General features: G+C 62.6%; 42 protein-coding genes and 1 pseudogene (1 of these 43 running past the window's edge). 24 read left to right on the top strand and 19 right to left on the bottom strand.

Annotation, left to right across the window (positions count from 1 at the left end):
* From ACPQ6D_RS06780 to ACPQ6D_RS06745, 8 genes are all read left to right on the top strand, one after another.
* Positions 1-1,489 carry the 3' portion of a baseplate J/gp47 family protein gene (locus ACPQ6D_RS06780; protein WP_423223550.1) on the top strand. It extends 1,184 nt beyond the left edge of the window, so the window shows 1,489 of its 2,673 coding nt (coding positions 1,185-2,673); its start codon lies beyond the left edge, outside the window; it ends in the stop codon at positions 1,487-1,489.
* Positions 1,482-2,381 (top strand): hypothetical protein, encoded by a 900-nt coding sequence (locus ACPQ6D_RS06775; RefSeq protein WP_423223549.1) that lies wholly within the window; start codon positions 1,482-1,484, stop codon positions 2,379-2,381. Before ACPQ6D_RS06780 ends, ACPQ6D_RS06775 begins: the two co-directional genes overlap by 8 nt.
* 48 nt (positions 2,382-2,429) lie before the next feature.
* Complete coding sequence (locus ACPQ6D_RS06770; protein ID WP_423223548.1) at positions 2,430-3,353, top strand: hypothetical protein; 924 nt, start codon at positions 2,430-2,432, stop codon at positions 3,351-3,353.
* Positions 3,354-3,357: 4 nt separating this feature from the next.
* Positions 3,358-5,496, top strand: a complete 2,139-nt coding sequence (locus ACPQ6D_RS06765) for a phage tail protein (RefSeq protein ID WP_423223547.1) — start codon at positions 3,358-3,360, stop codon at positions 5,494-5,496.
* Between the two features lie 103 nt (positions 5,497-5,599).
* On the top strand, positions 5,600-7,279 hold the full coding sequence (locus ACPQ6D_RS06760) for an Ig-like domain-containing protein (protein WP_423223546.1): 1,680 nt from the start codon (positions 5,600-5,602) through the stop codon (positions 7,277-7,279).
* Between the two features lie 45 nt (positions 7,280-7,324).
* On the top strand, positions 7,325-8,095 hold the full coding sequence (locus tag ACPQ6D_RS06755; RefSeq protein WP_423223545.1) for a hypothetical protein: 771 nt from the start codon (positions 7,325-7,327) through the stop codon (positions 8,093-8,095).
* Positions 8,096-8,416: 321 nt separating this feature from the next.
* The gene (locus tag ACPQ6D_RS06750) at positions 8,417-9,304 is read left to right on the top strand and encodes a glycoside hydrolase family 17 protein (RefSeq protein ID WP_423223544.1); all 888 of its coding nucleotides are present in this window, start codon (positions 8,417-8,419) and stop codon (positions 9,302-9,304) included.
* Positions 9,297-10,259 carry a glycoside hydrolase family 17 protein gene (locus ACPQ6D_RS06745; RefSeq protein ID WP_423223543.1) on the top strand — a complete coding sequence of 321 codons (963 nt, stop codon included), beginning with the start codon at positions 9,297-9,299 and terminating at the stop codon, positions 10,257-10,259. Before ACPQ6D_RS06750 ends, ACPQ6D_RS06745 begins: the two co-directional genes overlap by 8 nt.
* 7 nt (positions 10,260-10,266) lie before the next feature.
* Here the strand turns inward: ACPQ6D_RS06745 and ACPQ6D_RS06740 are convergent, their stop codons facing one another.
* From ACPQ6D_RS06740 to ACPQ6D_RS06660, 17 genes and pseudogenes are all read right to left on the bottom strand, one after another.
* Entirely contained in the window at positions 10,267-11,343 is a 1,077-nt protein-coding gene (locus ACPQ6D_RS06740) for a radical SAM protein (RefSeq protein WP_423223542.1), read from the bottom strand.
* Between the two features lie 9 nt (positions 11,344-11,352).
* Complete coding sequence (locus ACPQ6D_RS06735; protein WP_423223541.1) at positions 11,353-11,778, bottom strand: hypothetical protein; 426 nt, start codon at positions 11,776-11,778, stop codon at positions 11,353-11,355.
* 35 nt (positions 11,779-11,813) lie between these two features.
* Positions 11,814-13,337 (bottom strand): B12-binding domain-containing radical SAM protein, encoded by a 1,524-nt coding sequence (locus tag ACPQ6D_RS06730; protein ID WP_423223540.1) that lies wholly within the window; start codon positions 13,335-13,337, stop codon positions 11,814-11,816.
* Positions 13,338-13,355: 18 nt separating this feature from the next.
* Positions 13,356-14,846 carry a B12-binding domain-containing radical SAM protein gene (locus ACPQ6D_RS06725; protein ID WP_423223539.1) on the bottom strand — a complete coding sequence of 497 codons (1,491 nt, stop codon included), beginning with the start codon at positions 14,844-14,846 and terminating at the stop codon, positions 13,356-13,358.
* 38 nt (positions 14,847-14,884) lie between these two features.
* Positions 14,885-16,327, bottom strand: a complete 1,443-nt coding sequence (locus tag ACPQ6D_RS06720) for a B12-binding domain-containing radical SAM protein (RefSeq protein ID WP_423223538.1) — start codon at positions 16,325-16,327, stop codon at positions 14,885-14,887.
* Between the two features lie 75 nt (positions 16,328-16,402).
* A complete protein-coding gene (locus tag ACPQ6D_RS06715) occupies positions 16,403-17,566 on the bottom strand; it encodes a radical SAM protein (protein ID WP_423223537.1) in 1,164 nt (387 codons plus the stop codon).
* Complete coding sequence (locus ACPQ6D_RS06710; RefSeq protein ID WP_423223536.1) at positions 17,557-19,026, bottom strand: B12-binding domain-containing radical SAM protein; 1,470 nt, start codon at positions 19,024-19,026, stop codon at positions 17,557-17,559. Before ACPQ6D_RS06710 ends, ACPQ6D_RS06715 begins: the two co-directional genes overlap by 10 nt.
* A 178-nt stretch (positions 19,027-19,204) precedes the next feature.
* Complete coding sequence (locus ACPQ6D_RS06705; RefSeq protein WP_423223535.1) at positions 19,205-20,707, bottom strand: B12-binding domain-containing radical SAM protein; 1,503 nt, start codon at positions 20,705-20,707, stop codon at positions 19,205-19,207.
* Between the two features lie 254 nt (positions 20,708-20,961).
* Positions 20,962-21,312: a rhodanese-like domain-containing protein gene (locus ACPQ6D_RS06700; protein WP_423223534.1), complete on the bottom strand. Its 351-nt coding sequence runs from the start codon at positions 21,310-21,312 to the stop codon at positions 20,962-20,964.
* A 1-nt stretch (position 21,313) separates the two neighbouring features.
* Positions 21,314-24,222: pseudogene (locus ACPQ6D_RS06695) on the bottom strand (RtcB family protein).
* Between the two features lie 193 nt (positions 24,223-24,415).
* Positions 24,416-24,700 (bottom strand): NifU family protein, encoded by a 285-nt coding sequence (locus ACPQ6D_RS06690; protein WP_423223533.1) that lies wholly within the window; start codon positions 24,698-24,700, stop codon positions 24,416-24,418.
* A 62-nt stretch (positions 24,701-24,762) separates the two neighbouring features.
* Positions 24,763-25,143 carry a DUF2203 domain-containing protein gene (locus ACPQ6D_RS06685; RefSeq protein WP_423223532.1) on the bottom strand — a complete coding sequence of 127 codons (381 nt, stop codon included), beginning with the start codon at positions 25,141-25,143 and terminating at the stop codon, positions 24,763-24,765.
* A 129-nt stretch (positions 25,144-25,272) separates the two neighbouring features.
* Complete coding sequence (locus ACPQ6D_RS06680) at positions 25,273-25,647, bottom strand: HesB/IscA family protein (protein ID WP_423223531.1); 375 nt, start codon at positions 25,645-25,647, stop codon at positions 25,273-25,275.
* 70 nt (positions 25,648-25,717) lie between these two features.
* Entirely contained in the window at positions 25,718-26,752 is a 1,035-nt protein-coding gene (gene moaA / locus ACPQ6D_RS06675; protein WP_423223530.1) for a GTP 3',8-cyclase MoaA, read from the bottom strand.
* A complete protein-coding gene (locus ACPQ6D_RS06670; protein WP_423223529.1) occupies positions 26,749-27,420 on the bottom strand; it encodes a helix-turn-helix transcriptional regulator in 672 nt (223 codons plus the stop codon). The genes moaA and ACPQ6D_RS06670 overlap by 4 nt, the downstream gene beginning before the upstream one ends.
* A gap of 108 nt (positions 27,421-27,528) precedes the next feature.
* On the bottom strand, positions 27,529-31,068 hold the full coding sequence (gene metH, locus ACPQ6D_RS06665; protein WP_423223528.1) for a methionine synthase: 3,540 nt from the start codon (positions 31,066-31,068) through the stop codon (positions 27,529-27,531).
* Positions 31,065-31,772, bottom strand: coding sequence for a DUF5995 family protein (locus tag ACPQ6D_RS06660; protein ID WP_423223527.1), 708 nt, complete (start codon positions 31,770-31,772; stop codon positions 31,065-31,067). Before ACPQ6D_RS06660 ends, metH begins: the two co-directional genes overlap by 4 nt.
* A gap of 354 nt (positions 31,773-32,126) precedes the next feature.
* On the opposite strand from ACPQ6D_RS06660, the gene ACPQ6D_RS06655 reads away from it, so the two are divergent.
* From ACPQ6D_RS06655 to ACPQ6D_RS06580, 16 genes are all read left to right on the top strand, one after another.
* Positions 32,127-34,064, top strand: a complete 1,938-nt coding sequence (locus tag ACPQ6D_RS06655; protein WP_423223526.1) for an APC family permease — start codon at positions 32,127-32,129, stop codon at positions 34,062-34,064.
* Positions 34,065-34,481: 417 nt separating this feature from the next.
* A complete protein-coding gene (locus ACPQ6D_RS06650) occupies positions 34,482-35,279 on the top strand; it encodes a PocR ligand-binding domain-containing protein (protein ID WP_423223525.1) in 798 nt (265 codons plus the stop codon).
* Between the two features lie 34 nt (positions 35,280-35,313).
* Positions 35,314-36,768 (top strand): tetrathionate reductase family octaheme c-type cytochrome, encoded by a 1,455-nt coding sequence (locus ACPQ6D_RS06645; RefSeq protein WP_423223524.1) that lies wholly within the window; start codon positions 35,314-35,316, stop codon positions 36,766-36,768.
* Positions 36,769-36,777: 9 nt separating this feature from the next.
* Entirely contained in the window at positions 36,778-39,555 is a 2,778-nt protein-coding gene (locus tag ACPQ6D_RS06640) for a cytochrome b/b6 domain-containing protein (protein ID WP_423223523.1), read from the top strand.
* Positions 39,545-40,147, top strand: a complete 603-nt coding sequence (locus tag ACPQ6D_RS06635; protein WP_423223522.1) for a YeeE/YedE thiosulfate transporter family protein — start codon at positions 39,545-39,547, stop codon at positions 40,145-40,147. The genes ACPQ6D_RS06640 and ACPQ6D_RS06635 overlap by 11 nt, the downstream gene beginning before the upstream one ends.
* A gap of 26 nt (positions 40,148-40,173) precedes the next feature.
* Complete coding sequence (locus ACPQ6D_RS06630; RefSeq protein ID WP_423223521.1) at positions 40,174-41,406, top strand: YeeE/YedE thiosulfate transporter family protein; 1,233 nt, start codon at positions 40,174-40,176, stop codon at positions 41,404-41,406.
* A gap of 132 nt (positions 41,407-41,538) precedes the next feature.
* Positions 41,539-41,985, top strand: coding sequence for a GatB/YqeY domain-containing protein (locus ACPQ6D_RS06625; RefSeq protein ID WP_423223520.1), 447 nt, complete (start codon positions 41,539-41,541; stop codon positions 41,983-41,985).
* A gap of 15 nt (positions 41,986-42,000) precedes the next feature.
* Complete coding sequence (locus tag ACPQ6D_RS06620) at positions 42,001-43,611, top strand: carboxyl transferase domain-containing protein (protein ID WP_423223519.1); 1,611 nt, start codon at positions 42,001-42,003, stop codon at positions 43,609-43,611.
* Between the two features lie 71 nt (positions 43,612-43,682).
* Positions 43,683-44,306: a Uma2 family endonuclease gene (locus ACPQ6D_RS06615; RefSeq protein WP_423223518.1), complete on the top strand. Its 624-nt coding sequence runs from the start codon at positions 43,683-43,685 to the stop codon at positions 44,304-44,306.
* A 112-nt stretch (positions 44,307-44,418) separates the two neighbouring features.
* A complete protein-coding gene (locus tag ACPQ6D_RS06610) occupies positions 44,419-45,933 on the top strand; it encodes an acetyl-CoA carboxylase biotin carboxylase subunit (protein ID WP_423223517.1) in 1,515 nt (504 codons plus the stop codon).
* A gap of 15 nt (positions 45,934-45,948) precedes the next feature.
* Positions 45,949-46,605, top strand: coding sequence for a hypothetical protein (locus ACPQ6D_RS06605; protein ID WP_423223516.1), 657 nt, complete (start codon positions 45,949-45,951; stop codon positions 46,603-46,605).
* A gap of 119 nt (positions 46,606-46,724) precedes the next feature.
* Positions 46,725-50,798, top strand: a complete 4,074-nt coding sequence (locus ACPQ6D_RS06600) for a DNA polymerase III subunit alpha (RefSeq protein ID WP_423223515.1) — start codon at positions 46,725-46,727, stop codon at positions 50,796-50,798.
* 13 nt (positions 50,799-50,811) lie between these two features.
* Positions 50,812-52,179, top strand: coding sequence for a dihydropyrimidinase (gene hydA / locus ACPQ6D_RS06595; protein WP_423223514.1), 1,368 nt, complete (start codon positions 50,812-50,814; stop codon positions 52,177-52,179).
* A gap of 203 nt (positions 52,180-52,382) precedes the next feature.
* Positions 52,383-53,327 (top strand): ABC transporter ATP-binding protein, encoded by a 945-nt coding sequence (locus tag ACPQ6D_RS06590; protein WP_423223513.1) that lies wholly within the window; start codon positions 52,383-52,385, stop codon positions 53,325-53,327.
* Between the two features lie 13 nt (positions 53,328-53,340).
* Entirely contained in the window at positions 53,341-54,603 is a 1,263-nt protein-coding gene (locus ACPQ6D_RS06585; protein WP_423223512.1) for an ABC transporter permease, read from the top strand.
* 14 nt (positions 54,604-54,617) lie between these two features.
* Complete coding sequence (locus tag ACPQ6D_RS06580) at positions 54,618-55,817, top strand: ABC transporter permease (protein WP_423223511.1); 1,200 nt, start codon at positions 54,618-54,620, stop codon at positions 55,815-55,817.
* A gap of 239 nt (positions 55,818-56,056) precedes the next feature.
* Here the strand turns inward: ACPQ6D_RS06580 and ACPQ6D_RS06575 are convergent, their stop codons facing one another.
* A complete protein-coding gene (locus ACPQ6D_RS06575) occupies positions 56,057-56,890 on the bottom strand; it encodes an alpha/beta hydrolase (RefSeq protein ID WP_423223510.1) in 834 nt (277 codons plus the stop codon).
* Positions 56,887-57,671: alpha/beta hydrolase (locus tag ACPQ6D_RS06570; RefSeq protein WP_423223509.1), on the bottom strand; the 785-nt coding region annotated here is incomplete at its 5' end. The genes ACPQ6D_RS06570 and ACPQ6D_RS06575, both read right to left, overlap by 4 nt.

Raw genomic sequence — 57,671 nt, 5'->3', positions numbered from 1 at the left:
CGACACCGATCACATAGCACCAGATACCCTCGTGGTAGACTACCTCGCCGCCACGACCACTGCGCCCGGCTGGCTGACGACGATCCCCATCACCTTGCCGGTGGCGCGTGCAATCGCCCCAGGCACGCGGCCGCCCGCGGCGCAGGTTCCGGTGCCCGGACGGCTTGGCCGGTTGGCGGCTGAGCCTGCCGATGCCCCGCTGACCCGGTTAGCCTTTGTTGAAGATCGCATCACGCCCGACATCCTGGTTTTAGATTATCAGCCGGCGACGACAACCACGCCCGGCCGGCTGGTGACGCTGGCGGCTGGCGCGGCCTGGACGGACCGTGGCACGGGTGTGCCCCAGCAGACGGTTGCGTTACCGGCCGCCGGAGTCGCCGATGGAGCCATTCAGGTCTGGAGCCTGGCCGCATCCGGCGTCGAGCGCTGGCAGCCATTGCCAGACCTGGACGCGTCACGCCGCACCGATGCCCATGTGAGGCTCGATGCCGCGGCCGGCACGATCACGAGCGGCGATGGCGAGCACGGCCGCGTCTTTGCATCTGACGTCGCGCTGTTGGCCGTGGCCGAAGTGACCGATGGCGCGGGTGGAGCCGACGTGCGGATTGGCGCAGCCAGTAACCAGGCCGCGGGCAGCCGCTGGCAGCTCCATCGCGACTTCCGGGCTTATCACCAGGTGCTCCTGGACCGTGATCCTGCGACGGTGGAGGCTGCGCTCACAATGACCAACCCGCTGCCGGCCCTGGACGGCGCGGATGCCGAAGCGTTGGAGCCGGCCATGGGGCGAGCCGCTGCGCTTGTGTCTGCCCACGAGCGTCTCGTGGAGCTAAGCGCGGTCTCCGGGTCGCCCACCCTGGACCAGCTCGACCGGGCCGCGGTGCTGGCCCTGGCGGCGCCGCCTCGCGCCGTGACGCTGTTGGACTATGAACGGCTGGCGCTGAGCGTGCCGGGGACGCGGGTGGCGCGCGCACGCGCCTGGGCCAACCTCGACCCGGCCTATCCAGGTCTCACCGCAGCCAGCACCATCACTATCATCATTGTGCCAGAACTGCCGCGTGGGCAGCCTCTGCCCAGTCCAGGCTTGCTGGCCGCCGTCCGCCAGTACTTGTTTCAGCGGCGCGTCATGGGCACGCGCCTGGTGGTGGTCGGCCCGGACTACCTGCCGGTGACGGTCACCGCCAGCGTGCGTGCTCGCCGGGGCGCGGCGCGTGCCGCGGTGGTCGCCGCGATCCGTACGGCCCTGGACGCCTTCTTGGATCCGCTCACCGGCGGGCCGACTGGGCGCGGCTGGCCGTTTGGCCGCGACGTTTATCGCGCGGAGGTCCTACAGGTCATTGACCAGGTAGAGGGCGTTGATCATGTCCTATCCCTGGATCTGCGCGTCGCTGGCGGCGCAGACTCGTGCAGCAATCTCTGCGTTGGCCCCACAACCCTGGTCATCCCCGGCGCGCACACGATCACCGTGGAAGAGGCAGGTATCTATGGATAATGGGCTTGCCCGCGTCCGTTTTGTTGAGCCGCAGCCGCTCGGCGCGCAGGACTTGAGCGCGGCCCTGGCCTCAGAGCTGCGCCATCAGGCCCTGCATGTGCGCGGCTTGCACGACACGTGGGGCGTCGCGTTTGGGCTGGAGGTGCAGGAGACCTTCGGTGATCTCTTTCTGGCTGCAGGCCTGGCATACGATGTCTACGGTCGTTCTCTGGTCATGGCGAGCCAGGGGGGGATGTTACCGCTGCCGCCGACGCCGACGCAGGGCGACCCACCCTGGTGGTTTGACCTGGTGGTTCGCTATCACGCGCCGATCCCTGGCTTGGGCCGCACGCGCGTGGGACGCTCAGGGCTGGACAGCGCGAGTTGGCGCTGGTGCTTCGCCGGGCCTAACCAGGGAGAAGCGCCGCCTCCGCTGGCGGCTGAGGTTCGCCTGGGCCTGGACATACCCCTGGCGCGTGTGCGGATCGAAGCCGAAGGCCGCCTGGGCGGCCTGGATTTATCGCTGCGCCGCACCGCGACGCGTCAGGTGCGACCACACCTGGCCGGCGGCCGCGTACAGAGGCAGGTGGCCGTCGTGGACAACAATCCATTGGGCTGCAGCGTGACGGTCAACACGGCGGACGGCGGCTTCAGCCGGACGCCGTTCTACCTGGCTGCGTTGGTCGAGAATCCGTTCATGGCGGCCGCGCGTCAGGGTCGTCTGCGCTGGCGCCTGCTGGCGTCCATCGCCGGGCCGTTCTTGAACATCACCGCGCCGGCGCGTGATCATTTTACGCTGGAGATTCGATACGGCGCGTTGGGGGATATACAGGGGCTTGTGAGTGAGGCTGTCCAAGTCCTGCCGTTGGTGATTGATTGGCTGGGCGTGGAACCCTTAGCCGGCTGCGCCTGAGATGCCGATCGGCGCGGCCATGCGGCTGCATGATGATGAGGAGACGAGATGATGAACGATTCCGGCGGGACTTCCGCCCTACAACGTGCGTTGTTCTTTGAGGGGCAGCTCCTGGCTGCGGCCGATCTGAACACCCTCTTCGACTTCAACCGGGAGCTCCGCTGGTGGCATAACCGCAGCCTGCACAATTGGGGGATTGCGTTTGGGTTGGAGGTGTTGGGCGAAAAGGGCGCGCGCCTGGTGACGGTGCAGCCCGGTTATGCCCTTGACTGCCTGGGGCGCGACCTGGTGCTCACCGATCGTCTCGACGTGCCCATCCCGGCGGCGGCTGGGCCGCTCTCCTACTTTCTGGTGGCTGCGTACGCTGACGATGACAGCCTGCCCGCCACGCAGCGCCGTGGTCCCTGCGACGCCGCCGGCACGGTGCGCCTGGACGAGCGCCCCGATCTGCGCTGGGTGCGGCCCGACGATCCGGCGGCCGACAGCCGGTTTCGACCAGGGCAGGACATCGTCCTCGCCAGCATCCAGGTTCAAAACTGCCGCCTGGCGACGGCGGCCGCAGACAAGGAGCGGCGCTATGCTGCGCCCGCGCCGCAGCCGTTGATCGCCTCCGGCCAGACCCTGCCGGGCGCCACCCCCTGGAAGGTGTGGCAGGAGTCGGGTGTGGTTCTGGGCGTGCAGACTCGCGTCGACACCGCGCGCGCCGGTTTCAGCGCGACGCCGCGCTTCATGGCGCATATCATCGGCAACCGCATGCAGTCCGCCGATCTGGCCTGGGACGGTTACGGGCAGGTGAGCGAGCCATCGGCGAGCGGATTCTTGCTGCAGGTGTTACTGCCGCGCGATTTGCGCACCGGGGGCCATGCCATTCTGAACATGTCTGGGATCCTGGACCAAGACCCTGAGCAGGTCGTGAGGTGGATTCGCAAGGATGGAGCGTGGTGCGTGGCGTGGATGGGCGTGGAGGGATAGCCGCATGAGCGATCCGGGATTTCGCTATCTGAACCTGGAAAACCGCTGGCCGACGATCAACGTGACGGCCCGGCCAGGGCTGGTGATTCGCGACGACGGCGCGCTGAGCCTGGCGCGCACCGCCGTGGTGATGAACCCGCCGCCAACCGCGCAGGCCCTGGCTGCAGCCATCGCCGGCCCGGCCAGTCTCGGCATGGATGCGGCCGGCAGCTTGTACCTGGTTGATCCGGCCGGCGCGCGGGTGCTGCGCTGGGACGTATGCGCCGATCCCGGCGCAGCCAAGGATGCCGCGCTCTTGCCCTGGTTCGGCAGTCCAGGCAGCCTACCGGGCCAGTTTCGCCAGCCGCAAGGTCTGATCGTCGGTCCACGACAGGCGCTCTACGTGGCGGATACGGGCAACCACCGCATCCAGGTGATTGACCTGGCCACGCGGCAATTGCGCGCACTGTGGGGCCAGCCCGATCCGTACGCCGAGCCCCAGCCCAGCGACGCCGTCGGACGCTTCGCGGCGCCGGTCGGCGTGGCGGTTGACGCGGCCGGGGCCATCTACGTCGCGGAGGCTGGCAATCAGCGCGTGCAGAAGCTGGACGCGGATGGGCGAGCCGACCTGGCCTTCACGTTGACCGGGGTGGATCCGGCGGCCGTGGCGGCGGCGCTCATTGACGGGCAAGAGCGACTTCTGCTCATCGAGCGCGACGGAAACCTGCGTTTCTACGCACTAGATGACGGCAGCCCGGATGACGTCGCCGCCCAGCGCTGGCAGGCGCTGGCAGATGGACAGCCCGTGGGCATCATATTCAGCGGCGAAACTTTGTATGTCGCTCTGGCGGCCGGGTCAGGCGGCGGACGCCTGCTGACCTTCGATGGTCAGGGGCGTCTCCTGGGCGTCGTCGCTGATTATACGGGCCCACTGGCCGGCCTCAGTCTCGATCCGCACGGTCGCCTGTGGATTGACCCTGGCGTGGGTCGCGTGCGTGACGTCCTGCTGCCGGGTCAGGCTTTCGTCGAAGACGGCGCCTTCCTGGCCGGGCCCCTCATCGTGAGTGATCGGCCGGTCGCCTGGCAGCGTCTGACCCTAGACCTCGACCCGCTGGCCGCAGGCTGTCATGTGCGGCTGTGGACGTTCAGCGGCGACCCGGTGATGCTGCCGCCGCTCCCGCCGACCGGTTGGGATGCTGCGCCGCTCGACGCGGATGACCTGTGGATTTCCAGTCAGCCGGCCCCGGCCTTGTGGCTCTATGGGGAGATGCAGGGTGACAATCACGCTTCACCGGTGCTGCACCAGGTGCGGGTTACCTTCGATGCAGAGGGCTGGCTGCGCTATTTGCCCGCCATCTACCAACAGGATGCGGGCAGTCGGGATTTTCTCACGCGCTTGTTGGCCCTTTTCCAGAGCCTGCTGGCAGACACAGGACAAACGATTGACGACCTTCCCCGCCTGATTGACCCGTGGGCCGCGCCGGACGAGTCCCAGGCCCCCTGGCTGGCCTGGCTCGCCGGCTGGCTGGCCCTCGATCTCGACGACACCTGGGATGAAGCCCGGCGCCGGCTGATCGTGGCTGAGGCGTTTGAGCTATACGGCCGGCGGGGCACGACGGCAGGGCTGCGGCGCCTGGTATCATTAGCGGCCGGCGCCCCAGCGTACGTGCACGAGGGGGCGCTGCGGGCTGGGGCCTGGCGGCTGCAGGGCGCGTCAACCCTGGGTGTGGATACGCAACTCTCACCTGCATATCCCCAGGGCGCCACCCTCGGCGCCACGGCCGTACTAGATCAAACAGTGCTGCTGGCAGCGGGGCAGGACAGCGCGCCTCTTTTCGGGACGCGTATCCTCGATCTGACGGTGCAACTGTACGCGGCTGAGCTGCCGAACCCGGCCGTGGTCAGTCGGCTGCAGGCGCTGTTGGAGCGGGAGGCCCCGGCTCATCTGCGCTGCCGGTTGTCTCTGATCGAGCCGGCGCTGCGTGTGGGCCTGCAGGCCACGTTGGGGGTGGATACCATCCTGGCCGGGCCGCCGCCGGCCCTCACCCTGGCGCAAGGGCAGCCCCTGGGCGTGGACACGATTTTGCCCGATGCCCGGCGCGGTCAGCCGGGCGGCGCCATCGGCCAGGATGCTCAAGTAGGCCGACGGGCCGGGATGGGATGAGTTTCGGGTAATTGGGGAACAAGCGCGCCGGACGCCGGTGTGATGGCATACGTGGAAGCAAAGGATACCGAGCCGACAGGCTCGACGAAAGGAGATCAAACCGATGAGTGATCAGTCGTACGGCAGCAGCCTGGCGCCGGTTGGGCTGACGACACCGACACGTAACCGCTACTTCTATGGTAAGTTGATGGATGTCTTCCATTTCAACCTCGAGCAGGTCTACCACGTGCGCGCACGCTGGGCCCACGATCGGCTCACCCTCGGCCAGGGGGTGATCTGTGGCCTGGCAGTAGCGCCGTCCACTGACGGCACGCGCGTGGGGGTAGGACCGGGCGCAGCCGTGGATGAGGCGGGCCGCGCGATCTTCGTGCCCGCGCCGTCGCCGGGCATTGACCCGCGCCAGTTGACCGATGCCTATGGCCAACCGACCGGCGCGCGCATTGATGGAGAGGGCGATGTCACGCTGTGCCTGGCGTACTACGAGTGCGAAGCCGAGCCGGTGCCCGTCCTGGTAGGCGGTGGCTGCGATGGCGAGCGCGCGTCAGAGCCGAGCGTGATCCGGGAGCGCTACGCCCTGGTCGTGACCAGTGGCGCGCCGGCGGCCATCACGCCGGGCTGCGACATGCCAGGCGCTTTCGCCGACCTGGGGCAACCGGCTTTCTACGAGCGGCTGGTCGCGCGCGTGAGTCAGCCCTGCGCGGATCCATCGCCAACTCCCTGCGTGGTTCTGGCCCACATCCAACTGCCCGCAGCCGGTCAACCCATCACCAGCGACTTGATCAACGTGAATGTGCGACCGTTGGTCTTCAGCAATCCGCAGCTCTTCGACTTGCTCGTCTGTCTGGCGGCCACACCGTCGCTCGTGGTCCAGGCCGGCGATAATCAGACCGCAGCGGTCAGCGCCGCGACGCCCGCGCCTCTAACGGTGCAAGTATTGCAGCACACCACGCCCGTGGCTGGGCTGGCAGTCACTTTCCAGGTAGTATCGGGCGACGGCGCAGTGGGGCTTGACTCCACGAACCCGGCCGCGGTGGCCGATCACGTTGAGGTGACAACCGACGCCGATGGCATGGCCGCGCTGCCGCTGTGGCTGCTGGGGCCGAATGTGGGTGCGAACGTGGTGCGCGCCAGCCTGAGCCAGGGCTGGCCGGCCGTGGTCTATTTCCATGCAACGGGTATGGCAGCGGCCGCCGCGCCCGCCCCTGAGTTGCCGGTTGTGCAGACGCTGTGGCCGCCCAACGGGCTGACGCTGGCGACGGCGACGGTGTGGCGGAGCAACTGGATCGGTGCGCCGCGGCTGGAGATCGCGTTCAGCCGGGAGATCGCCGCAGCCAGCCTGGCGCAGGTGGATGATTGGCTGCGGGTCTGGCAGGTCCAGGTGCGCGGCCCGGAAGACGTCTTGATTCACCGCGTGCAGGTGGCGCCTGCCGGGCAACCAGTCCTGGCCGTAATGCGCAGTTCTGGGGTGACAGAGAGCTTCACCCTGAACGACGTGCTCGATTTGCAGCAGAATGAGCTTCCCTGGCGCTTCCTGGTGCAGTTACGCGCGGAGAATGACGTCCTGCTGGATACGGCCGGCCTGGCCCTGGACGCCGATTACCAGGGCACGCAGCTCACCGCCGACCTGTTGGACGCCGTGTGGGCGCTGGTGGAAGATGACATGAGTCCGTTGGTTAATCAGGTATGGGCTGGATTGGCCGACAGCTTTGTGCGCACAGCGCGCGCCGGCGATGGGCAGGCCGGCGGCCAGTGGCACAGCTATTTCGAGGTCATGCCAGGCTAACGCCAAGTTGCGCCAAACAACCCCCAACTGAGTGGAGAGATTCAAATGCCAATTGACTACGTTGATCGTCCGTTTCCGAGTGCGGCAGGTTTGGAAAAACCGCGCTTTTTTGCCTATCAGATGGTCATGCCGGCCGACCTGACGCTGGCGGTGGATTATGTTTATGAGCGGCAGCGCCGCCATAATCGTTTGCTGCACGGCTGGGGTGTCGTACGGGGCGCCTGGGTCAGTCGGGTGGACGACTGGCAGCTCAGCATCACGCCCGGCTATCTGCTGGGGCCTCAAGGGGATGAGATCGTGATTGACCGCCCGCTGCAGTTCGACATTCGCACGGAAGGGCTCGACGGTTATGCCGTCAGTTCGACTGAGGCTGCAGATCCGTGGTGCAGCACGGTGCGCGTCAACCGCCGGCCGGAGCTGCCGTTGTACGTGGCGGTGCGCTACGGTGAATGCCAGACGCGGCCGGTGCAGGTGGCGAGTGCTGGCTGCGGAGGCAACGACCTGGCTTGCGAGTACAGCCGGCTGCGTGAGAGCTTTGCCATCAAAATTCTGACCCAGCTGCCGGCCAGCTACGCAGGAACTGCGGCGCCGCCGGTCTATGAGCAGACGCACAGCGCCATCGGCGCGGGCGGCGTGGCCGGCGCCACGCAGGACGATCCGCGGCCCTGGCTGCCGCCGCCGAGCGATCCCTGGGTCATCCTGGCTGACGTGCAACTGCAGGCGGACGGCACGCTTGGGGTGAGCAGCGTGGACAACCTGACGCACCGGCGCTACGTAGCCAGTCACGCTGATTTCTATTTCATGCAGACGCCTTAGCCGCGCGCCGACCGGCGGGCCATGCCAATCGCCGCCGTGGAGGACTTGAGAATAGCCCTATCGCGCAATCCACAAGTCGGGTGCGCTAGATGTGGCTGTTCTCAATCATCCGCGGTAGCACGCGGCTTGGCGATTTTGGTTTTGGCTATCGGCCCGCAGCCGGCATCACACCAAGTTGCTGCAACAAACCCAGATCAAGAAGATGTGACACAGAGAGGCGTGAGTCAAACACCCGCGTCGCTAGATTCGCGTTCGCCAACGTTGACAAGCGAGTGACCAGCGATTACAATGACGGCCCTAGTGCTTAAGAGGAAGGGAAAGATGTTGAGAAAATATTATGAATATAAATCGTTAGCAGGCATTGATATCGCCGGTCTTTCCATCAATGATTTGAAAGCCATTGCGCGTATCCTCTTGGAGCGGAAAATCCATGGGATTGCCTTCAGTCCCTACATCGCAGGTCAAGGCCCGGGTACCTTGATCACGGAAACCCAGATCCGTGAGCGCCTCGGCATCGTGCAGCCCTACGTGAAGTGGGTGCGGACATTCTCCTGTACAGAGGGAAACGAGTTGATCCCTCGCATTGCCGCTGAGTATGGGCTAAAGACCATCGTCGGCGCCTGGTTGGGCGAGGACCGCGCCAAAAACGAGCTTGAACTCAATCAAGCCATCGAGGTCGCCAGAGCTGGCTATGCAGACCTGTTGGCGATCGGTAACGAGGTGCTGCTGCGCGATGAAATGCCGGAGTCCGAGCTAATTGACTACATTGATCGCGCCAGGCAAGGCGCGCCGGGCGTCCCCGTCGGGTATGTGGACGCCTACTTCAAGTTTGTTGATCACCCGCAAGTGAGCGCGGCGTGCGATGTGATTTTCGCCAATTGCTACCCGTTTTGGGAGGGCTATCCGGCCGAACATGCGCTGGTGTACATGAAGGAAATGTACCGCCGGGCTGTCAATGCCGGCAAGGGTAAAAAGGTGATTATCAGCGAGACCGGTTGGCCTAATCTCGGCACGCCTGTGCGTGCGGCGGCGCCTTCATTCGAAAACGCCATTCGTTATTTCATCAACACTTACCAGTGGGTCGAGGAAGAAGGAGTTGACATTATCTACTTCTCTGCATTCGACGAGCCGTGGAAAACAGCGGATGAAGGAGACGTGGGCGCGTACTGGGGGCTTTGGGACAAGGATGGATTGTTGAAGTATGTCTAGCGCGTTCGACAAACGGCGAATTATCGCACAGGTCATCAGACAAAACCCCGGCCGGGCCATCTGCTACTCTGGATACCGTGAGGGCCAGGATCCTCGCCGGGGAATCTTCCCAAGCGAGGCAGAGATTCGAGAAGATCTCCTGATGCTGGCCGACTTCTGGTCTTTCATCAGGCTGTACGATTGCAGCCAACACGCTGAAACCACGCTCAAGGTGATCCGTGACGAGGGTTTGCCTCTGCGGGTGATGCTAGGGGTGGATCTAGCCGCCGAAATGAGCAATCCAAACTGCCCATGGGGGGCCGAGTTCAGTGACGAAACGCTCTCGGCCAATCGGCAATTGAACCGTAAGCAGGTTGAGCGACTCATGGCATTGGCCAATGCCTACCGTGACATTGTATTTGCGGTGTCTGTAGGCAATGAAGCCAGTGTGGAATGGACAGATCACATGGTCTCGGTTGACAGCCTGGTTGCCTATACTCGCCGCATCAAGAGCGCGGTCTCACAGCCAGTGACGTTTTGCGAAAACTATGTTCCCTGGGTCCAGAAACTGCAACCGTTGGTCGCTGAACTCGATTTCCTCTCGGTTCACACCTACCCGGTCTGGGAATACCGCACGATTGACGACGCCCTAGCGTACACCAAGCAGAACTATGACTCGGTTGCACGTCACTTTCCTGATAAGCCGATCGTGATCAGCGAAGCCGGCTGGACGACCGCTTCCAATGGCCGAGGCATTGATCCAGCGAACGCGTCCGAAGCGTTCCAGGCCGAGTACTACGAGCAACTGATGGCATGGACAACGGCAGAAAAGATCCTGACCTTCGTTTTCGAAGCGTTTGATGAGCCGTGGAAGGGATCATCCGATCCGCAGGAGCCTGAAAAACACTGGGGGCTTTTCTATGTGGATCGCACACCGAAATTGGTCATGCAGCGCCACGCGCCCGGCGCAGATTGAGCTCGCCCTACCGCACCATATCCAACGCGACTTTGGCCAGCGTCGGCGGGTGCAGGAGCATGTTGGCGTAGTTGGCGTTGGCCATGGGGCATGAGCATTCTTTGTTGGCAATGCTCTGCCGCAGCTTAGCCATCGGCGCCCCGAACCAGATCGGCGCCAGGTCATAACCGGTCTGGCGCAGATTGCCCACCGGCTCTGCGCGGATGCAGCAGCTCCAGATGTCGCCGTTGGGCGCGATGTGCGCGCTGGCCCAGCCGGCGTAGCAGTCAATCACCTGCGTGCGTTCCTGCAAGGTGCGCTTCGCCAACTGGTAGTACTGCGCGCGGAAGGCCTGCGTGAAGCGCGCAATACCCTTGACCGGCTTCTGCCGCGCTTGCGCGCTGAGAAAATCGGCGATCGGCGCGTACTGCTCGGCCAGTGGGGTGATGCCCCAACCAACCGTATCCAACTCGACGCGCTCCTCAGCCACTTCGGTGATGTAAGAGTCTGGTTCCAGCTTCTGCAAACCGACGTAGGTTTCCTCGAACAGGTGAATGTTGAAGCGCGAGATCACGGTGTGAATCGTGAGCACCAGGTTCTTGTAACGCGGCTGCAGAGCCTTGAGCAACGCCCACGTGCGCATCGAACGCTCCCAGTTGCCGTTGACCCCGCGGATGTCGTCATGCACATCGCCCAGGCCGTCCAGGCTGAGGTTGATGCCAATCTGCGCGTCAGGGCACGCCGCGCAGATGCGCTCCACGCGCTCGACCACGCGCTCGCTGAGCAGGCCGTTCGTGGGAATGGTGATCACTTCCGGGCGGCATTCTTCGTAGCCCGCAATCACCAGCTCATCCAGGTCAGGTCGCAGGAATGGCTCCCCGCCGGTGAAGGTCATGTAAAACGGCGTGCGCCCCAGGTTGTGAAAGACCCGGCGCCACTCAGCCACGCTCATGTCGTCGTTGGGCTTGCGCCAGACATCGCACGTGCGGCACTTGGAATTGCACTTGTAGCTGACGCTGACCACCACGCTGAAGGGGTACATGCGCGGCCAGCCAAAGCGCCGAAAGGCCCAGTAGGCCGGCAATTTGGGAATAAGACTAATCATGGGAAGTGCTCATTCTATGGGCGAGAATTGCGTCGTATCAGAAATGTCGTATCCGCGCTGCTTGAGCAACATGGCGGCTTGCGCGCGCAATAGAACCGTTTCCCGGTATAGCGAAAGTAGGGCCTGGTCTTCGATTCGTTCGGCCGCGCTCAATCCTTCACGCTGCTGCTTTTCGTGCAATGCTTCAAGGCGTGTGCGCTGCGTTGGCGTCATCGTGGCGCGCGCAGCCTGCCACAAGGCCGCATCATTGAGAAAAGCCATCTGCGCCAATGCCGACTTTAGGTCTGATGGCGAATTGCTGGCAACAGGCGCTGCGGCAATAACCGCCTCCACCAACACATCATTGACGGGGCGATGCATTTTTTCTGCGGCGCGCCTGATCTGCTGATACACCGTATCCGGCACATTCAGTGTAACTGTCTGCACGCTCATCATTTCCTCCGCATCTTGCAGCGCCGTGCAATATCCCACTATCCCAACGGTCGGATGGTGCCCAGGCCGAGGCCGCGGCCGCGAATGGAGTGCAGCGCCTTTTGCGTCAGCAGCAGGGGATGGCGCGCCCAAAAGCGCCAATCGTTCAACACGCGCTGAACCTTGAGCTGCCAGCCGTTGTTGATGTCATCCACAAACGCCATCATGTCAGTCACAATTTCGCTAAAGCGTTCGCGCGAGATGTTCTGCACGAAGTGGTTCTCTGGGCTTTGATGGCTGAACCGACTCCAGTCAATCTTGGCTGGCAGCAGATTGAGCCGCTTCGCCACCTCATGCTGCGGCGTGCCTGGGTAGGGCGTGAAGATGGACATGATGATGTGATTGGGCTTGATTTCCTGCATGAAGCGCTTGGTGGCCTCGATGTCTTCCTCGGTTTCTTCGGGGAAGCCCATCATGAAGAAAGCCGACCAGTTCAGCTTGTACTTGGTCATCAACTGGCTGGCTTCCACGACGCGTTCCGGCGTCGTAGCCTTGTCAATCAGCTTCATCATGCGCGCGCTGCCGGTCTCGACGCCGATATCCACGCCGCTGCAGCCCGATTTCTTCATCCACATCACCTGCTCTTCGTCCAACAGGTCGACGCGCGTGGTGCAGCTCCAGGAGATGTTGAGCTTTTCGGCCAGCAGCCGTTGGCACAGGTCAATCGTACGCTTGCGGTTGACCGTGAAGCTGTCGTCCCAGAAAGAAATCTCGCGCGTGCCGAAGGTTTGGATGATGTGCTTGATCTCGCGCACGGTGTAATCCACGGAGTGGAAACGCACCGCGCGGCCCCAGGTCTTATGCTGCTCGCAGAACCCGCAGTAGAACGGGCAGCCGCGCAGCGTCACCATGACGCCCAGGTGCGCCGGATCATAGCGATCGAGATAGAGCGACAGGTGTTTGGCCGGGAACGGCAGAACGTCCAGGTTGGGAATCTTGCCCCGCGCTACGTTGTGCACGGCCGCGCCATCCGCCTGACGCCATGACAGACCGTCAATGGCCGCGAACGGCTTGCCCTTGCCTTCCAGGGCCGCCACCAGGTCCAGCAGCGTGTACTCGCCCTCCTCGCGCACGCAGAAATCCACCGCGGGATACTCCATGACTTCTTCGGGCAGCACGGTGATGTGCGGGCCGCCCATGACCACCACAGTGTCGGGCCGCTCGCGCTTCCACATCTCCGCGGCCTTGATGGCCGACGGCCACTTGGGGCTTTTGACTGTGAAGCCAATCATGTCCGGGTTGAATTCACGCAGGGTCTGCATGAATTCGCTCCACACCGGGTGGTTGCCCTCGCCTACTTCCGGGCGCAGCGCATCCAACCACAGTTGATGGCCGTGCAGCAGGTTATCGTAGGTCTCGTGACCAATATCCTCGTTGCGCGCCGGCACCTCGGCGTTGTAAATACGCACCTCGTGGCCGGCCTGTTCGAGCACACCGGCCAGATAGCCGCAGCTCAAGGGAAAGTAGATGCTCGAAACCTTCTTCAAGCGTTGGAAGGGCGGGTTGATCAGTAGTACACGCATCGTTACGTACCTCCTCGCTTAACCCAAGCGCCGCGCGGCCGAGCCGCTCCAGGCGGGAGTCTTCGGCGCCGCGCTCAGGTTCCCCAAGAAAAAGCGCTTGGCGTCGCGCAGGCGTTCGGGTGCATTGCGCCAGGTGTCCCATTTGGTCAAGCGCCTGACCAGGCGGTTGGGCCGCATGTAGAAGCGGCGATAGGCGTCATGCCACTTTTCTTCGACTTCTTCGGCCTTGAGTCCGCCGTACTGGAAATGCGCCTTGTTGTCTTGAATCGCCAGGTCGTGCCAGTCGTGGCTGAAGATCTCAGCGCCCATCTCTTCCAGCATGTCCCACAGGCGCGTGCCGGGATAGGGCGCGGCAATCATGAAGTTTGCCAGGTCAGGGTCGAGTTCCAGAGCAAACTTGACTGTGTCTTCCATCGTTTCCATCGTCTCGCCCGGCATGCCCAGGATGAAGAAGCCCATCGTCTGCAAACCGGCCGCTTTAGCGTTCTTGAACGCGTCGCGCACCATATCGAGCGTCTGGCCCTTCTTGATGATGTTGTTGAGCACGCCTTGGTTGCCTGACTCCACGCCAAAGCCCACGCGCTTGGCGCCGGCGGCCTTCATGAGCTGGAACAGCTCGGCATCGCCGTAGTTGACCTTCATGCCGTGCACCGTAACCCACGGCACGCGGTTGAGGTTCTCAGCAATCAGACGCCGGCACAGCTCTTTGGCGCGCTTCAGGTCGCGGTTCCAGATGTCATCGGTGATCCCAATTTCGGTCGCGTGCAGGTCACGCACCAACCAGCGCCATTCGCCCAGCACATTGTCCACCGAGCGGTTGCGCCAGGTGTCGCCGGTAATCGGCTTGGAGCAGAAGGTGCACTTGAACGGGCAGCCGCGGCTGGTGACGATGGTGTAGCTGCGCGAACCAGGAATCAAGCCGTCGGTCAGCGGATTGAGATTGGTGTAGCGGTCAATCTTGAACATGTCGTGCGCCGGGTAAGGGATGTTGTCCAGGTCCGGGCGCAGGGGTCGCGGCGGGTTGTGACGCACGTCGCCGTTGCGATAGGACAGGCCGAGAATCTCGGACCAGCCCTTGTGGCTGAAACGACGGGGCGCGGTCGGCGCCGCCTGCAGGCCAGGATCCAGATCGAGCATCTGCATGATCTCGATCATCGCATCTTCGCCTTCACCGCGCAGCACCAGGTCTACTTCGTCATGTTCCATGGACTCATCAGGCTTGAGCGTCAGGTGCGGGCCGCCCAGGATGGTCACAGCGCCGGTGGATTTCGCCGTCGCCGCGGCTTGCCAGGCCTCGCGAATCAGGGGCGTGGGGCTGGAAATGCCCACCACATCATATCGTTCTCGTTGCAACACCTCGGCCAGCGGCTCGGTTTCGATGGACGCGTCGTACAGGCTGACATTATAGCCCGCATGGCGCAGTGCACCGGCCAGATAGCCCAAGCCGTTATGGATGTGCTGGCGCGAATTCCAGACTCTCGATTCTGGACTTGCCAGTAAAACTCGCATGATTACCTCATCTTGAACCGCGCACGGTTCCTCTCTGTTTAACTGGCGTGCGACTTCGCCGATAACGGGCGCATAGCCGTCTGCTCGTCGCGCGCCAGACCCAGCAGCCGGCGCGCTCGGTTGGCGTACTTCTGCGGGTCCGTATATTTCTCGACAAACGCACGGTAGGTGCGCCGCGCCTGGTTCTTGAAGGTGCGCTTCTGACTGAAGTCACGCGCCCACTTCAGGAATTCGTAATCCTGGCCCTTGATCTTCGGCTCGGTTGGATTGCGCCGGTAGGAGTCATAGTCGGCCACCAGGCTCAGATCGTGCTCCACGCAGTAATCGTAAAGATCGGTGCCGGGGTGCGGCGTGAAGAACGACGGGCTGAAATAGTCCGGGTCCACCTCGCGAATCATCTTGACGGTATCCATGACCTCTTCCTTGGTTTCGGTCGGGATGCCCATCATGTAATTGGCCCAAATGACCAACCCGTACTCACGGCAGACCTTGGACGCCTCCAGGTTGCGATCCACCGTGGTGCCCTTGCGCAAGAAGTTCAGAATGCGCTGATTGCCGCTTTCGAAGCCGATGAAATAGCCCTTGAGACCAGCATCGCGCATCATCTTGACCATGTCGGGATGGCGCGTGATGATGTCGGCGCGGCTCTGACAGAAGAACGACTGCGTGAAGCCTTCGGCGCGGTACTTTGCGCAGAACTCGGTCACCCACGCGCGGTCTTCGGTCAGACAATCATCATGGAACATGAAGCTCTGGAAATTGTAGGCGTCGCGCAGCTCGCGCAGTTCCTGGATCACATTGTCCACGCTGCGGCGGCGCACACGCTTGCCAAAGATGTAGTCCTCGCCTGGCTTGCAGAAGGAGCAGCGGTAGGCGCAGCCGCGACCGGCGATGATCGTCAGGAAGGGGCCAGGCAGCTCTTTGACAAAAGGCACCTCGGGGCTGTTCAGAGAATAGCCCCATTTGCGCCATTCACCCAGGAACAGGTCGCGATCCGCAAAGGGGATGCGATCCAGGTCGGGGGTTTCGCCGCGCAGCACCTTCTGCTCTGGCCGCGCGCCTTGCTCAATCTGGCGCAGCAGCCGCGGGAAGGTGATTTCGCCTTCGTTGGTGATCAGATAGTCCACGTTGGGGATGCGCAGCGAATCTTCCAACGCCAGCGTGACGTGCGCGCCGCCCAGGATGGTGACGCAGTCCGGGTTGATTTCCTTGATGATGCTCAGACAGCGCTTGACCGGGTTGTAGTCCACCGACATCATCGTGATGCCGACGACGTCCGGGCTGCGCTTCTGGAATTCCTCACGGAAATGATCCCAACTTTGCAGCGCGCGCAGGTCAATCAGATCAATATCGAAACCTTCGGCCCTGGCGCTGGCGCTAATCGAAGACAGGCCGTGCGAGACCCAGCCAGCGTCCATTCCCTGGCTCAAGCAGTTGAAACCGCGACCCGCGATACCGGGATAAATGAGCGTCGTTTTCACAGAAATTCCTCCCTCAAGCTCGCATCTGGGGATGCGCATGCGGAGTTCGCATCGGGGGATGCTCACGCCGCGATCTTAATTCAAATTTGTCGTCTGGTTTTCGGCAAACGTGATGTCGTTCAAAGGAATGAACGCATCAGCGCCATTCGCATGTTCATCGTTCTGCAGCGCGGCCAAACGCTGCGCCTCTCCCTGCTCCACCGGCCGGTTGCCCTGGCTGGTGAAGAGCGTTGGCTTCCACCAGGCCCACTCGCTGCACGAATTGCACGGCACGAGGTCGCTGATTTCGTTCGCGACGTGGCGTCGGCGCAGATCCTGCATCTGCGGGCCGTTCCAGTTCTTCATCACACGTACGCTGCCATCGGGATCAATGACATTGCCCAGGGGAAAGGCGCTGTTGAAGTCACGATCACACATGGCGATGGAACCATCCCAGTAGATGTGGACGTGATACCACAAATTGGGACAGGCATAGCGTTTGACCGTCGCAGCCGCTGCGCCAGGCCGCAGTTCGCTGATCGCTTCAATTTGGTCAGCCCAGGAATCGAAAGGCTTGACGTTGATACGATCTACGCCCGGCAATTTCCAGGATTGCACAAATTCATCAATCTCACCCATCGTTTGCTGCATCTGAATGATCTGCAAGTTGACGTAGGTCTGGTAGTTGCCAGCCTGCTTCAGTTCGATGAAGCGGTGGATGTTGCGATTGGTCTTGGCGTAGTCGGCATTGACGCGAATAGCCTCGTAAGTCTCCGGCCGCATGCCGTCCAGGCACAGATAGATGGCATCCAGGCCGGCGTCCAGCAGCTTCTGGGCCTTCTTCTCATCCAGCAGCGTCGCGTTGGTGCTCATCTCGCTGCGCAGGCCGTGACTGCGACAGTAGGCCACCATGTCGTAGATGCGCTTGTGCATCAGCGGCTCGCCCCAGATATGCAGGGTGGTCGCTTTCACGTGCGGCGCCATTTCGTCCACGATCTGCTTGAACACATCGAACTCCATGAAGCCCTTGGGCCGCGTCACCTCTTTGCGTCCGGTGGGGCACATGACGCACGACAGGTTGCACATGTTCGTGGATTCGATGTACATGCGGTCGGGATGCGGCACGAGCCGCGTTTGACCGGTGGTGTACGAAAGCCACTTGACCGGCGCCAAGGCCTGCTGGCTGTAGTAGCGAAAGCGGTTGCGCGCTTTTTCTTGAAACGAACGATTGGCCGCGGCCGAAGTAAAACTTACGCCCATGAGTTGGCTCCTGCGCGCTCACGCACCTGGCGGAAGCTGCCAAGCATGCCCGCGCCAACCAGCGCGTTGCCCAACTGGCGCAGCGGCTTGATGCGGGAAACTTCCCACAGCGCAGGGCCAAGCGTTTTGCCAAACGATCTTTCATACATGCGGCGGCGCTTGCTTTCATCGAACCGGCGCCGCGCTTCGATCGCAAGTCCGCTCAGGCGCTCGTCAGGCACATCGCTCACGTTCATGAAAGGCGCAATTTCGGCCGTGTACGAATTGTAGTAATAGGTCTTGGTAAAGTCGGCGTTGTACTGCGTCTCTGGATTGCGACGCACCAGCTCGTCCCATAGGCGCGTGCCGGGGAACGGCGTGGCAATAGAGAACATGGCCTCGGTCAGCGGCAGGCTGGAAGCAAACTCGATGGTCTCTTCCATCGAATCCTCGTTGTCGCCTGGCAGCCCCAGGATGAAGTAACCCTTGCTGTCAATCCCCGATTCGGCCGTCCATTCGATGGAGCGGCGCACCTGTTCCAGGCTGATGTGCTTAGCCGTGGCCTTGAGCACATCGGTGTTGCCTGACTCGATGCCATAGTGAATCTGGCGACAGCCAGCCGCGTACATCTTCTTGAGCAGCTCGGGGTTGACGCGATCAACCCGCGCCAGGCAGCGCCAGCGGATATCCATCTTCTGTTCGATGAAATAGTCCATGATCTTTTCCAGGCGGCGCAGGTCAATCGTAAACAGGTCATCAATGAAGTAGAAATTGCGCACCTGGTACTGCTGTTGCACCTGGCGCAATTCCTCCACGATGCTTTCTGGCGAGCGTTGGCGGTAGGTGCGGCCGACGACGCCCTTGAAACAGAAGGAGCAGTTGTAGGGGCAGCCGCGGCTGGAAAGCACCGTGACCATCTTCTCGCCATTGGGCGCGTAGAGCGGGTATTTGTCCAACTCGAATAGATGGCGGGCGGGAAACGGCATGGCGTCCAGGTCTTCGATCAGCTTGCGCTGTGGGTTTTCCACCACCCGGCCGTCATCTTTCCACCACAGGCCAAAGATGCGTTCATAGCGGGTGTCCCCAGTCTCAATCGCTTGCAGCAGATCGAGCCAGACTTCCTCTCCTTCGCCGTAGATCAGGTAATCAATATCAGGGTTCTCGATGGTCAACTGCGGCAGAGAAGTTGCATGCGGCCCGCCAATGATGGTCGGCACGCCCAGCGTATCTTTGACAATCTCAACCAGCTGCTCGATGTGGTGGTAGGAGGTTGTCATCGAAGTGAACGCAACTACGTCGGGCTTGTCATCAATGATTTTTTGCGCGTCCTCGGCCAGGGTTGTGTGTGGACGTAGGCCGAAATCGTGAATCGCTACCTCGTGCCCGGCGCGTTCGGCCACCGCAGCCAGGTAGCCCAAGCCCAGCGAGGGATAGCTGTTCACCATCTCGTTCCATTTCGGTCCAACCAGGGAAATTTTCATTGCATCCTCCTCTGTCATCTGTCAGTTCGGGTTAGATAGCCCCATGTTCAGCATCGCACGCCATGATGAAGTACGCATGAACAAAGGTTGCGATCCACTTGACAGTTTGTTCATCAAGAAGCAGATTCCGTGGCTCACCCAAGCAAGCGGAGAACATACTGCTTCTTTCTTCCACAATCTACACCAAGCCCTCGGCTTCAATCTGGCGGCGCAGCTCGGTCTTCTCCTTGCGTGGGAAGATCGTGCGCCAGGCCACACGGAAGGTGCGGCGGTAGTTGAGCCAGAAGTCCTTGCGGGTCATGGTGCCCAGGATGCGATGCGGGCGCAGGTAGAACTGGCGATAGGCCTTCTTCCACATCTCAGTCATCAACTCGGCCGACAAGTCTCCCAATTCGTAACGAGCCTTGCCATCGAAAAAGACGTAGTCTTCCCAGTCTTTGACCAACATGCGGCCCTGGCGCTTGACAATCTCATAGACCTTGGTGCCAGGATAAGGCGTCATCATACTGAAATTCGCAATCAAGGGGTCCAGTTCACAGGCAAAGTCAATCGTGCGCTGCATAGTGGCGCGCGAGTCGCCAGGCAGGCCAATAATAAAGAACCCAATCGTCTCCAGGCCGGCCGCCTTGGCATTCTTGAAGGCCTGACGGATAGTTTCATGGTCAACCCGCTTATCAATCGAGGCCATGATCTCTTCGTCGCCTGTTTCCACGCCAAAGGCCGTGCGCTTGAGGCCGGCTTGCTTGAGCTTCTTCATCAACTCCAGGCTCGCCAGGTTGGCGCGGATGCCGTTGACAAAAATCCACGGCACATGGTTGAGTTGGTTGGCAATCACCATGTCTGCCAGCTTGTTGAGGCGATCCACCCGGATATTGGCGCTGTCGTCCAGCACGCCGATTTCCAGCGCATCCAAATCACGCACCAGGTGGCGCCACTCTTCGAGCACATTCTCCGGCGAGCGCGCGCGCCATTTGATCGGCATGATGGACTGCGAGCAGAAGGTGCAGCGGTAGGGGCAGCCGCGGCTGGTCATGATGGAGAAGGACTGCGCGCCGCTGATATGATCGGTGGCCGGCTGCAGGTTGGTATACTTGTGCATCTTGAAGAGATGGTAGGCTGGCCAGGGCAAGCTGTCCAGGTCAGGCATGGCCGGGCGGTCAGGGTTGCGGTGAAGCTGGCGGTCGCTCGTCTTGAAGCTGATGCCGAGCACATCGCTCCACAGATTCTTCTCTGGGTCGAAAATGTCGTGCGTCTGGTAAGTGGGCTGATCTCTCAAGTAGCTTTCCAGGCGTTCGCTGATGACCGTCCAACTGGCCTCGCCTTCGCCGCGCACCACGATGTCCACGTCTGGCTGCTGACACGACTCAAAGTCAAGGTTTTCGGCCGCGACGCTGACATGCGGGCCGCCCAAGACGATCGGCACATCGTGCACCTTCTTGATCTTGGCGGCTGTGCGCCACGCCTGCTTGACCTGCGGCGTGTTGGCGGTGATGCCGACGAGGTGCGGGCGAAACTCCTGAATGAAGTCCTCCAGGGGTTGTTCTTCGACATCAGCATCAAAAACACGCACCTCATCACCGCGGCGCTCGGAAACAGCGGCCAGGTAGGCCAGGCCCAGGTGCGCGGTGGTGCGTGTGTCAATAGGCAAACGAAATCTGGGGTTGATTAGGGCTACTTTCATCCAAAGTCCTCCCATGCTTAGTTGACCAGGGGATTCTCAGCATAACACCGGTCAGCTCGTCGGTCAGCGACTTTGCTCACAACGGGACACCATCACAGACCAGGTTTTTCCTGTCATGCGAGCCGGTATTTGCCGATAGGCGGTCTCAGCACATCACACCATGTGCCTGCCGCCCTCAGGCGGACGGGACGCGATTATAGTCGCGCCCCTGTAAACTGTCAATTTTTATCATGCTTATCTACAAAATTAAGAGATCAATAACGCGGTACGCCCGGGTCAATTCGCAGCGACCACTCATCAATCCCGCCGGTCAGGTTGAATGCGTTCTTGAAGCCGAGCTGGCGCAGCCAGGCCGTCACCTGGGCGCTGCGCACGCCGTGATGGCACTGCACGATGATCCGGCTGTCCGGCGTCAGGTCGGCGGGCAGCGCGGCGGTCAGTTCGCGGGCCAGGCGCGACAGGGGTAACAGGCGCGCCCCTTCGATACGCGCGAATTTCCACTCATGCTCCTCGCGCACATCCAGCAGCACGTGCGGCGTTCCCTCTTCGCGCACACGCTTGAGCTCTTCAACACTAATTTGTGGTAGTTCAACTTGATCTGTCATACTATCCCTTCACCACGGCCACGGGCGCCAGCCGCGCGACCTTGCGTGCGATGCCGGCGTTGTGCACGACGTCAACGACGTGATCCACATCCTTGTACGCACTGGGCGCTTCTTCGGCCAGGCCGGCCAGGCTGCCGGCGCGCACCTCGATGCCCTGCGCCTGCAAATGGCTGCGCAGCTCGCCGCCTTGCACCAGGCGCTTGGCCGCGGAGCGGCTCATGACGCGGCCGGCGCCGTGGCAGCTGGAGCCAAAGGTCTGCGCCATGCTCCCCGCCGTGCCAACCAGGACAAACGAGGCGGTGCCCATGCTGCCCGGCACCAACACCGGCTGCCCAATGTCGTAGTATGGCCGCGGCAGTACATCGGCGCCAGGGCCAAAGGCACGCGTGGCGCCCTTGCGGTGCACGCAGACCTTCAACCGCTGCCCGCCGACGTCGTGCATTTCGATCTTAGCCATGTTGTGGGTGATGTCGTAGACCTGGAATAGATCGAAGTTCTTCATCTTGCCCGCGAGTACCGTGCGAAAGGCTTGGCGCACTTGATGCGCCAGCAGTTGGCGGTTGGCAAAGGCAAAATTGGCTGCGCAGGCCATGGCCGCGTAGTAGGCCTGCCCTTCCGGCGACTGCAGCGGCGCGCAGACCAACTGGCGATCCGGCAGTTGGATGCCGTACTTGTGAATGACCTTCTGGAACATGTCCACATAATCGGTGCAGACCTGGTGGCCAAAGCCGCGGCTGCCGCAATGAATCATAACGACGATCTGGCCGGGGAACAGGCCCATGGCTTGGGCAGCCTCGGCGTCGAAGATCTCTGCCACCTCATCCACCTCGGCGAAGTGATTGCCCGAACCCAACGTGCCGAGTTGACTCTTGCCGCGCTCTTTGGCGCGGCTGCTGCACTGCGCCGGATCCGCGCCGGCCATCATGCCCGCTCCTCCGTATGCTCCAGATCGTCTGCGCGCGCAAAGCCCTTTTTCAGCGCCCACTGGCTGCCTTGGGCCAGCACCTCGTCCAACTCTTTGACCGACAGGCTGACGAAGCCCTTTTCACCCGCGCCGCTGGGAACCTGCTTGTACAGCTCCGTCGCCAGCGCGGAGAGATGCGGCTGCACCGTTTGCCGATCCAAATGGGACGCCAGCAGACGCACGCCGCAGTTGGACACCACAAAGCCATTCGCGACGAAATTGTGGTCTTCGTGCGCAACGGTAAAATCATACACATCGCCGCTGAAATCAGGGCGCGGCTCGATACGGACAACCTCGTCCCAGACCATGCCGGATTGGCCCAGACCAGCCGTGGCCTGATGGGCAAATGACGCAAAGGGCATGAACGCCAGCCCGATGCGCGGGTCGGTCTCACGTTCTTCCCAGAGGGAGCGCTCAATAAAGCGTTCGTTCGCGTGCGCTCCCACCAACGCAGCCTTGATCGCGGAGGCGCTCTCGCCGGCAGCCTGCATCGCCACGGCGGCCCGCGCGGTCGCTGCGCGTGCAGCCAGCACGGCCTGTTTGCGCCGCAAATAGATCACCGCCACACTGGCCAGGGAGCGCTTGTGGCGATGACATTCGAAGCCCACCTGGCTCCAAAAACGGATCAGGTTCGCAGGCATCGCCACGACGGGCAGGCGCAGGCGGATAGAAACCTCGCCCTGGGCGTTGGTGTATTCAACGCGTCGGCCGATGGGAAGCGTTTCGACGCCAAATTCGGTCAGGAGATCGGCTATGTCCTGTAACCAGGCCGCGCCGCTCTCCACATAGGCTGTGCGTTTGTTGAGTGAGAGAATCGGTGTTTCAAAATTGTAGTCGTGCTGCGACACCGTACCCGGCGCGTTCATCTCAGCGCCAAAATGAGCAGCCAGGAAAAGCCGCTTCTGCCAACGAGGCGCCGCCTTGATCCACGCCGGCAGCCGCCAGTCCGACTGCACCTTGCGGCCTAATGGCACACCAAGAGCCACCAGCAGAGCCACCAGCGCCGTCGAGCTGACCTTGATCCAGGTTTCGACAAAGTCGAACTCGCTGATGCCGTAGGTGGTCTGGAAGCGATGATGGCGACTGCGAGCATACACGCGCGAGGGCGTAAAACCGATGGCCTGAATGTCCTGGCGCAGGTCTTCCAGGTCCTCGACGCGACCGTAACAGGCCGTAACGCCTTTGCCGCTGCTGGAAATGTGCATCGTGCCGTCGCCCCAGACGATGCCCATCACGCGCAAGAGAGGGGGCAAGGCCGGCGAAGAATAGCGCAGAGGCAGCAAGCCCAGGCTGTCCAGGTGGCGCATGATCTGACCCACGGCGTTGCCCTCCGCACCCTTTCCGAGGCGCGCCAGGGTGTTCTCCAGGTCTGCCTGCGTCAAAATGACATCGTCTGACGGCTCTTCATAAGGCACCCCATCGAAGCCCACGACCGCAACACGGTCGCCCTCTGCAAGGGCGCCCAGTTCAACCATGCCTTCCGGTGTCCAGACAGGATGATCCGCCGTGGCAACCAGCGTGCGACCCGACGCGGTCGTAGCGCGCAGCACTAGTGCGCGCGGCGTCTGGCGCAGAAAATGGGCAACAGGCGTCTGCGCCTCACGATTGGCCTGCAAAGCGTGGCAGCGCAGAGTCTGTGTCGGCCAATCCGTTTCGTACTCTGCGATCGGGCGCGTGTATCCCCAGGCGTCAAGCACCAGGCTGTCCCCTGCAAGGCAATTTATGTCAAATCCAACTCCGCCAGGCGAGATGACGCCATCCGCGCCGGTGGTCGCGACCACGCCGCCGATGGGAAAACCGTAGCCCTGATGGATGTCTGGCATGGCCAGGGCATGGCCTACGATGCCGGGCAACGTGGCTGTGTTGATCAGTTGATCCAGGCAGTCATCGCCCAGCGCCTGCTGCAAAATCGTTTCATCGGCATAGAAGCGAGCCGGCACACGCATGTCGTGACGGAAGTTGCGGGCGATTTCGTATACGTAAGGCCGAATTTGACGGACGTCTTTTCGCATCACCATGAGTTCACCTCCAGCCAGGCAACAAAAAACCCTGCGCACGATTGACTGGCGCGCTGGCCGGGGTGCGCGCCAACGAGCCGTCAGCGGTATGATACCGCATCTACGCAGGGTTCGACTAATCTCAGTTGATGAAAGTCGCCTTGACGTCGCTGATCTCCGGGACATCCTGGCGCATGATGCGGCGAATCCCAATTTTCATGGTGAGTTGGGAGAGCTGACAATCCACGCACGCGCCGCGCATCTCCACATAGGCGACGCTGTCCTGGATATCCAACAGGACAACATCGCCGCCATCCATGTTCAACGTGGGGCGGAATTTGTCCAGGACGGCCTCGGCGCGCTGCCAGACGGAGGGCGACGTCGCAGCGTCGTTGGCAGCGTCTATGTTGACTTTTCCATTCGTCATTGGGCGAATACGTTCCTCTCTGGCCGCAGGGCGCAGGTGGGTGGGCTGAGAAGCAGAAATCTCTAGACCAGTCGGCGGCGGCCAGCAAAACCGGCCTGCACCTCGTGCCAGAACTCAATCCGTTCCTCGCCCTGGCGCCAGCAGAGATAGACCTCACGGCCGTCGGGGAAACGATGCAAGAAGTCAATCAGGCCGGGGTCTACATCTTTGACCACACAGCCGATGGCGCGCAGTCCGGCCAGGGCCAGCTCAACCCGCGTAAACTCGGCGAGCATCTCCCCGGCGCGACGGCTGCCGCCGTTGGTCCCGGCTTTGCGCAGCACAGGCTCCAGGTCGGGGCGCGCGGTCAAGATGATCCGCCGCGCCTCCTGCAGCTCGGTCAACAAGGCCTGCACACGCGGTAGTTGCGCGTTCGCCTCATCAAGCGTAAACAATCGAGTCATCAGTGTGATCCACGACAGAAAGAGAGGGCCGGCGCACAAAAACGAAGGACGCAAGCTGAATGTCGAGCGGCCATGACGAGCCGACCGGAATTCATCTTCCGTCCTTCGCTAAGCGGCCTACGCCTGTAATTAGTTATGGCTGCAAGAGGCCGGCTCTTCGCCGCTGTGCGTCTGCGCCGTGCGGAATGAGCTTCCGCAGCCGCAGCTTGACACCGCGTTCGGGTTTTCAATATGAAAACCGCCGCCCATCAGGTTTTCAACAAAGTCAATTTGCGCGCCGTTGATGTAGAAGAGGCTGGTCGGATCAACAAAAACCTTGATACCGTAGTTCTCGTACACTTCATCTACCTCACGCGGATTGCCTTCGAAGGTCATGCCGTACTGCATGCCGCCGCAACCGCCGCCCTGCACGAAGACGCGCAAACCGTGCGTGGCCTCACTGTAGCCTTTGCTGTGCAGCACATCTTGCAGCTTGCTCGCAGCCGTTTGTGTCAACGTAATCATGAACATCCTCCCTTAAGAAATGATAGACAACAACTCTCTATGTAAATTTGCACTTGCACGTATCGTTTGTTCAGCCGCCGATTTGCGACATGACGCGAATCTCAGGCACCACATCATTGGCGAGGCCATGCCCCCAGGGCTTACCCCAGACAGCCGCGCGCAACAGCGCCTTGAGTTGATCCAATGAGCAGCCCCGACGCAGCGGCGTGAGCAAGTCTACTTCATTGTCTCGCAGAAGACAGAGACGCAGCTTACCATCTGCCGTCACCCGCACACGGCCGCAGCCGGCGCAAAACGGCTGCGTCACCGAGCTAATGAAACCCAGCGTACCTTGAGCGCCCGCCAGGCGATACGGTCGCGACGGGTCATGCCCATCGTAGCCAGGCACGACGCTCAGCGGCCCCAGCGCTTCCTCCACCCGCGCCATGGTTTCCTGATACGGCACCACGGCATTGTGTGCAAAGTTCGCCACTTCGCCAAACGGCATCAGTTCAATGAAGCGGACTTCCCACGGGTGATCGAAGGTCAGGCGAGCCAAGTCGGCCACTTGCTGATCGTTGTAGCCGCGCGTCACCACGCAGTTGAGCTTGATCGGCTTCAGGCCCGCGGCCTCGGCCGCTTCGACGCCTGACCAGACGTCACGCAACGAACCCCAACGTGTAATGCGCTTGAAACTGGCCGCGTCGAGCGTGTCTACGCTGACGTTGACCCGATCTAGACCCGCAGCCGCCAAGGGCTGAGCCAGGTCCGCCAACAGCACGCCGTTGGTGGTCATCGCCAGTTCCTCAATGCCCGGCACCTGTTTGATGCGCCGCACCAGCTCAACGATGTTCTTGCGCACCGTTGGCTCGCCGCCCGTCAAGCGAATCTTGCGGACGCCCAGCTGCGCCGCAGCCTGCACAATGAAGAGCACTTCATCGTCCTGCAAGAGTTCGGCGCGCGGCAGGAACTGCATCTCTTCCGGCATGCAGTAGACGCAGCGCAGGTTGCAGGCATCGGTCAAGGAGATGCGCAAATAATCAATACGTCTGCCAAAGGCATCGTGCATGCCGCCATCTGTCGGCGCAGGCGTCACCATCTGTAGTGTGATGCGTGCGGCGCTCATCCTTGATCCCCCGCTGGCTCTCCATCATGCAGCTCGGCGTGATTCAATTCAAACACGTACGAACAGCGGCTGTTGCCCGTCGCCAGGCGTCCCAGGCAGCGGGGCGGGGTTGGTCCCAGACCAGCCATCAACTCAGAAACCAGGACCATGTCCATCTGGCACAATTCAGGATGTTCGGCCGCCAGCCCCGCGTAAGGGCAATTGCACGTGTGCAGCAGCAGTTGATGACCGTTGTGGCGTTCCCACTGCGCCAGGTACCCTTTCTCGCTGAGGAACGTGGTCACCTCCGCCAGGCGTTCATCCACGGACTGGCCGCGCCGCGGAACTGGCGCTTCTGCCAACGTGCGATCGGCCAGGCGTTGAACGATGCCTGTTACTTCCGCGGCTGGCAGCAAACGCTTGACTTCGTTCAGCACGTCGCCTGCCAAGACGCGGAAGTTCTGCGGGAAAAAATCGTTCGCCGTCTCGGTCAGCAGATAAACCTGCTCTGGTCGGCCAACCGTGCGCTTGTGCTGCACTTGAGACGTAACCAGATCCTGTCCCTGCAAAATGTCCAGGTGATGGCGCACCGAAACCGGCGCCATGTCAAGAGCCTCCGCCAGGTCCATGACCGTCGCTTTATTGTCAATTTTTAGAATTTCGAGGATACGGCGACGGGTGGCTTGCACGTCTTGACCCCTTTGCTCACAACCGCGCTTGCAGCACAACTCAAGCGTAATGATTGTAGCACAAGGGATAGGCGCTTGTCAATTCTTATGAAAATCATTAGAATAATTCTAGCGCAGCAGCTGCTCCACCCGACTGCCGCCGATGGCATAGTATTTCGCGGCCGGATGATGCACGATGATCGCGGCCGTGCTCTGCTCTGGCACCAGTTGAAACGCGGGGGTCAGGCTCATGCCCAGTTCTTGCGCAGCTGGCAGCAGGTCAAAAACCGTGGCATGATCGTTCAGCTCAGGGCAAGCGCCGTAGCCCCAAGAGTAGCGCTTACCGCGCGGGCCGCGGCCAAGTTCCTTGTGCACGCGGTTGTGCAGCCAGGACGCGGTGGCTTCAGCCGTCTGCACGGCCAGACCATGCATGAAGTAGGCTTCGCTGTAGTCGCCGGCGGCCTGCAGTTCCTCGAAGCGCTGCGTAGCGCCTGCGCCCACCGTCACGACCTGCAGCGCCACCACGTCGAGCACGCTGGCTTCGCGCGGGGCGAAGTAGTCGGCGATGCACAGGTGATCCTCGCCATCCTGGCGCGGAAAACTAAAGCGTCCGACAACGGGCAGGTCAGCAGGCATAACCCCGTCTCTCATGCCAGCCGGGTCATAGATCAGCAGATCGTTGCCATCGCCCTGGCAAGGGAAGTAACCGTAAACCGCCTGCGGCTGCAGCCAGCCGCTCTTTTGGGCTTCTGCGGTCATGCTGGCCAGGCGGGCATCGAACTGGGCGCGCAGCGTTTCCCAGGCCGCGCCGTGCGCATTTTTGGCGCCCCAGGATAGACGATACAGCTCGTCCTTGTCCAGGAAGGGAAAAACCTGGATCGGTGGAATGGAGCGAATGACGCTGACGCCCCAGAAAGGCGGCGTCGGGATGTCACCCTGGGCCAGAAGCGGCGTATTGGAACGAGTACGGCTACTGGGCGCGGCTGTTTCCACGGGGCGCTGCAGCTCGGCCAGTCCTTCCTCTCGATTGCGCTGCACCAGATCGGCGCGCTGCGCGGAAAGCAGAGCTTCCACGGTGTCCAGCCCCTCGAACGCGTCCTTGCAGTAGAAAACACCGGGCGCATAGGGCGCCTGCGCGCCCTCGCCATCTTTGACAAACAGAATGCGCCGGCCAAAGCGGCGGTTGATGGCCGCGCCGCCCACCAGCACCGGGAAGTCCAGTCCGCGCGTGTGCAGCTCTTGCACGATCAGCGGCATCTGCTTGGAGGTGCTGACCAGCAGGGCGCTGAGGCCAATGGCGTCCGCGTGGACCTCCACGGCCTTGTCAATGATGACATTGGCTGGCACCTGCTTGCCCAGGTCGAACACGGTGAAGCCGTTGTTGGTCAGAATGGTATTGACCAGGTTCTTGCCGATGTCATGCACATCGCCATAGACCGTTGCCAGCACCACCTTGCCCTTGGTCACGCCTTCGGCGCGTTCCAGGTAGGTCTCCAGGCGCGCCACGGCTTTCTTCATCACCTCGGCTGACTGCAGTACGTAGGGCAGGATCAACTCACCAGCGCCGAACTTATCGCCGACCTCTTTCATGGCGGGCAGCAAGACATGGTTCAGCACCCATACCGGATCGTGCGCGGCGATCGCGGCGCTGACCAGGTCCTCCACGCCTTCCTTCTGGCGATGGACGATCTGCCAATGCAGCTTCTCCTCCACACTCATGCCCTCGGTCGGGTCTACTTCGGCCTTGCGCTCGCCCACGGCTCCGCCATGCTCTTCGAAATACTGAATGTAGCGCGCCAGGGCATCGGGCCGGCGGTTGAAGATCAAGTCCTCGCACAGCTCACGCATCGCGGCCGGAATTTCGGCGTAGGGCAGCGTATGCTTGGGGTTGATGATCGCCATATCGAGTCCGGCCTGCACGGCATGCCAGAGGAAGACGCTGTTGAGCGGCCCGCGCGTGGGCAAGGCCAGGCCAAAGGAGAGGTTGCTGACGCCCAATGAGCAGAGCACGCCCGGCAGATGGCGCTTGATGAGGCGAATTCCTTCCAGCGTCTCCACGGCGCTGTTGGCAAATTCGGGATCGCCCGTGGCCAGCGTGAAGGTCAGCGCATCGTAGATCAACGCGTCCGGCGGCAGGCCATACTCGTTGACGGCAATCTCGTAGATAGCTTGGGCCACTTCGAGCTTGCGCGCCGCCGTCTTCGCCATGCCGATCGGGTCAATGGTCAGCGCGACAACGGCTGCGCCATGTTCCGCCGCCAGCGGCAGGACTGCGTCGCAGCGTTTGCGCCCATTTTCCAGGTTGATCGAGTTGATGATTGGCCGGCCAGGGATGTTTTCCAACGCCACTCTGAGCACGTCCGCTTCGGTCGAGTCAATCACCAGGGGCGCATCCACCGACTGCGACAGCAGGCGCACGGTGCGGCGCATCATTTCCGGCTCGTCGGCGCGCTCGGTCAGCGCCACGCACACATCCAGGGTGTGCGCGCCGCCCTCGATCTGGTCGCGCGCAATCTGCAGCAGGCCGTCATAGTCATCGGCCAGCAGCAGCTTCTTGACAATCTTGCTGCCCTGTGTGTTGATGCGCTCGCCGATCAGGTGGGGCGCGGGTTCCTGCACCAAACCGGTGGCGCGCATGGCCGAGGCCACCAGGGCCGGAAAGGCTGTCGTCGCCGCGATGCGCGCCAGGCCAGGGCCGCGCTGCCGAAACGGCCGCACCTGCTCGACGATCTGGCGGATATGTTCGGGCGTGGTGCCGCAGCAGCCGCCGACGACGTTGACGCCCAGGTCACGCACAAACTCAAGCAGCGTGCTGGCCAGCGGCCGCGGGTCCATGGGGTAAACCGCCTTGCCATCCACGTTGAGCGGCAGCCCGGCGTTAGGGATGACCGAAATCGGCAGGTTGCAATTGGCAGTCAGGTAGCGCACCGGCTCGCGCATGTAGTCGGGGCCAGTCGAGCAGTTGAGGCCGATGACATCAATCGGCAGATAGCGCAGAATCGTCAGCACCGCAGCAATGTCGGTGCCCAGCAGCATGCGCCCGGTCACATCCAGCGTCACCTGCACCTGCAGCGGCACGCGCACGCCCGCCTGGCGGAAATAGCGATAGATGCCGGCCACGGCCGCCTTGACCTCCAGGATGTCCTGCTGCGTTTCCAGCAGCAGCACATCCACGCCGCCCTCCACCAGGCCCCGCGCCTGCTCGCCAAAGACCGCCGCCAGTTCCTCGAAGGTGATGTTGCTCAGGGTGGGATCGGACGCGCTGGGCAGGTAGCCGGTCGGCCCCATGGAGCCGGCGACGAAGCGCGGCATGCCGGTGGCGTCCGCGAAACGATCAGCCGTGCGCCGGGCCAGGCTGGCGGCGGCGCGATTGATCTCCAGGATGCGATCTTGCAGCCCGTACTCGCGCATCGTCAGGCGGTTGCTGCGGAAGGTGCAGGTTTCGATCACCTCCGCGCCGGCTTCCAGGAAGTCGGCGTGAATGGTTTCGATCATCGAGGGTTGGCTGATGACCAGGTAATCGTTGTTGCCCCACAGCTTCTCGCCGCCGTAGTCCGCGGCCGTCGGCTCGAGCTTCTGGATATTGGTGCCCATAGCGCCATCGAAAACCACGATGTGGTCGCGCACGGCTTGCAGGTAACGGTTATTGGTAAATGGGTTCGGTTTCAAGAAATGGATCCTCCTTCGGTCAGCGCAATCAGCCGGGCTTCGCGTAAAGCGCGCGCCTCAACCTGCTGAATGATGCGCGCCTGTTCGGCGGCGTCGCCCGCCTCCAACATGCATACAGCTTCACGCCAGACCTGGTCGCGCCACCCGGTGAGAACTCGGGAGACGAGCTTCTCGTCCATGCGTCCGAGCAAGACGTCCAGTAAGGCGAGCACGGGCATGGCCGGCTCCAGGATCTGATCCTGCACTGCGTCAATGGTGCGCGCAATGATCGCGTTGACGTAGCCGTAGTCGGCGTAGCGCTGGCTGCGTTGCGCGTCCGTCAAGCTCTGCCACTCCGGTCGCAGCACTTCAACCAGCGTCAACACCAGGTCGTAATTGATATGTGCATTGACGCCGAGCAGCAGCTTTTGCAGCGCCCACACACCAGGCTGATGCGCCGCATCGTGCGCTACCTGCCAGACGCGAGGCGCAGCCGTGTGATCGCAACCATAGGCGTCCAGGGCCGCAAAGTAGTAATCGGCGAAGCGCGCCAGCAGAAAGTCCACCCAGGTTGGGTCCTTGAATTCAAGGTTCGCGATGGCTGTCTGCATGTTCTGCGTCATCATCAAATAGCAGCGTAGGAAAATGGCCCTTTGATCGGCGTCTGCTTCCCACTGGCTGACCAGCGCGGCCATGCGGGTCGCAACGGGAGATTCAACGGTCACAGCCGCAGCTCCGGCAAATCAACACGCAAATTGACTGAGCTAAGGTTTCTTTCATATGTTGGCACTGTGCTCCGTGCGCCAGCAATATCGTCAGCCTGGGGGCCAGACTCCTGATGTGCAGAGTACCACCCGACGCAAAGTCTGTCAAACGCCCGCGGTTGGGCTGCTGAGCTTGATATTTTCTTGACAGCCCGGCCCAGATTCTTAGCGTGGCCTTGACCTCTTTCTCGCTATACTTGACTCCTGGGAAGCACATCGGCATTACCGGCGCTTTCCACGTGCACGGCTTCCTGATCTGGTGTGAGCACGACACTGAGTCGTCAACCTGCCCAGGGATTCGAGAAAGGGGCATCTATGATTGTCGAAAGCGACAAGTCCACTGTGTTTCAGTTTCCACACACAACGCACCCGCCGCGTTCATGGCGCACCTGGCTGCTGGGCCGCCCGTTGTCTACGGCGGACGCCCCCAATCAGACCATCGGCAAAGCCGTCGGCCTGGCTGTTTTCGCCTCGGATGCCTTGTCATCTACTGCGTATGCGACGCAGGAGATTTTGGTGGTGCTGGCCCTGGCCGGCACGGGCGCGTTTACGCTGGCGGTGCCCATCAGCATCGCGATCGTCGCCTTGCTGGCGATTGTCACCGTCTCCTACGAGCAGACCATTCACGCATACCCCGGCGGCGGCGGCGCGTACATCGTAGCCCGTGACAACCTGGGCGAGCTGCCTGCTCAAACCGCCGGCGCGGCCTTGCTCACCGACTACATTCTAACGGTGGCCGTATCGGTGTCGTCTGGTGTGGCCCAGATTACCTCGGCGTTTCCTAGGCTGTTCCCCTGGCGCGTGGAGATCGCGGTTGCAACCATCCTGTTTGTGATGCTGATCAACCTCCGTGGGGTGAAGGAGTCAGGCGCGACGTTCGCCATACCCACCTATTTCTTTCTGGTCATGATGGTCGGCGCCGTCGCGTTGGCCTTTATCCGCTACCTCACGGGCACCCTGGGCGTGGTGACAAACCCGCCGCCGCTCGCAACTACCGGTACGCTGCAGGCTGTTGGTCTGTTTCTCATTTTGCATGCCTTTGCCAACGGCACTACGGCGTTGACAGGCGTGGAAGCCATTTCCAACGGCATCACCGCGTTTCGGGAGCCAAAGAGCCGCAATGCGGGCATCACCTTGATGTGGATGGCCGCTATTTTGGGCGCGCTGTTTCTCGGCATCACCTTCTTGAGTCGCCAAATCGGCGCCATACCCTCCGAGACCGAAACGATCATCTCGCAGTTGGCGCGCACCGCGTTCGGCGGACAAGGGGTGTTCTACTTAATGTTGATTGCCGCGACGACGCTGATCCTGATCATGGCGGCCAACACCTCGTTTGCTGATTTTCCGCGCTTGGGCGCGCTGCACGCGGGCGACGGCTTTCTACCCCGGCAATTGACCTTCAAAGGTAGCCGCCTGGTCTATTCGTACGGCATCATGGCGCTGGCGCTGATTGCCTCGCTGCTCATTGTCATGTTCCAGGCCAGCGTCACGGCGCTGATTCCGCTCTACGCCATCGGCGTCTTCCTGTCCTTCACCATGTCCCAAACAGGCATGGCGCGGCGCTGGTGGAAATCCGGCCACCTGGCGCCTGGCGCGGTGGTGCAGGAGCCTGGCTCGATCCTAACTCATGATCCGCGCTGGAAGCTCAAGCTCGTCATCAACGGCGTGGGGGCCGTCGCAACCTTCATCGTCATGCTGGTATTCGCCATCACGAAGTTTCGCGAAGGCGCATGGATCATTATTCTGCTCGTGCCCACCTTGGTGACGATTTTCTTCTCGATCCATCATCACTACCGGGACTTGGCGAAGCGCTTGTCATTGGAAGCGTACCGGGCGGCGCCGCGTGTCACCCGCCACCGCGTCATCATCCCCATCAGCGGCGTCCATCGCGGCACGCTGGCGGCGATGCGTTATGCAAGCACGTTGTCTCACGACATCACGGCTGTGCACGTCTCCATGGATCCAGCGGAAGCGGAGCGGGTGCGGCGCAAGTGGGAGATGTGGGGCGATGGCATCCGGCTGGTCATCCTGGATTCGCCCTACCGACAGCTTATGGAGCCGCTGTTGCAGTACATAGACAAAATTGACAAGAGCCGCCAAGTGCACGAGGTCATTACCGTGGTCGTGCCAGAATTTGTGCCCAAGCGCCGCTGGCAATACTTGCTGCATACCCAGGCCGCACTCAATCTGCGTCTGGCCCTGCGTTCCAAGCCGGGTATCATCGTCATGGATGTGCCATACCATCTCGAATGAAATTGACTTGAAAACACAGTCTCCCCGGACATGACTGGCGCACACAAAGACACCAAGACACAAGAAAGTCTTTGACACCTTGCTGGCTTGGTGTCTTTGTGTTGAGGACTGACCTGAAGGTAAGCCGCGGATGGTCTGTCTTCATTGAAATGAGCCGAACCTTGTTCCGCGCTCCGACCGTCCCCAAGTCCTCGACTTGTCGAGGACTTTTTATTCCTGGTCGTATGCCCCATTCTCCACAAGTGCGCCACCTCAACCGTCATCACGATGCACTCGACGAACCACAAAAGTAACAAATTATAAAAAGCTAGATCAAGATATTGACTTTTGTGATAAAAACTTCTATAATCAAACTATCGGTTTACCCGACCAGGATGATTCCCCCACACCGATGAATGAAAGGCCAGCGAGACAACGATGCCTGACAAACTACTCACGACCCGTGAATTGCAAGATCGCCTGCAGCTCGACCGTGTCACCATCTACCGGATGGTCAAAGAAGGCGAGCTGCCGGCGCTGCGCGTCGGCGGTCAGTGGCGCTTTTCCACCGACGCCATTGACTCCTGGCTGAGCGATCGCGACCGCACCCGCCTGCCAGCCGCGTCTACCGCCCCCGCCGCCAATCCGCCTGACCTGCGCCTTTCCGATCTGATCCCGCTCAAGACGCTGGAAGGCATTCAGGATCAGTTTGCGGCCGTCCTGGGCATGTCCTCCTTCGTCACGGACCTGGACGGCCAGCCATTGGCGCCATGCAGCCGCTGCAGTCGTTTCTGCCGCCTGGTGCACTTGACCAAGGAAGGTATGGCAGCCTGCCAAAGCTCGTGGCGGGCCGTGGCCCGCTCAGCCGAAGAAGGCGCGAATGTTCACACGTGCCATGCCGGCATCCGTTACGCCAGCGCTCCGGTTGAGGTCGCCGGTCAGCGCGTGGGCATGGTGACGGCCGGTCAGTTTCTCACCGAAGCGCCAGATCCAGAATCGTTTCGCCAGCAGGCGCTGACCACGGGCGCCCGCATTGGGGTTGACGGCGACGCGTTGGCCGCGGCCCAGGACTCGCTGCCCATCGTCAGCGCCGAGCAGGCCTTGCAGATCACCCGCCTGCTGGCCGTGATCGCCAACGCTCTGTCAGGCATCGGCTACCAGGGGCACCTGGCGCGCCTGGCGCTGACCAGGATCGCCCAACTGAGCAGCCAAGTATCGCCAGAATCAAACGGCTGAGCGCCGACGCCATCTCAATTTTCAGGAGCTTCTCATGCGCCTTCCCGCCTTCCTTAGAAAAAACGCCACCTGGTTGATCGGCCTGACCGTGACCCTGGCCGTCATCCTCGTGCCGCTGATCCTGCTGCGCCCCCAAACCGCGGCCGCGCCCGACACGCCGCTGGCCTCACTGCTCACACGCGTCCCTGAGACCGATCACGCGCATCTGCTCAAAGGCCCATATACCAGTGGGCCAGAAGTCACCGCCGCCTGCCTGACGTGTCACCCCGATTCCGCCGCCCAACTCATGGCCACGACGCACTGGACGTGGGAAAGCCAGCCGATCACCGCCACCTGGCGCAGCGAGCCGGTGACTATCGGCAAGAAGAACCAGATCAACAACTTCTGCATCAGCGCGCAGGGCAACGAGAAGAAGTGCATGAGCTGTCACGCTGGTTATGGCTGGGAAAATGACCAGTTCGACTTCAGCAACCCGCTCAAGGTAGACTGCCTGGTTTGCCACGCCGACCGGGCCACCTACAGCAAAGGCGATTTCGGCTACCCGGCTGAGGGGGTAGACCTGGCCGCGGCCGCCAAGAGCGTGGGCAGGCCGACGCGCGAGAACTGCGGAGCCTGCCACTACGATGGCGGCGGCGGCAACAACGTCAAGCATGGCGACCTGGACAGCAGCCTGAACTTTCCGTCCGAAAGCCTGGATGTGCACATGAGCCGCCTGAACTTGCAGTGCACCGACTGCCACCGTACGCAGGACCACGTCATCAAAGGCCGCCTGTTGGCCGACAACCTCGCTATCCAAACCGCAGAGCAAGTGCAGTGCACCGATTGTCACGCCAGCACGCCGCATGAGGATGATCGCCTGAACGCCCACACGAAGAGCGTGGCCTGCCAGACCTGCCACATCCCCGCAGTGGCGCTCAAGAACCCAACCAAGACCTATTGGGACTGGTCGGCCGCGGGGCAAGACCGGCCGGAAGATCATTACACCTACCTGAAGATCAAGGGCGAGTTTCAGTATCAAAACAGCGTGACGCCCACCTACCGCTGGTTCAACGGCAGCAATGCCTACCGCTATTTGCTGGGCGACACGATTACCCCCACGCAGCCAACGATGATCAACCTGCCGGCCGGTGACATCAACGATCCCAACGCCAAAATCTTTCCGTTCAAGGTGCACGTCGCCAAACAACCATACGACACGGTGAACAACATCCTGCTGGCCCCGCGCACGGCGGGCGAGGGCGGCTATTGGACCACCTTCGACTGGCCCTCGGCGCTGGCTTTGGGCGCGCAGGACGCCGGCATCACTTTCTCCGGGCAGTACGGTTTCGCCGAAACCCGGATGTACTACCCGGCCACTCACATGGTGCAGCCTGCAGAGAACGCCCTGCAGTGCGAATCGTGTCACGGCGCCAACGGCCGCATGGACTGGCAGGCCCTGGGCTATCCGGGCGACCCCATGACCTGGGGCGGACGCTTGCAGGCGAAGTAAGAGAGCCATATGAAAATTCCATACCGCGCCACGATTTTGATCATTCTGGGCTTGCTGCTGGCCGCGCTGTTTGGCCTGCCCTGGGCCGCCGCGCAGACCGACACCGAGTCAGCGCCGCAGCCTCCACCGATCCACCCGCAGTTCGCTCTGCTGGACGAGAACGGAGCCTCGGTTCTTGCCACCGGCAACCCGGTCTCTACCCTCAAGACCTGCGGCGCCTGCCACGACACGGCCTTCATTCAAAGTCACAGCTACCATGCCTCGCTAGGCCTGGATGGCTTTGCCCAGCCCGGCCAGGTGACGAGCGGCCGCGCCTGGGACAGCAGTGCCGGCGCTTTCGGCCGTTGGGACCCGCTGCGCTATCGCTACCTCTCCCTCGCCGGCGATCCTTTGCTTGACCTGGGCACGCCTGAATGGGTCATGGATTTTGGCGATCGCCACGTGGGCGGCGGGCCGGCGCTGGTCACGCGTGACGGCCGCCCGCTCAGCGCCTTGCCCGCCGACGCCAGTAATCCAGAGACGGCCGTGCTCGACCCGACCACGGGCCAGGTCACGGCCTGGGATTGGGCCGCGTCAGGCACGGTGGAGATGAACTGCTTTCTGTGTCATCTGCCCAATCCGAACAACGCCGCGCGCATCGCCGCGCTGCAAAGCGGTCAGTTTCGCTGGGCTAACACCGCGACATTGCTCGGCACCGGCCTGGTCGCGGCCAATGGTACGGAGTACCGCTGGAATGCCGACGCGTTCGAGACCGACGGTCAGCTCAAGACCGAGTTCATCACCGTGCAGGACCCCAGCAACGCCAACTGCGGGCAGTGCCATGGATTGGCGCACACGGACGCGGCGACGCCTGTCACCCTGACGAGCACATCGAGCACCTCGTGGAGCACGCTGACCACCGGCCAGATCATCGCCGGGCAGCGCATCTCCGCATCCGGCTTGAACCTCGCCAGCAAAGCAGACCTGACGCGGCCGTGGGATGTGCATGCCGCCCGCCAAGTGAAGTGCACAGAGTGTCACTTCTCGCTCAACAACCCGATCTATTTCCGCGAGAGCGCGGACACCCGCCCCGACCATCTGGCTTTTGACCCGCGGCGGCTGAGCCTGGGCGAGTATGTGCAGCAGCCGCTGCACGACTTTGCCAAAGGCCCCACCGCCCAACACGCCATTGCGCCTGGGTTGGCCGACACCATGCGCCGCTGCGACAGCTGTCACAATGCCGCGTCCACCCATCAATGGCTGCCCTACACCGACAGCCATCTGAGCACCGTGGCCTGCGAGACCTGTCACATTCCCCGGCTCTACGCCCCCGCGCTGCAGAGCGTGGATTGGACGGTGCTCACTGCCAACGCCGAGCCGCGGCGCGAGTACCGCGGCGTGGAGGGCGATCCACAGGCTGCCTCGTCCCTCATTACCGGCTATCAGCCTACGCTGCTCATGCGTCAGGATGTGGACGGCAAGACCCGCCTGGCGCCTCATAACCTGGTGACGGCCTGGTACTGGGTCTATGGCGATCCGGCGCGGCCCGTGCGCCAGCAAGACCTGAAAGCAGCCTGGTTCGACGGCGGCAGCTACGCTGCCGAGGTGGTGGCCGCGCTCGACACGGATCAGAATGGCGCCTTGACCGAAGCGGAGTTGGTGCTGGACAGCGCGTCCAAGCAGCACGTCATCGCTGGTCGTTTGGCGGCGCTGGGCCTGGCCAATCCTCGCATCGCCGGGGACATACAGCCCTACACTATCAGCCACGACGTCGCCAACGGCGAGTGGGTGACCCGCGCGTGCACCGCCTGCCACAGCGCCGATTCACGCCTGGCTCAGTCGTTCACCGTCTCCGCAGCCGGTCCAACCGGAATCACGCCGGCCCTGCTGGCTGGCACCAGCACCGTGTTGAACGGCAGCCTGGTCAGGGCGGCGGACGGCGCGCTGCGTTACCAGCCGAGCGTCGAAACCAACAAGCTCTACATCTTCGGCCAGTCCAGCGTGCCGTGGGTAGATTGGTTTGGCATGATCGCTTTTGCCGGCACCGTGCTGGCCGTCGTGGCGCACGGCGGTCTGCGCTTTGCCGCCGCGCTGCGCCTGCCCAAGCACACGCCGCAGCTCAAGCAGGTCTATGTGTACGCCGTCTACGAACGCTTCTGGCATTGGCTGCAGACCTTCACCATCTTGGGGTTGATCTTCAGCGGGCTGATCATTCACAAGCCCGACATCTTTGGCATCTTCGCCTTCAAGTCCGTGGTGCAGGTGCACAATGTGCTGGCGGCCATCGTCGTCATCAACGCTGCACTCTCGTTGTTCTACCACCTGGCGAGCGGCGAAATCAAGCAGTTCATCCCACGCCCGGCTGGCTTCTACGACCAGGCCATCGTCCAGGCCAAGTTCTACCTGCGCGGCATCTTCAAGAACGAGCCGCATCCCTTCGAAAAAGCGCCGCAGCGCAAACTCAACCCCTTGCAGCAGATCACCTACTTTGGGTTGCTCAACCTGCTTTTGCCCGGACAGGTCATCACGGGCGCGCTGATGTGGGGCGCGCAGCATTGGCCCGATCTGGCCCTGCGCCTGGGCGGCCTGCCTTTGCTGGCCCCCGTGCACTCGCTGATTGCCTGGCTGCTGGCCGCCTTTGTCGTCTTGCATGTTTACCTCACCACCACCGGTCACACTCCGCTGGCCTCGATCCAGGCAATGATGAACGGGTGGGATCTGTTGGAAACGCACGATGCACTCCCTGCGCCGATCGGCAGCGGAGAGACATTCAAACTAGCCCAGGAGGCGCCGTCTCATGGCAACTAATACCGATTCCCTTACTCCACGCAAAACGCCGTTTAGCCTGGCCGCGCTCAAGGCGGCGGCCGGGCGCGTCTTTGCCGCGCGCACCACCAGAGAGTACATTCATCCCTACCTGGCCGCCGCGCTGCTGGGCCTGGTGCTGTTCACCGCCTTCTTCCTCACCGGCAACGGTCTGGGCGCGTCCGGCGGGCTGAACAGCATCATTGGCTTCCTCGAAGACCTGATTGCGCCGGGCCACATGGATCGCGTGCCCTACCTGGTGAAACTGGCTGGGGGTGACAAGAACCCGCTCGATTCCTACCTGGTGTTCATGGTCATCGGCACCGTCATCGGCGGTTTTCTATCCGGCTGGCGCAACGGCCGCCTGAAAGTGGAAACCGTGCGCGGGCCGCAGATCACCCCGCGCACGCGCTGGTTCATGGCCTTCCTGGGCGGCGCGATCATGGGCTATGGCGCCCGCTTTGCCCGCGGCTGCACCTCCGGGCAGGCGCTCTCCGGCGGCTCGGTGCTCTCGGTCGGCTCGTGGGCCTTCATGTTCGCCGTCTTTGGCGGCGGCTACGCGGTGGCCTATTTCGTGCGCAAGCTCTGGAACTAGATTCAGGATCGAACAGGAGACACAGTATGGCGCCTTTTCCTCTTTCACTGGCAACCTTACTCGGCCACTGGGGTCAGTATGTGGTTTATCTGCTGATCGGCGTTGGCTTCGGCTATGTGCTGGAGAGCGCCGGCTTCGGCAACTCGCTCAAACTGGCGCGGCAGTTCTACTTTCGAGACCTGACCGTGCTCAAGGTGATGTTCGGCGCCATCGTCACGGCGATGGTGCTGATCTTCGCCGCCGTCGGCCTGGGGTTGCTTGACTACAACCTGGTGTGGGTCAACCCAACCTACCTGTGGCCGGGCATCGTCGGCGGCCTCATCATGGGCGCAGGTTTCATCATTGGCGGCTTCTGCCCCGGCACCTCACTGGTTGCGTTTGCCACCTTCAAGCTCGATGGCCTCTTCTTCGTCCTGGGCGGCCTCTTTGGCATCTTCCTCTTCGGCGAAACCGTGGACTCCTTCGCCGGGTTCTGGAATTCGTCCTACCTGGGCCGGTTCACCATTCAAGATTGGCTCAAACTGCCGGTAGGCGTCGTCGTGCTGATCATCGTGCTGATGGCCCTCTTCATGTTCTGGGGCGGCGAGCAGCTAGAGCGCATTGTAGGCGGCAAGAACCTGAAGTTGGAGCCGAAGCTGCGCTACGCCGGCGCCGGCCTGCTGACCCTGGGGGCCGTGGCCTTGATCGTCATCGGTCAGCCCACCGCGGCCGACAAGTGGCAAGCCCTGGCGCCGAGCAAAGCGCCCCTGCTGGCCGAGCGCGCGGTGCAGATCTCGCCAGCCGAGCTGCTGGGCGCGCTGCACAACGACGACCTGAAGCTCATCATGCTCGACATGCGCAGCGAGGGCGATTTCAACTTATTCCACATCGCCGGGGCGCAGCGAGTTGCGCCCGCGGCGCTGTCAACCCTGATTCCCTCTCTGCTGCTGGAGCCGGCCAACACCGTTTTTGTCACCATGAGCAATGATGAAACGGCCGCCACCGAGGCCTGGAAGATGTTGACCGCCGAAAGCGTGCCGAATGCCTACATCCTGGAGGGTGGCGTGAACCACTGGCTGGAAACTTTTGCCAGCGCAGATCCCGCCCTGCCGCCAGCCACGCCCTCGCCAGGCGACGACCGTCTGCGCTATCCGTTCACGCTGGCGTTGGGCGCGCAGTCGCCCGCCGCCACGCCCAATCCACATGCGTTTGAGATCGAATTTACGCCCAAGATCCAGCTCAAGCTTAAGCGCGGTCCCAGCGGCGGTGGCTGCGGCTAACCCCGGCCTCGCGCCATCGCTTCGCCGTTCAGCGCCGGTCTCCCGACCGGCGCTGTTTCATTTCGCTGAATCATTTGCCCATTCGTTCGATTGCAGGGTAAAATAGAGGTATCCCCCGCATCGGAGGCAACTATGTCACTCAAAGAGCAGTTAAACCAGGAATTACACGAAGCCATGAAGGCGCGGGATGCCCGCCGCCGCGACACCCTGCGCCAGGTGCTCACTGGCATCAATTATCTGGAAGTAGAGGTAGGACATCCCCTCAACGACGCTGAGGTGCTCGATGTCATTCGCCGCGACGCCAAGCGCCATCGTGAGTCCATCGAGGAGTTCCACAAAGGTGGGCGTCAGGACCTGGTGGAGCAGGAGCGGGCCGAGCTGGCTATTCTGGAAACCTATCTGCCCCAGCAGATGGGCCGGGCCGAGATCGAAGCCCTGGTGCGCGAGGCCATCAGCGAGCTGGGTGTCAGCGGCAAGGCGCAGGCCGGCCTGGTGATGAAACACCTGATGGCGCAGGTCAAGGGCCGCGCAGATGGCAAACTGGTCAATCAGGTCGTGCAAGAACTGCTTACCAACTAGGGGACGAGGACTACCATGGACGTTCTCGAATCACAACTGAACAGCCGCGATCCTGCTTTCCAACTCAACCAGGCTCATAACGAGACCCTGGCGGCTGAGCTGCGCGCGCGCCTGGCCGACGCCCGTCAGGGCGGCGACGCCAAAGCCCATCAGCGCCACCAGGAGCAAGGCAAGCTCTTCGTGCGTGACCGCCTGGAACGCCTGCTTGACCCAGGCGCACCCTTTCTGGAACTGTCGCCGCTGGCCGCACAAGGGCTGTACGGCAATGAAGCGCCGGGCGCGGGCATCGTCACCGGCATCGGCGTGGTCAGCGGCCGTGAGGTCTTGATCATCGCCAACGACGCCACGGTCAAGGGCGGCACCTACTACCCCCTGACGGTCAAAAAGCATCTGCGCGCCCAACAGGTGGCGTTAGAAAACCGCCTGCCCTGCATCTACCTGGTGGACTCCGGCGGCGCGTTCTTGCCCATGCAGGACGAGGTCTTCCCTGATGTGGATGACTTTGGCCGCATTTTCTACAACCAGGCCCTGATGAGCGCGGCGCGCATCCCGCAGATTGCCGCGGTGATGGGGTCCTGCACGGCTGGGGGCGCGTACGTGCCCGCAATGAGCGACGAGACGATCATCGTCAAAGGCACCGGCACGATTTTCCTCGGCGGGCCGCCCTTGGTCAAAGCGGCGACGGGCGAAGAGGTGAGCGCAGAGGACCTGGGCGGCGCAGATGTGCACACCCGCATCTCCGGCGTGGCCGACCACTACGCGCTCGATGACGAGCACGCGCTGGATCTGTGTCGCAACATTGTCGAGACCCTCAACAGCACCAAAACTGTGGGCCTGGATGTGGCGCCGCCGGAGGAACCGCTTTACGATCCGGCCGAACTGTACGGCGTGATTCCAACTACGTTCAAGACCGCGTACGACGTGCGCGAGGTCATTGCCCGCCTGGTGGATGGCAGCCGCTTCCGCGAGTTCAAGGCCCTCTATGGCACGACGCTGGTCTGCGGCTTTGCGCGCATCTACGGCTACCCTGTCGGGATCGTTGCGAACAACGGCATCCTGTTCAGCGAATCGTCGCTCAAGGGCGCGCATTTCGTCGAGCTGTGCACCAGCCGTCGCATTCCATTGCTCTTCCTGCAGAACATCACCGGCTTCATGGTGGGCCGCGCATACGAGGCCGGCGGCATTGCCAAAGACGGGGCCAAGCTGGTGCACGCCGTTGCCAACGCGGCCGTGCCCAAGCTGACGGTCATCATCGGAGGGTCGTTTGGCGCGGGCAACTACGGCATGTGCGGACGCGCGTACAGCCCCCGTTTCCTGTGGATGTGGCCCAACAGCCGCATCAGCGTTATGGGCGGCGAGCAGGCCGCCAACGTGCTGCTGACCGTCAAGCAGGATCAACTGGCGCGATTAGGCAAGCCATTGCTCAGCGCCGAAGAGCAGGCCGCGTTCAAGCAGCCGATCATGGACAAATACGAAAAAGAGGGCAGCCCCTACTACTCCACGGCGCGGCTCTGGGATGACGGCATCCTCGACCCGCCGGAGACGCGCCGCGCACTGGGCCTGGCCCTCTCCGCCTGCCTCAACGTCCCCGTGCCGGAGACCACGTACGGGGTGTTCAGGATGTAGCCCGTCACGACCATTCGTCCAATTCGAGCCATTCGTGGCAAAAATTACGGCAAACTGACAAGGATAGAACCATGAGCGTCCAACTGAAACCTTTTCTGACCCCGCAGGAATACCTGGCGTATGAGCGTAAGGCCGAAACCAAGAGCGAATACTATGCGGGCGAGATTTTTGCCCTGGCGGGCGCCAGTCCCCGGCACGTGCGGATCATGGTCAATTGTGTCGCTTCCTTATTTGTACAGCTCAAAGGCCGATCGTGCGATGTGTTCGCCAGCGACCTGCGCGTCAAGGTCAGCGCCACGGGATTGTACACTTACCCGGATGTGGTCGTGGTCTGCGGCCAGCCTCGCTTTGACGATCAGGAAGAAGACACCCTGCTCAACCCCACGGTCATCATCGAAGTGCTGTCCAAATCCACCGAGGCGTACGACCGGGGTGAGAAGTTCGCGCAGTACCGCACGCTGGAATCGCTGAGCGACTATCTCTTGGTGGCGCAGGACATTGCGCGCATCGAGCATTTTGCACGGCAAGAGGATGGCGCCTGGCTGTTTGCCGAGCGCAGTGGACTGGACGCGGCTGTGGTTATCCCGTCCATTCAGTGCCAGCTGAGCCTGGCCGACGTGTACGACAAAATCGAGACGATTTCGCCCGCAAGCGCGTCGCACCTGCGGGTCATCAAAGAAGCGGCCGCTGTGTAGGTCACACCTCCGCCGTGACGACGCCGGCTGCCACAGAGCGTGCTTGGCTGCGCCAGCGCCGTCCGGCCAGGATGCCGAACCTACGAGGACTGACGCCAATGGGGAAAATCGCATGTTTGAAAAAGTCCTAATTGCCAACCGCGGCGAGATTGCGGTGCGCCTCATTCGCGCCTGCCAGGAAATGGGCATCCGCACCGTGGCCGTCTACTCTGAGGCCGATGCGCAGGCGCTGCACACTGCGCTGGCTGATGAAGCCGTGCTCATCGGCCCGCCCGCGCCCGGCCAATCGTACCTGCGTGGGAATACCATCATCCAGGCTGCCGTGGAGCGGGGCTGCCAGGCCATTCATCCGGGCTACGGCTTTTTGTCCGAAAACGCCGACTTTGCCGCGGCCGTGCGCAAGGCGGGTCTGGTCTTCATCGGCCCGACGCCAGAGGCGATGCGCGCGATGGGCAGCAAGACCGCCGCACGTGCGGCCATGCGCACGGCCGGCGTACCGATGGTGCCAGGCTACCAGGAAAGCACAGCGGATGCCGATCTGCTGGCGGCTGCCGACTCGCTCGGCTTTCCGCTGCTGGTCAAAGCCGCGGCCGGCGGCGGCGGCAAAGGCATGCGCATCGTGGCGCGGCCGCAAGACCTGGCGGACGCGCTGCAATCTGCACGGCGCGAGGCGCAGAACGCGTTTGGCGATGACCGCATCTACCTGGAAAAATACCTGGCCGAACCGCGCCATGTCGAGTTCCAGGTGATGGGCGATCAGCACGGGAATGTTGTGCACCTGTTCGAGCGCGAGTGCTCGGTACAGCGCCGCCATCAGAAGATCATTGAAGAAACGCCGTCGCCGGTGCTGACGCCGGCGTTGCGCGCGGCCATGGGCGCGGCCGCCGTGCAAGCCGCGCGCGCCGTCAACTACACCAACGCCGGCACGATCGAGTTCCTGGTGGATCGTGAGCGCAACTTCTACTTCCTGGAGATGAACACCCGCCTCCAGGTGGAACATCCGATCACCGAAGCGGTGACCGGGATTGACCTGGTCAAGGCGCAGTTGTTGGTCGCCGCCGGAGAGCCGCTGCCCTTTAGCCAGGCGCAGATCACCCAGCGCGGGCACGCCATCGAATGTCGCATCTACGCCGAAGACCCGGCCAACCACTTCCTGCCCAGCATCGGCAAGGTGCTGCGCGCGGTCGAGCCGGTAGGGCCGGGCGTGCGCGTGGACGCTGGCATCAGCACTGGCGCGGAGGTGATGCTGCACTACGACCCGATGATGGCAAAGCTGATTGTGTGGGGCCAGAATCGCGCCGATGCCCTGGGCAAGATGGCCTGGGCGCTGGAGCACTACATCGTCTTGGGCGTTACCACCAACATCCCCTTCCTGCTGGCGGTTATCCAGCATCCAGTCTTCCAGGCGGGCGAAGCCACGACGCACTTTGTCGAGGAACACTTTGCGGACTGGCAGCCAGCGTACGATCCCGTGCCCGATGAGGCGCTGATTGCGGCTGCGCTGTCTGATCTGCTTGAAGGTCAGGCGGTCGTTGGCGCAAGCAGCCCAAGCGCGGCCGCGCCAACCGGCGATCCGTTCAACCCCTGGCGCCAGGCGGATCACTTCCGGCTGGGTCGCAGCCGCTGACAGTCACTGATTATCATGAACTGCAACTTTGCGTTTGCCCATTACCAGGAAATTTTGACCGAGGCGCAGGCATTGGGCTATGCCTGCGTCAGTTTTCGAGACCTCCTCGACGGCAAGGCAAGCGGCGCCGATCGCGTCCTCCTGCTGCGCCATGACATTGATTTCACCGTCGTCAACGCCTTGCGCCTGGCGCAGATCGAACACGACCAGGGCGCAACAGCCAGCTATTTTGTACGCCTGCATGCGCTGCACTACAACCCTTTCGCGCTGACCGCCATGCGCCAGTTGCACGAGATTCAGCGCCTGGGCGGCGAATTGGGTCTACACTATGAAGCGCCTTACGCGGCCGCCCTGGGCTTCGATGACGACGAGGGGCTGCGCCGCGAAAAATTGATCCTGGAGACAGGACTGGCAATCAGCGTGCAGGGTGTTTGCCCGCACGAGGTGGTGCGCACGAACACGATGGTGCTGCCTGAAGAGGCAGTCAGCGCCGCGGGCTTTCGCTATCAGGCCTACGCGCCGCAGTTCTTTGGCGGCTTCAAGTATCTAAGCGACAGCAGCGCGCGCTGGCGGGAGGGCTGCGTGTGCGGCTGGCTGGGCCGACAGGATCGCCTCTACGTCCTGACGCACGGCTTCTGGTGGTATGAAGAGACGCCGCTGGAGAACTATTGAGGTTGGATAAAGACGCGGACGATGGTGTCAGCGGCAGCCAGGGTGGCAAATGTTGATGAAATCCACCGCCTGGTGTATAGTTCAGCCGCACCAATCTCGCAATGTATGAGGCTCGTTCCATGGCGCCCGAGTTCGTTCACCTACACGTCCATTCCGAATTTTCGCTGCTCGATGGCCTGGGCCGAGTCAATGACCTGGTCAAGCACGCGGCCAGCCTGGGTCAGAAGGCGATGGCCCTGACCGATCATGGCACCATGCATGGGGTCATTGACTTCTTCCGCGCCTGCAAGAAGGAAGGCATCAAGCCCATCGTTGGCGTGGAGGCGTACTTGACCAAGCACGGCCGGCCGATGGAAGGTCGCGACGCAACGCTGGACAAAGCGCGCCATCACCTGCTGCTGCTGGCTGAGAACGAAATTGGCTACCGCAACCTGCTCAAAGTCTGCACGCACGCGCAGCTCGAAGGTTACTACTACCGCCCACGCATTGACAAAGCCTTCCTGGAAAAACACGCGCAGGGGCTGATCTGCACGAGCGGCTGCCTGGCCTCCGAAATTCCCCACCTGCTCAGCCAGGGCCGTGAGCGCGAGGCGGTGGAACGCGTCCACTGGTATCGTGATGTCTTTGGGCCGGGGCGCTACTACCTGGAATTACAAGAGCACAGCATCCCGGAACTCGACCAGGTCAATCGGCAGTTGATCGAATTCAGCCGCCAGTATGACCTGCCGCTGTTGGCAACGAACGATGTGCATTATGTCAAAGCACGCGACGCCAATCCGCACGATGTGCTGCTCTGCATCCAGACCACCGCTGCGATGACTGCGAAAGAGCGTCTGCGCATGAGCGATGGCTCGTACTATGTGCGCAGCGCAGAGGAGATGGACAAGCTCTTCGGCGCATACCCCGGCGCCCTCTCCAATTCTTTGCTGATCGCCGACATGTGCAACGTGGATGTGGAGGACCGGAATTACCATCTGCCGCCCTTCCCCATGCCTGCGGGTCACGACTATGAGAGCTACCTGCGCCACCTGGCTGAAACCGGCCTGCGTCAGCGTTATGACGGCCGCGCGGACGATCCAGCCGTACGCCGCCGTTTCGAACACGAGCTAAAGGTCATCCACGAGATGGGCTTCGATGTCTATTTCCTGATCGTGGGCGACCTCTGCCGCTACGCACGGGAGCGCGGCATCTGGTACAACGTGCGCGGCTCCGGCGCGGGTTCGGTCGTCGCCTACGTCACCGGCATTACCAACCTCGATCCGCTGCCCAACAACCTGATCTTCGAGCGTTTCCTCAATCCGGGCCGCGTCTCCATGCCGGACTTCGACCTCGACTTCCCGGACGATCAGCGCGAAGAGATGATCCGCTACACCATCGCCCGTTACGGCGAAGATCAAGTGGCGCAGATCGTCACCTTTGGCCGCATGAAGGCGCGGGCCGCAGTGCGCGACGTGGGCCGCGTGATGGAGATTCCGCTGCCTGAGGTGGATCGCGTTGCCAAGATGATCCCCAACATCCCCGGCAAGCCGGTCAGCATCAAAGAGGCGTTGGAGCAGATTCCCGATCTCAAGCAGAGCTACGATGAACAGGCTCAGGTCAGGGAGCTGCTGGAGACCGCCAGCCTGATCGAAGGCGTGGCGCGCCATGCCTCGATTCACGCCGCGGCCGTCATTGTAGCCGACAAGCCGCTCATTCACTACACGCCGCTCATGCGTCCGCAGAAGTCGGCCATCACGAAGATGGTGACGCAGTATGAGTTCCCGGTGCTGGAGTCCATCGGCCTGCTCAAGGTGGACTTCCTCGGCCTCTCAACGCTCAGCGTCATGCGCGAGGCCACGCGGCTGATTGCCGAACGGCACGGCGTGCGCTACACGCTGGACAACATTCCCCTCGACGACGTAGAATCGTACAAGCTGCTCGCCAGCGGTGAAGTGGCCGGCGTTTTCCAGGTGGAAGGCGCAGGCATGCGCCGCGTCCTGACGGAGATGCAGCCGCACGAGTTCAACAACATCGTCGCCGCGATTTCGCTCTATCGCCCCGGCCCCATGGACTTCATCCCAGAGTACATCGCCTGCCTGCACGGCCGCAAAAAGCCGGAGTATGTCCACCCCGCTCTAGAACCGATTCTGGGTGAGACTTACGGGGTTTGCATCTATCAGGAGCAGATAATTCAGCTCCTGACCCTGGTGGCCGGCTACACGGCGGGCGAGGCGGACCTCGTGCGCCGCGCGATCTCCAAGAAGAAAGCGGATGTGATCGAGAAGGAGCGCGCCAAGTTTGCCCAGGGCACCGCCCGCACCTCGGGGCTGACGCATGAGGAGGCCGACAAGATTTGGGACGCGCTGGAGGGCTTTGCGCGCTACGGTTTCAACCGCGCGCACGCGGCCGACTACGCGGTGATCTGTGTGCAGACGGCGTACCTCAAGGCGCACTATCCGCTGGAATTCATGGCCGCGCAGCTCCTGGTGGAGCGCGACAAGAGCGACAAGGTGACCAATTTCATCACCGAGTGCCGCCGCATGGGCATCGAAGTGCTATCGCCGGCGCTGAACGCCAGCGGTCTCGATTTCACCATTGAGCAGCGGCCGGCCGATACGCCGCCGCCCGTGGGCCACGATACGCACATCGCCTACCACTTCCCCATTCCACGCGGCGCGGCGATTCGCTTTGGCCTGGCGGCCGTCAAAAACGTGGGCGAAGGGCCGGTGGAGACGATCCTGGAGGCGCGGCAGGCCGGCGGACCGTTCAGGTCGCTGGAGGATTTGTGCCAGCGCGTCGACCTGCGCAAGGTGACGCGGCGACCGTTGGAGTGTTTGATCAAAGTCGGCGCGCTGGATGACTTTGGCGAGCGCGCGCAACTGCTGGCGGCCGTAGATGGCATGATGGGCGAAAGCGCGGCCGCGCACGAAGCCAAAGAGGTGGGGCAGATGAGCATCTTCGACCTCTTCAGCGGCAAGAGCAGCGGCGCAGGCCACGCCATGACCAAGATTCGCCTGCCCAAGGTGGATGCAGCCAAGTCACGCGAGCGGCTCACTTGGGAAAAGGAGCTGCTAGGCGTCTACGCCTCGTCGCATCCACTGCAGCAGATCACGGTGGATGTCAGCGACCTGGTCACCTGCCAATGCGGCGCGGTGGACGCGACCAGGGCCGGCCAGTCGCTGCTCCTGATCGGCATGTTGACCGAAATCAAGCAAATCGTCACCAAGAAGGGCGAGCCCATGGGCTTCTGCACATTGGAAGACCTGGGCGGCTCCGTAGAGTTGACCATTTTCCCGCGCACGTATGCCGAGGTGCGCGACCGCCTGGCGCTGGAGAAGGTCGTGCTGGTGCGCGGCAAGGTGGATGCGCGCGACGGCGGTCGGGTCAGCATTTTGGTGGACGTGGTGCAGGACTATGTGGATCGGGCGAAGATCTTGCTGGACGGCGCGGCGATGCGGCCGCCCAGCCAGGCAAGCCGTGCGACGAGTGCGACTGGAAATGGCAAAGTGTACGACGCCCAGTTTGGCCCCAGCCGTCCAGACGCGGCCGCGCCCTTGCCGCGTGAGAAGATTGGCAGCGGCGGGCCGATTGCCGGCGCCTGGTACAACTTCGGCGACGCAGGCGGCGATGAGGAAGATGACGACGACATGCCCGCGCTGCTGATGACCGACGACGATGACGACGACAATGGTTGGCAGGCTGCTCCTGAGCCAACAGCGCCGCTTGGCGGCCAAGAGGTCATGGACAGACAAACTACGGCGCAGCTGACGGCGGTGAGCGGCCAGGCGACTGCACACACACAAGCCGCAGCCACGCCACAGGCCCCGCGCAGCGTTCCACAGACCATGGCGGCTGCGCCGGCGGTGACGGCAGCGCCCGTGCGGGTGATTGCGGACGCGCCGATGACGCTGTACGACGGGGGGCGTGAGCTGGCGGATGCAGCAACCGAAGCGCCTCCCCTGCGCAAGGTGCATGTGACCGTTTTGCGCAGCAGCAGCGCAGAAGAAGACAAACGACGTTTGGGGCAAATTTACGATGTCATGCGGCGCCATCGGGATGCTCAGAGCCGGGACCATTTTGTGCTCTATCTGACCCAGGGCGCGCAGCGCATGATGCTCGATTTCCCCAACGATCCCACCACGTGCAGCCCGGCGCTGCAGGCCGAATTGGCGCGCATCGTCGGCTGGGATGGCCTGCGCGTCGAGTCGGTCTAAGAGAGGTAAGCGAGTGCCCTACGATTTGGTGATTCGCGCGGGCCGCGTGATCACGGCCACCCATGAACTGACAGCCGATGTGGCGATTGAGGGCGAGAAGATCGCCGCCATCGGTCATGGCCTCAGCGGCCGGCGCACGCTCGATGCAGATGGTCTCTATGTCCTGCCGGGCGCGGTGGACGGCCATGTCCATCTGAGCCTGCACACCGCCTATGGCCGCACGGCCGATGATTTTTACCAGGGCACGCTGGCCGCCGCGTACGGCGGCGTGACCAGCATCGTAGACTTCGTGGATCCCCGGCCAGACCAGCCGCTGTTGGCCGCATTGGCCGAACGCCGCGGTGAGGCCGAGGGCCGCGTGGTGATTGACTACGGCCTGCACATGACCTTGACCGGCCCCATGATTGCTGCGCGCCCGGCCTGGCGCGAGGAAGTGCCACTAGCACGCGAGGCCGGCTGCTACTCCTTCAAGCTCTACACCGCTTATCCCGGCTATTACCTGCCCGACGACGCCCTGCTGCAGGCGCTGGAAGCCGTGGCCGCCGTGGATGGACTGGCCGTCGTGCACGCTGAGAACTGGCCGGTCATTCAGACGTTGACGCGGCGCTTCGTGGCCGCAGGTCAGGTGGAACCGCGCTGGCATCCCGCCAGCCGGCCGGCCATTACCGAAGGCGAAGCGGTGCACCGCGTGCTGGCTCTGGCGCGGCTGACTGGCGCGCGCGTGCTCATCTTCCACATCTCATGCGCGGAAGCGGTTCATGCCCTGGGCATGGCGCGGGCGCGCGGGCAAATCGCTTTCGGTGAGACCTGCCCACACTACCTGGTTCTGGACGACGCCGCGTATTTGCGCCCTCTGCCCGAAGCGCTGCGCTTCCTGTGTCAGCCGCCCATCCGCGGCCAGGTGGAACAAGAGGCGCTCTGGCGGGCCGTCGCCGGTCGCGGCCTCGACGTCATCTCTACCGACCACTGCCCGCACCCTGATGAGCAGAAGCAGGCCGGCGCGGCTAATTTCACGCGCACGGCCGGCGGCATCTCCGGCATCGAGACCCGCCTGGCGCTCATGCACACCTTCGGCGTACGCCGCGGGCAGATCAGCCGCACGCGCTGGGTCGAGCTGTGCTGCACCGCACCCGCACGCCTCTTCGGGCTGCGGGGCAAAGGCGAGCTGCTTCCCGGCGCGGATGCCGACATCGTCCTCTTCGACCCTACGCGCCAGGTCACGCTCAGCCAGGCCGCGCTCCACTCCGCCATTCCGTACAGCCAATATGAAGGCATCCAGGTCAGCGGTTATCCGGTCGCCACCATCAGCCGCGGGGATGTGATCGTTGACCAGGGTCAGTTCATTGGGCAGCCCGGCCGCGGCCGCTTCTGCGTGCGCTGAACGCCGCCGCACGGGGCATTACACGAGGAGGTTGGAGACCGGAGGCCTGAGACCAGAGACCGGAGATTTGCCACGACTTTCTGCCGGCGCATGACCTTCGGCGCATCGTTGCCACCCCGCCTCATCCTGTAATCTCCTCAATCACAGCAAGCTTTGCACTTTGTACTCTGCGCTTTGCACTCTGCGCTTGGAAAGGATTTCCTATGTCAACGATCGTCGAAGTCACTCATCTCCAGAAGAACTACGGCGACAATCAGGCCGTCAAGGACGTTTCCTTTGCTATCGAGGAAGGCGAAGTGTTCAGCCTGCTTGGCCCCAACGGCGCGGGCAAAACCACCACGATTTCGATGCTCTCCTGCCTGCTGGAACCATCCGCAGGCGATGCGTCCGTTGCCGGTCATTCCATCCGCCGGCAGCCGATGGAGGTCAAGCGCGTGATTGGGGTTGTGCCGCAGGAGATTGCCCTGTATGAAGACCTGAGTGCGCGCGAGAATCTGATGTTCTGGGGCCGCATGGCGGGCATGTCCGGCGCCGCGCTAAAGCGCCGCGTGGACGAGGTGCTGGCGCAGATCGGCATGCGCGAGAAGTCCAACCAACGCGTCAAGACCTATTCTGGCGGCATGAAACGCCGGGTCAACATCGGCGTCGGTCTCTTGCACGAACCGCGCATCCTTTTCATGGACGAGCCAACCGTGGGCATTGACCCACAGAGCCGACGAAACATCCTCGACTCCATCAAAGAGCTGAACCGCCAGGGCATGACCATCCTATACACCACGCACTACATGGAAGAGGCGGAGGAGCTGTCCCACCGGGTTGGCATCATTGACCACGGCCAGTTGATCGCACTGGGGGCTCAGGCCGAATTGACCAAGATGATCGGCCAGCAGGACACACTCCGCCTGCACCTGGCTGAAGGCGCCGATGTCGAAACCCTGGCCGCGGCGCTGCGCACCCTGCCCGACGTTTTGCAGGTTTCAACCCGTGACCGCGAGCTAATCTTGCTGGTCCCCGAAGCGGAAACCGCCATATCGCCGGTGATCGTCAAAGCCGATCAACTGCAGGTCAAGATTCGTTCGGTGGACATGCAAGAGCCAAACCTGGAAGCCGTCTTCCTGCACCTGACCGGTCGCGCGCTGCGCGACTGAGCGGAGGCATCTCATGCGCAAAATTCTCTTCATCGGCTGGAAAGACCTGACCGTCATCTTTCGTGACCGCGCGGCGCTCATCCTGATGCTCGCCGCGCCCTTTGCCCTGACCCTGGGCATGGGGCTGGTCACCGGCCGTTTTTCCGGCGGCGACACCACCGGCATCCAGGACGTGCCGCTAATCCTCATCAACCAGGACGACGGCGCATTGGGCCGGGCGCTGGTGAATGTCTTCGCCTCGCCAGAGCTGAGCGGGCTGCTGGCGCCAACCACCGGCGGCGACCCGGAGGCGGCGCGTGCGCAGGTCGCCGCCAATGAGGTAGCCGGAGCTGTCATCATCCCGGCCGGCTTCAGCGACAGCATCATCCCGCGCACGGCCGCGGCCGCCGCCGCCAGCACGGTCGTGCCCATTCAGGTGATTCTCAGCCCGGCGCGGCCCTTGAGCGGCGGGATCATCCAGTCGGTGGTAGATGCCTTCATCAGCCGGGTGGAAACCGGGCGCGTCAGCAGCCTGGTGGCCATCAATGAACTGCTCGCCCACGGCCTCGTGCAGCCGGCCGACATCGGTGCGGCGGCGCAGGCGATGGGCGCGCGCCTGCTGGCGCAGGGCGACAGCGCCCCACGCATCGCGCTGGCGGCCAGCCAGGACCGCTCAGCGCCGCAGCCGCAGGAGTTCGACCCGCTGGCCGTGTTAGCGCCCGGCATGGCTCTACTCTTCTTGATGTACACCGTCAGCCTGGGCGGCCGCAGCCTGCTGGCCGAACAGCGCGAGGGCACGTTGGCCCGACTCTTGACCAGCCCGACTGGCGCCGGCCAGGCGCTTGCAGGCAAAATGCTCGGCGCCTTCTTGATCGGTCTCGCGCAGATGACGATCTTGATCGGCAGCAGTACGCTGCTCTTTGGCCTGCGCTGGGGTGATCCGCTGGCCCTGGCGCCGTTGATCATCGCCGCGGTGACCGCAGCCACCGGCTGGGGCATGCTGTTGGCAGCCGTGGCCCGCCAACCCGGTCAGGTTTCTGGCCTGGGCATGGCCCTGGCTCTGCTCTTCGGCCTGCTCGGCGGCAGCTTCTTTGGCGGCGCCGCGCCGCAAGGCCCGCTGGCGCTGCTGGCCCGCCTGACGCCAAATCGTTGGGCGCAGGACGGCTTCACGCGGCTGGCGCAGGGTGGAACCTTGTCTGATCTTCTGCCGATGATTGCCGCGCTGTTGGTGATGGCCGTGACGCTCCTGGTCATCGCCATCCTGATCTTTCGGCGCAAAGGCCTGCTCAGTCGCTAGACCAGGAGATAACCATGCACAAAATTCTCGCGATCATGCGCAAGGATATTCTCCTGCGCTTTGCCAGTCCGATCGAGCTGATCTTTTTCCTGGCGCTGCCGATCCTGTTTACGTACATCGTGGCCGGCTTCAGCAGCACGCAGGGCGGCGACAATCGCATTCCGGTGTTGGTGGTCAACGAAGATCACAGCGCGCTGGCCGGCGAGCTGCTGGCGCGGTTGACGCAGTCCACAGCCGTGCGGCCGCTGGAGACCACGCGCGCCGACGCCGAAGCGCGTTTCTTGCAGCGCGAGGCCGTCACCCTGCTGGTCATGCCGGCCGGCTTCGAGGCTGCGCTGCAAGCCGGCCAGCCGCTCACCGTGGAGGTGCGCAGTGATCGCACCAATACCAATTACCTGGCGGCCGAGCAGGGGATTCGCGCCGCGACTGAACGCGTCAGCCAGGCGTTGACCGCGGCCACCCTGAGCGTGGAAGAGGCTGCGCGCGTGCGCCCATTTGCCAACGACGCCGCCCGTCGCGCCTATTTTGAATCGAGCCTGGCGGCCGCACGGCAGGCGTTGGACGCCGCGCCCTCGCGGGTGGAGATCATCCGTCCGGCGGCCGCGGCCAGCACCCGACCCTTCGACGGCACGGCGCACGCGTCGGCCGGCCAACTGATCGTCTGGGTCTTCATTCCACTGCTGGGCGCGTCGGAGTTGTTTGCGATCGAACGGTCCACCGGTACGTTGCGCCGCTTGTTCACCATGCCGGTGACGCGCGGCGTGTATCTGCTAGGCACGATTGGCGGACAGCTCAGCCTTGGCCTGGTGCAGATGCTGCTCCTGGCCGGCTTTGGCTTCTTCGTGCTCAAGGTCAACTGGGGCCAATCGCCATTGGCGCTGCTGCTGCTCCTGATCACGTTTGGTCTGGCATCCGTCGCCTTCGGCACGATGCTGGGTGCGTTTGTCAAGACGCCGAGCCAGGCCAACGGCCTGAGCATCATGCTGGGCATGACGATGGGTATGCTAGGCGGCTGCATGTGGCCGCTGGAAGTCTTCCCACCGACCGTGCGCACCATCGTTCACATCCTGCCGACCACCTGGGCCATGCGCGGCATGACCGATTTGGTGATGCGCGGGGAGGGCCTGACGGGCATTTGGCCTGAAATAGCTGTACTGCTGGGCTTTGCCGCCGTCTTCTTTCTCATCGGCGTGCGACGTTTCCGCTACGAATAGGACGGAGATTGGAGACCAGAGATTGGAGACCAGAGATTGGAGACCGTGGTCTCTGACCGCGGCCGTTCTGGTTGCCCGTGCGCGGGGCGCACAACCAGGAATGAAAACAGACAATCCGCGGCGATCCGTGTTCATCCGCGGCCTATTTTCAGGTTAGTTATCCATGCGCGGGGCGCACAACCGTGGATGAAAACAGGCAATCCGTGGCGATCCGTGTTCATCCGCGGCCTATTTTCAAGTTAGCCCAGGAGGAACTGCAGGGGAATATGGACGCGGGCGCGCCAGGCGCTTTCATTATGCTCGGCGCCGGCGAACTTCTCGGTTAGCCAGTTCTGCCCCAGGGTGTACCCGGCCGCGGCCATCCATGAGTCCATGCGGCGTTGGTACGGCTCATAGTCGGCGTCCAGCGTGGCGGTGCCAAAATCAAAGTAGAGTTTGTGCGTCGCTGGCGGCGGCAGCGCGGCGCCGAGGGCATCCACCAGGATGCTGCCGCCGATCGGCCAGTGCGTGGACAGGCAGCCCGCGCCGCCAAAGGTATGCGGATACTCAATCAGGGCATAGAGGGAGAGCAGACCGCCCATGCTCGATCCCATGATGAAGGTGGACGGCTGGTCGGGCAGGGTTGGATAGCTGGCATCTATGAAGGGCTTGAGCTCCTCAACCAAAAACCGCAGATACGCGTCCGAGCTGGGCGGGCCTTCGTATTCGCGGGCGAAGCGTACACTCAGCGCGCGCGCTGTGGGCATCTCCAACGGCTTCTGCGGCATGTACTCACGCCGGCGCTCAGGCGTACACCAAACGCCAACCACGATGGGCGCGGGGAGCTGCTGTTCCGTGTGCAAGCGCGTGATCGCCTCGGCCACTCCCCAGTCCACACCGGTGTTGGCTAACGCCGGGTCGAAGAGGTTCTGGCCGTCCTGCATGTAAATCACAGGATGGCGGGTTGCGGCCTCAGTCCCAAATCCAGGAGGAACCCAAACATCCACATGCCTGGGTTCGATGAACTGCGACGGCATATAGGCGTGGCGGTGCACGTCGCCGACTGCCGGCGTCGCGATGATATCTTCGGTCATGATACGCCCCCAAAATAGGCCAAGGCGCGACGCAGGCTGGTCGCAAAATCAGGTGGGTAGCGGTGCCGCAGGCCAGGGTGCAGCTCCAATTCACAGGGGAGGCGGTACTCACGCAGCGCGGCGACCAGCGCTTCGGCGTGCGGCAGACACGCGTGATCGGCATCGCCGATGATGACATAGGTGCGCGTGCCGGTCTCCGCCAGGCGCGGCAACCGCGGCGCCCAGGCCGATAATTCGGGCAACCAGGGGCCGAGCATGATCAGTCCGTGCGCGGGAAAAATCCCTTCCAGCACCGACCACAACGCCTGCCGGGCGCCCATCGAAAAGCCGGCCACGACACAGTGGTTGAAATCAATGCGGGGATCCTGACGCAGATTCCCGGCATGGGCCCGCATCTCGGCCGTCGCAATGGCGATGTCGTTCCACACAAAGGCATTGGGACTCGCCATCTGCGATGATTGCGGCAACGCGACGCACCAGCCCGCCGCGGTCAGCGATTCCCAGGCGGGGGCCGTGTCGGCCGCGTTGTGCTGGTTACCATGTAGGGCCACCAGCAGGGGTGCAGGCGTTGTGGCGGTGGGCCACAGCAGGTGTAGTTCGGGCCGCGCTGCGCGCTGGGCGGCCGCCTGCTGGCCGCGACAGATGTCGAGGAGGCGCTGGAACTCGGCGTCACCCCGCAGCGTGAGCAGATCCTCATCCTCCACCATCTGGTCCGGATCGCTCCAGTAACCCTGGGCCAGGGCTTCAGCCAACAGGCGCAGAGCCAGGTCGGGCTGTCCAC

Origin of the sequence: Candidatus Amarolinea aalborgensis, from assembly GCF_900491745.1 — a bacterium.
GTDB classification, from domain to species: Bacteria; Chloroflexota; Anaerolineae; order SSC4; family Amarolineaceae; genus Amarolinea; species Amarolinea aalborgensis.
The sequence above is the reverse complement of the archived record's forward strand: the minus strand, read 5'-3'. Positions and strand labels throughout refer to the sequence as shown.

Bases quoted from the DNA above. Each gene is read 5' to 3' on its own strand.
- ACPQ6D_RS06775 (WP_423223549.1), top strand. From the start codon at position 1,482: ATGGATAATGGGCTTGCCCGCGTCCGTTTTGTTGAGCCGCAGCCGCTC.
- ACPQ6D_RS06770 (WP_423223548.1), top strand. From the start codon at position 2,430: ATGATGAACGATTCCGGCGGGACTTCCGCCCTACAACGTGCGTTGTTC.
- ACPQ6D_RS06765 (WP_423223547.1), top strand. From the start codon at position 3,358: ATGAGCGATCCGGGATTTCGCTATCTGAACCTGGAAAACCGCTGGCCG.
- ACPQ6D_RS06760 (WP_423223546.1), top strand. From the start codon at position 5,600: ATGAGTGATCAGTCGTACGGCAGCAGCCTGGCGCCGGTTGGGCTGACG.
- ACPQ6D_RS06755 (WP_423223545.1), top strand. From the start codon at position 7,325: ATGCCAATTGACTACGTTGATCGTCCGTTTCCGAGTGCGGCAGGTTTG.
- ACPQ6D_RS06750 (WP_423223544.1), top strand. From the start codon at position 8,417: ATGTTGAGAAAATATTATGAATATAAATCGTTAGCAGGCATTGATATC.
- ACPQ6D_RS06745 (WP_423223543.1), top strand. From the start codon at position 9,297: ATGTCTAGCGCGTTCGACAAACGGCGAATTATCGCACAGGTCATCAGA.
- ACPQ6D_RS06740 (WP_423223542.1), bottom strand. From the start codon at position 11,343: ATGATTAGTCTTATTCCCAAATTGCCGGCCTACTGGGCCTTTCGGCGC.
- ACPQ6D_RS06735 (WP_423223541.1), bottom strand. From the start codon at position 11,778: ATGATGAGCGTGCAGACAGTTACACTGAATGTGCCGGATACGGTGTAT.
- ACPQ6D_RS06730 (WP_423223540.1), bottom strand. From the start codon at position 13,337: ATGCGTGTACTACTGATCAACCCGCCCTTCCAACGCTTGAAGAAGGTT.
- ACPQ6D_RS06725 (WP_423223539.1), bottom strand. From the start codon at position 14,846: ATGCGAGTTTTACTGGCAAGTCCAGAATCGAGAGTCTGGAATTCGCGC.
- ACPQ6D_RS06715 (WP_423223537.1), bottom strand. From the start codon at position 17,566: ATGGGCGTAAGTTTTACTTCGGCCGCGGCCAATCGTTCGTTTCAAGAA.
- ACPQ6D_RS06710 (WP_423223536.1), bottom strand. From the start codon at position 19,026: ATGAAAATTTCCCTGGTTGGACCGAAATGGAACGAGATGGTGAACAGC.
- ACPQ6D_RS06705 (WP_423223535.1), bottom strand. From the start codon at position 20,707: ATGAAAGTAGCCCTAATCAACCCCAGATTTCGTTTGCCTATTGACACA.
- ACPQ6D_RS06700 (WP_423223534.1), bottom strand. From the start codon at position 21,312: ATGACAGATCAAGTTGAACTACCACAAATTAGTGTTGAAGAGCTCAAG.
- ACPQ6D_RS06690 (WP_423223533.1), bottom strand. From the start codon at position 24,700: ATGACGAATGGAAAAGTCAACATAGACGCTGCCAACGACGCTGCGACG.
- ACPQ6D_RS06685 (WP_423223532.1), bottom strand. From the start codon at position 25,143: ATGACTCGATTGTTTACGCTTGATGAGGCGAACGCGCAACTACCGCGT.
- ACPQ6D_RS06680 (WP_423223531.1), bottom strand. From the start codon at position 25,647: ATGATTACGTTGACACAAACGGCTGCGAGCAAGCTGCAAGATGTGCTG.
- moaA (WP_423223530.1), bottom strand. From the start codon at position 26,752: ATGAGCGCCGCACGCATCACACTACAGATGGTGACGCCTGCGCCGACA.
- ACPQ6D_RS06655 (WP_423223526.1), top strand. From the start codon at position 32,127: ATGATTGTCGAAAGCGACAAGTCCACTGTGTTTCAGTTTCCACACACA.
- ACPQ6D_RS06650 (WP_423223525.1), top strand. From the start codon at position 34,482: ATGCCTGACAAACTACTCACGACCCGTGAATTGCAAGATCGCCTGCAG.
- ACPQ6D_RS06645 (WP_423223524.1), top strand. From the start codon at position 35,314: ATGCGCCTTCCCGCCTTCCTTAGAAAAAACGCCACCTGGTTGATCGGC.
- ACPQ6D_RS06640 (WP_423223523.1), top strand. From the start codon at position 36,778: ATGAAAATTCCATACCGCGCCACGATTTTGATCATTCTGGGCTTGCTG.
- ACPQ6D_RS06635 (WP_423223522.1), top strand. From the start codon at position 39,545: ATGGCAACTAATACCGATTCCCTTACTCCACGCAAAACGCCGTTTAGC.
- ACPQ6D_RS06630 (WP_423223521.1), top strand. From the start codon at position 40,174: ATGGCGCCTTTTCCTCTTTCACTGGCAACCTTACTCGGCCACTGGGGT.
- ACPQ6D_RS06625 (WP_423223520.1), top strand. From the start codon at position 41,539: ATGTCACTCAAAGAGCAGTTAAACCAGGAATTACACGAAGCCATGAAG.
- ACPQ6D_RS06620 (WP_423223519.1), top strand. From the start codon at position 42,001: ATGGACGTTCTCGAATCACAACTGAACAGCCGCGATCCTGCTTTCCAA.
- ACPQ6D_RS06615 (WP_423223518.1), top strand. From the start codon at position 43,683: ATGAGCGTCCAACTGAAACCTTTTCTGACCCCGCAGGAATACCTGGCG.
- ACPQ6D_RS06610 (WP_423223517.1), top strand. From the start codon at position 44,419: ATGTTTGAAAAAGTCCTAATTGCCAACCGCGGCGAGATTGCGGTGCGC.
- ACPQ6D_RS06605 (WP_423223516.1), top strand. From the start codon at position 45,949: ATGAACTGCAACTTTGCGTTTGCCCATTACCAGGAAATTTTGACCGAG.
- ACPQ6D_RS06600 (WP_423223515.1), top strand. From the start codon at position 46,725: ATGGCGCCCGAGTTCGTTCACCTACACGTCCATTCCGAATTTTCGCTG.
- ACPQ6D_RS06590 (WP_423223513.1), top strand. From the start codon at position 52,383: ATGTCAACGATCGTCGAAGTCACTCATCTCCAGAAGAACTACGGCGAC.
- ACPQ6D_RS06585 (WP_423223512.1), top strand. From the start codon at position 53,341: ATGCGCAAAATTCTCTTCATCGGCTGGAAAGACCTGACCGTCATCTTT.
- ACPQ6D_RS06580 (WP_423223511.1), top strand. From the start codon at position 54,618: ATGCACAAAATTCTCGCGATCATGCGCAAGGATATTCTCCTGCGCTTT.
- ACPQ6D_RS06575 (WP_423223510.1), bottom strand. From the start codon at position 56,890: ATGACCGAAGATATCATCGCGACGCCGGCAGTCGGCGACGTGCACCGC.